48 protein-coding genes and 2 pseudogenes (2 of these 50 running past the window's edge) are annotated in these 57,671 nt (G+C 40.7%); 48 read left to right on the top strand and 2 right to left on the bottom strand.

The window, feature by feature from the left end; translation table 11 throughout:
* From C7E02_RS16300 to C7E02_RS19950, 47 genes and pseudogenes are all read left to right on the top strand, one after another.
* On the top strand, window positions 1-537 hold the 3' portion of the coding sequence (locus C7E02_RS16300) for a PcfB family protein (protein WP_105310174.1). Its footprint begins 582 nt before the window's first position; 537 of the gene's 1,119 nt are visible here — the last part of the coding sequence; the start codon falls outside the window, past its left edge; its stop codon occupies window positions 535-537.
* Between the two features lie 6 nt (window positions 538-543).
* Complete coding sequence (locus C7E02_RS16295; RefSeq protein WP_105310173.1) at window positions 544-2,739, top strand: VirD4-like conjugal transfer protein, CD1115 family; 2,196 nt, start codon at window positions 544-546, stop codon at window positions 2,737-2,739.
* A 253-nt stretch (window positions 2,740-2,992) separates the two neighbouring features.
* The gene (locus C7E02_RS16290; RefSeq protein ID WP_055068871.1) at window positions 2,993-3,409 is read left to right on the top strand and encodes a YjdF family protein; all 417 of its coding nucleotides are present in this window, start codon (window positions 2,993-2,995) and stop codon (window positions 3,407-3,409) included.
* Window positions 3,410-3,666: 257 nt separating this feature from the next.
* Window positions 3,667-4,041 carry an electron transporter RnfA gene (locus C7E02_RS16285; RefSeq protein ID WP_105310172.1) on the top strand — a complete coding sequence of 125 codons (375 nt, stop codon included), beginning with the start codon at window positions 3,667-3,669 and terminating at the stop codon, window positions 4,039-4,041.
* Window positions 4,042-4,093: 52 nt separating this feature from the next.
* Window positions 4,094-4,936 carry a hypothetical protein gene (locus C7E02_RS16280; RefSeq protein WP_105310171.1) on the top strand — a complete coding sequence of 281 codons (843 nt, stop codon included), beginning with the start codon at window positions 4,094-4,096 and terminating at the stop codon, window positions 4,934-4,936.
* Between the two features lie 12 nt (window positions 4,937-4,948).
* A complete protein-coding gene (locus C7E02_RS16275; protein WP_105310170.1) occupies window positions 4,949-5,359 on the top strand; it encodes a DUF4313 domain-containing protein in 411 nt (136 codons plus the stop codon).
* A 12-nt stretch (window positions 5,360-5,371) separates the two neighbouring features.
* Window positions 5,372-5,884 (top strand): PrgI family protein, encoded by a 513-nt coding sequence (locus tag C7E02_RS16270; RefSeq protein WP_105310169.1) that lies wholly within the window; start codon window positions 5,372-5,374, stop codon window positions 5,882-5,884.
* 92 nt (window positions 5,885-5,976) lie between these two features.
* A complete protein-coding gene (locus C7E02_RS16265; protein ID WP_005340534.1) occupies window positions 5,977-8,358 on the top strand; it encodes a VirB4-like conjugal transfer ATPase, CD1110 family in 2,382 nt (793 codons plus the stop codon).
* Window positions 8,359-8,481: 123 nt separating this feature from the next.
* Window positions 8,482-10,419 carry a C40 family peptidase gene (locus tag C7E02_RS16260; protein WP_105310355.1) on the top strand — a complete coding sequence of 646 codons (1,938 nt, stop codon included), beginning with the start codon at window positions 8,482-8,484 and terminating at the stop codon, window positions 10,417-10,419.
* 50 nt (window positions 10,420-10,469) lie between these two features.
* On the top strand, window positions 10,470-11,366 hold the full coding sequence (locus C7E02_RS16255; RefSeq protein WP_105310168.1) for a hypothetical protein: 897 nt from the start codon (window positions 10,470-10,472) through the stop codon (window positions 11,364-11,366).
* Window positions 11,367-11,393: 27 nt separating this feature from the next.
* Window positions 11,394-11,612 (top strand): DpnD/PcfM family protein, encoded by a 219-nt coding sequence (locus C7E02_RS16250; protein ID WP_004611546.1) that lies wholly within the window; start codon window positions 11,394-11,396, stop codon window positions 11,610-11,612.
* Window positions 11,609-11,977 carry a hypothetical protein gene (locus C7E02_RS16245; protein ID WP_055062784.1) on the top strand — a complete coding sequence of 123 codons (369 nt, stop codon included), beginning with the start codon at window positions 11,609-11,611 and terminating at the stop codon, window positions 11,975-11,977. The genes C7E02_RS16250 and C7E02_RS16245 overlap by 4 nt, the downstream gene beginning before the upstream one ends.
* Window positions 11,978-11,991: 14 nt before the next feature.
* Window positions 11,992-19,644, top strand: coding sequence for a helicase-related protein (locus C7E02_RS20340; protein ID WP_105310167.1), 7,653 nt, complete (start codon window positions 11,992-11,994; stop codon window positions 19,642-19,644).
* A 13-nt stretch (window positions 19,645-19,657) separates the two neighbouring features.
* Window positions 19,658-20,275, top strand: a complete 618-nt coding sequence (locus C7E02_RS16235; protein WP_105310166.1) for a class D sortase — start codon at window positions 19,658-19,660, stop codon at window positions 20,273-20,275.
* Window positions 20,268-20,732: a hypothetical protein gene (locus C7E02_RS16230; RefSeq protein WP_105310165.1), complete on the top strand. Its 465-nt coding sequence runs from the start codon at window positions 20,268-20,270 to the stop codon at window positions 20,730-20,732. Before C7E02_RS16235 ends, C7E02_RS16230 begins: the two co-directional genes overlap by 8 nt.
* Before the next feature lie 3 nt (window positions 20,733-20,735).
* The gene (locus C7E02_RS16225) at window positions 20,736-21,425 is read left to right on the top strand and encodes a SpoVG family protein (RefSeq protein ID WP_015516986.1); all 690 of its coding nucleotides are present in this window, start codon (window positions 20,736-20,738) and stop codon (window positions 21,423-21,425) included.
* Between the two features lie 60 nt (window positions 21,426-21,485).
* A pseudogene (locus C7E02_RS20575) lies at window positions 21,486-21,686 on the top strand (DUF6674 family protein); the annotation flags it as partial.
* A gap of 127 nt (window positions 21,687-21,813) precedes the next feature.
* Window positions 21,814-21,984: a recombinase family protein gene (locus tag C7E02_RS16215; RefSeq protein ID WP_105310164.1), complete on the top strand. Its 171-nt coding sequence runs from the start codon at window positions 21,814-21,816 to the stop codon at window positions 21,982-21,984.
* A 283-nt stretch (window positions 21,985-22,267) separates the two neighbouring features.
* Entirely contained in the window at window positions 22,268-24,136 is a 1,869-nt protein-coding gene (locus C7E02_RS16210; protein ID WP_242978953.1) for an ABC transporter ATP-binding protein, read from the top strand.
* On the top strand, window positions 24,129-25,847 hold the full coding sequence (locus C7E02_RS16205; RefSeq protein ID WP_105310162.1) for an ABC transporter ATP-binding protein: 1,719 nt from the start codon (window positions 24,129-24,131) through the stop codon (window positions 25,845-25,847). Before C7E02_RS16210 ends, C7E02_RS16205 begins: the two co-directional genes overlap by 8 nt.
* Window positions 25,848-25,851: 4 nt before the next feature.
* The gene (locus C7E02_RS16200; RefSeq protein ID WP_158683092.1) at window positions 25,852-26,463 is read left to right on the top strand and encodes a VOC family protein; all 612 of its coding nucleotides are present in this window, start codon (window positions 25,852-25,854) and stop codon (window positions 26,461-26,463) included.
* Between the two features lie 37 nt (window positions 26,464-26,500).
* Complete coding sequence (locus C7E02_RS16195; protein ID WP_105310160.1) at window positions 26,501-27,106, top strand: MptD family putative ECF transporter S component; 606 nt, start codon at window positions 26,501-26,503, stop codon at window positions 27,104-27,106.
* Window positions 27,106-27,840 (top strand): energy-coupling factor transporter transmembrane component T, encoded by a 735-nt coding sequence (locus tag C7E02_RS16190; protein ID WP_105310159.1) that lies wholly within the window; start codon window positions 27,106-27,108, stop codon window positions 27,838-27,840. Before C7E02_RS16195 ends, C7E02_RS16190 begins: the two co-directional genes overlap by 1 nt.
* 13 nt (window positions 27,841-27,853) lie before the next feature.
* Window positions 27,854-29,320, top strand: a complete 1,467-nt coding sequence (locus C7E02_RS16185; protein ID WP_105310158.1) for an ABC transporter ATP-binding protein — start codon at window positions 27,854-27,856, stop codon at window positions 29,318-29,320.
* 29 nt (window positions 29,321-29,349) lie between these two features.
* Window positions 29,350-30,090: a thioesterase II family protein gene (locus C7E02_RS16180; protein ID WP_158683090.1), complete on the top strand. Its 741-nt coding sequence runs from the start codon at window positions 29,350-29,352 to the stop codon at window positions 30,088-30,090.
* Between the two features lie 11 nt (window positions 30,091-30,101).
* Window positions 30,102-31,181 carry a hypothetical protein gene (locus C7E02_RS16175; RefSeq protein ID WP_105310156.1) on the top strand — a complete coding sequence of 360 codons (1,080 nt, stop codon included), beginning with the start codon at window positions 30,102-30,104 and terminating at the stop codon, window positions 31,179-31,181.
* Between the two features lie 107 nt (window positions 31,182-31,288).
* Window positions 31,289-31,615, top strand: coding sequence for a hypothetical protein (locus C7E02_RS19970; protein WP_242978951.1), 327 nt, complete (start codon window positions 31,289-31,291; stop codon window positions 31,613-31,615).
* Window positions 31,615-31,818 carry a hypothetical protein gene (locus tag C7E02_RS19965; protein WP_242978950.1) on the top strand — a complete coding sequence of 68 codons (204 nt, stop codon included), beginning with the start codon at window positions 31,615-31,617 and terminating at the stop codon, window positions 31,816-31,818. Before C7E02_RS19970 ends, C7E02_RS19965 begins: the two co-directional genes overlap by 1 nt.
* Before the next feature lie 132 nt (window positions 31,819-31,950).
* Complete coding sequence (locus C7E02_RS19960; protein ID WP_242978949.1) at window positions 31,951-32,409, top strand: transposase; 459 nt, start codon at window positions 31,951-31,953, stop codon at window positions 32,407-32,409.
* A 433-nt stretch (window positions 32,410-32,842) separates the two neighbouring features.
* Window positions 32,843-38,293, top strand: coding sequence for a non-ribosomal peptide synthetase (locus tag C7E02_RS16165; RefSeq protein WP_105310155.1), 5,451 nt, complete (start codon window positions 32,843-32,845; stop codon window positions 38,291-38,293).
* A gap of 8 nt (window positions 38,294-38,301) precedes the next feature.
* Window positions 38,302-39,951 carry an AMP-binding protein gene (locus tag C7E02_RS16160; protein ID WP_105310154.1) on the top strand — a complete coding sequence of 550 codons (1,650 nt, stop codon included), beginning with the start codon at window positions 38,302-38,304 and terminating at the stop codon, window positions 39,949-39,951.
* Window positions 39,917-47,434: a non-ribosomal peptide synthetase gene (locus C7E02_RS16155; RefSeq protein WP_105310153.1), complete on the top strand. Its 7,518-nt coding sequence runs from the start codon at window positions 39,917-39,919 to the stop codon at window positions 47,432-47,434. The genes C7E02_RS16160 and C7E02_RS16155 overlap by 35 nt, the downstream gene beginning before the upstream one ends.
* Window positions 47,434-48,495 carry a Gfo/Idh/MocA family oxidoreductase gene (locus C7E02_RS16150; RefSeq protein WP_105310152.1) on the top strand — a complete coding sequence of 354 codons (1,062 nt, stop codon included), beginning with the start codon at window positions 47,434-47,436 and terminating at the stop codon, window positions 48,493-48,495. Before C7E02_RS16155 ends, C7E02_RS16150 begins: the two co-directional genes overlap by 1 nt.
* Window positions 48,496-48,509: 14 nt before the next feature.
* On the top strand, window positions 48,510-49,436 hold the full coding sequence (locus C7E02_RS16145; RefSeq protein ID WP_105310151.1) for an alpha/beta hydrolase: 927 nt from the start codon (window positions 48,510-48,512) through the stop codon (window positions 49,434-49,436).
* A gap of 4 nt (window positions 49,437-49,440) precedes the next feature.
* On the top strand, window positions 49,441-50,454 hold the full coding sequence (locus C7E02_RS16140) for an ABC transporter substrate-binding protein (protein WP_105310150.1): 1,014 nt from the start codon (window positions 49,441-49,443) through the stop codon (window positions 50,452-50,454).
* Window positions 50,455-50,459: 5 nt separating this feature from the next.
* A complete protein-coding gene (locus C7E02_RS16135; protein WP_105310149.1) occupies window positions 50,460-51,188 on the top strand; it encodes an ABC transporter ATP-binding protein in 729 nt (242 codons plus the stop codon).
* Entirely contained in the window at window positions 51,181-51,939 is a 759-nt protein-coding gene (locus tag C7E02_RS16130; protein ID WP_105310148.1) for an ABC transporter permease, read from the top strand. Before C7E02_RS16135 ends, C7E02_RS16130 begins: the two co-directional genes overlap by 8 nt.
* Window positions 51,940-51,956: 17 nt before the next feature.
* Window positions 51,957-53,021, top strand: coding sequence for a methyltransferase (locus C7E02_RS16125; RefSeq protein ID WP_105310147.1), 1,065 nt, complete (start codon window positions 51,957-51,959; stop codon window positions 53,019-53,021).
* Between the two features lie 31 nt (window positions 53,022-53,052).
* Window positions 53,053-53,748: a 4'-phosphopantetheinyl transferase family protein gene (locus C7E02_RS16120; RefSeq protein WP_105310146.1), complete on the top strand. Its 696-nt coding sequence runs from the start codon at window positions 53,053-53,055 to the stop codon at window positions 53,746-53,748.
* Window positions 53,749-53,764: 16 nt separating this feature from the next.
* On the top strand, window positions 53,765-53,977 hold the full coding sequence (locus C7E02_RS16115; RefSeq protein ID WP_105310145.1) for a hypothetical protein: 213 nt from the start codon (window positions 53,765-53,767) through the stop codon (window positions 53,975-53,977).
* 66 nt (window positions 53,978-54,043) lie between these two features.
* Window positions 54,044-54,265: a hypothetical protein gene (locus C7E02_RS16110; protein ID WP_105310144.1), complete on the top strand. Its 222-nt coding sequence runs from the start codon at window positions 54,044-54,046 to the stop codon at window positions 54,263-54,265.
* A 2-nt stretch (window positions 54,266-54,267) separates the two neighbouring features.
* Window positions 54,268-54,732, top strand: a complete 465-nt coding sequence (locus tag C7E02_RS20755; RefSeq protein ID WP_442873156.1) for an InlB B-repeat-containing protein — start codon at window positions 54,268-54,270, stop codon at window positions 54,730-54,732.
* A 46-nt stretch (window positions 54,733-54,778) separates the two neighbouring features.
* The gene (locus tag C7E02_RS16100) at window positions 54,779-54,973 is read left to right on the top strand and encodes a hypothetical protein (RefSeq protein ID WP_105310142.1); all 195 of its coding nucleotides are present in this window, start codon (window positions 54,779-54,781) and stop codon (window positions 54,971-54,973) included.
* Window positions 54,974-54,990: 17 nt separating this feature from the next.
* Window positions 54,991-55,143 (top strand): hypothetical protein, encoded by a 153-nt coding sequence (locus C7E02_RS19270; RefSeq protein WP_158683086.1) that lies wholly within the window; start codon window positions 54,991-54,993, stop codon window positions 55,141-55,143.
* Window positions 55,144-55,188: 45 nt separating this feature from the next.
* Window positions 55,189-55,575 (top strand): hypothetical protein, encoded by a 387-nt coding sequence (locus tag C7E02_RS16095; RefSeq protein ID WP_105310141.1) that lies wholly within the window; start codon window positions 55,189-55,191, stop codon window positions 55,573-55,575.
* A complete protein-coding gene (locus tag C7E02_RS19955; RefSeq protein WP_242978947.1) occupies window positions 55,568-55,831 on the top strand; it encodes a hypothetical protein in 264 nt (87 codons plus the stop codon). The genes C7E02_RS16095 and C7E02_RS19955 overlap by 8 nt, the downstream gene beginning before the upstream one ends.
* A 185-nt stretch (window positions 55,832-56,016) precedes the next feature.
* Entirely contained in the window at window positions 56,017-56,442 is a 426-nt protein-coding gene (locus tag C7E02_RS19950; RefSeq protein ID WP_242978945.1) for a transposase, read from the top strand.
* A gap of 116 nt (window positions 56,443-56,558) precedes the next feature.
* Here C7E02_RS19950 and C7E02_RS16085 read toward each other — a convergent pair whose 3' ends face one another.
* Window positions 56,559-56,738: a hypothetical protein gene (locus C7E02_RS16085; RefSeq protein WP_105310140.1), complete on the bottom strand. Its 180-nt coding sequence runs from the start codon at window positions 56,736-56,738 to the stop codon at window positions 56,559-56,561.
* Window positions 56,739-56,794: 56 nt separating this feature from the next.
* Window positions 56,795-57,337, bottom strand: a pseudogene (locus C7E02_RS16080) (IS91 family transposase); the annotation flags it as partial.
* A gap of 310 nt (window positions 57,338-57,647) precedes the next feature.
* On the opposite strand from C7E02_RS16080, the gene C7E02_RS16075 reads away from it, so the two are divergent.
* On the top strand, window positions 57,648-57,671 hold the start of the coding sequence (locus tag C7E02_RS16075) for a methionyl-tRNA formyltransferase (RefSeq protein ID WP_044986709.1). 399 nt of this gene lie beyond the right edge of the window; the window shows 24 of its 423 coding nt (coding positions 1-24); its start codon is at window positions 57,648-57,650; the stop codon falls past the right edge of the window.

Here is a 57,671-nt window from a genome sequence, read left to right as displayed (position 1 = left end):
TTCAGCATCAATGGAGAGCAGGCTGAAAGTGTTATCAGACAGCTTGAGACAATCGGTGTGCTTGGCAGCAAGAATGAGGATGGCACCCATACAGTTATGATGGACAAGGATGCATTTATCAATCGTGTCAGAGGTTATCAGGACCTTGCTGAGAGAATGAGGGCGGTTGCGGCATCAAAGAATGCGAACTTATCAGATGTGACTATCAGCAAGAAGCTGATTATCGAAGAGAATGACCATGCTGTTAAGACCAGAGTTCCCGGCACATGGGGAGAAGAGGCAAAATATGTATGGCTCCGTAAGGAAAACATCATGGAGATTCATGGTGGAAAGACAATGCTTACCTTCTTAGATTCCACCAAGGATTATAAGCTTTACGATGAGCAGAATCGTGTGGTGACAACCCAGAAAGGAACCGAACTTTATACTCACTATGATAAGGTGGAGTCATCTGTCAGGGAGCGTTACGAGAAAGTGCAGAAGCAGCAGAAAAAGACAACACAGAAGAAAACTGTTACCACAAAGAAAGCGAGGTAGCAGCCTATGCAGACAACACAGAAAAAGCCTTCACTGATATTCATTCTTGTGGGTGCAGTGTTAGCCGGGTATCTTGGTTATCTGATAAATGGAGCGTGGATAGAGGGAATAGCATTTAATGAGTTTATGGATAGATTCAATGAAGTATGTGCTGTTCCCTTTGCCAACTATTACAATTCCAATACAGTAAAAGCAGTAGCCATTGCATTAGGTATCTATGCGATGGCTATTGTCATGTATTACACCAGTCAGAGAAACTATATGCCCGGCAAAGAATTTGGTACGGCAAGATTTGAAAATCCGAAGCAGGTCAATAAGATACTTGCAGATAAGGATGAAAACTTCAATCGGATACTCAGCCAGAATGTGAAGATGTCGCTGGATTTCAGGAGACTCAAGCTCAATGGAAATATCTTGATCTGTGGTGGTTCCGGAGCAGGAAAAACATTTTATGAAGTAAAGCCGAATCTTATGCAGATGCCACATAACTGTTCCTTTATCTGTACCGATCCAAAGGGTGAGATATTAAGAAGCTGTGGGCAGATGCTAAAGAATAACGGATACAATGTGAAAGTCATAAATCTATTAGAGATGGATAAATCAGACTGTTACAATCCATTTTCCTATATCAGAGAGGAAACAGATGTGGTCAAGCTGATTACAAACCTTATCAGCAATACGACACCAAAGGGAGCGACACCAAGTGATCCGTTCTGGGAAAAAGCGGAAGGATTGTTCTTGCAGGCTATCTTTTATTATGTGTGGCTGGAGGTACAGCCGGCAAAGAGAAACTTCGAGACAGTACTGAAGCTTCTTGGAGAGGCAGAGGTTACAGAGCAGGGAAAGGCATCAAAGCTGGATGTGCGTATGAAGTTTTTAGAGGAAAGTTCTCCGCTTGGAGCCAATCATCCGGCAGTAAAGCAGTACAACAAATGTATGAGAGGTGCAGGAGATACAGTCCGTTCCATCATAATCAGTGCTAACTCAAGACTTGCATTTCTTGAGAATAAGCAGGTATTACGACTACTCTCAAAAGATGAGCTTAATCTGTCCGATATCGGTATTGGAGTAAATGGGGATGGTGAGACAAAGACAGCACTGTTTTGTGTAATCCCGGATAGTGATAAATCCTATAACTTTATTATCGGTATGTTATATACGCAGATATTTCAGGAATTGTACTATCAGGCAGACTTTAACTGCGGAGGCAGACTGCCAATCCATGTGACATTTATGTTAGATGAATTTGCGAATGTCGCATTGCCAGATGACTTCTGTTCGCTGTTATCGACAATGCGAAGCCGTGAGATTTCAAGTATTATCATCATTCAGAACTTTGCCCAGTTAAAGGCACTTTTCAAAGATACCTGGGAGACAATTCCCGGCAACTGTGATACTTTCATCTATCTTGGTGGCAATGAGCAGAGTACGCACAAGTATGTGTCGGAGCTGCTTGGAAAAGGTACGATTGATAAGAAGTCAAGCGGAGAGACAAAGGGCAGACAGGGAAGCTCATCAAGGAATTATGATGTATTAGGAAGAGAACTGTTTACACCCGATGAGGTCAGAAAGCTGGATAACAAAAAGTGCATTATCTTTATCCGTGGATTTGATCCTATCATGGATAATAAGTTCATACCATTCAATCATCCGATGTTTAACCAGACAGCAGATGGCAAGGGAGAGCCTTATGTTCATCAGATAAGGGGAGCAGATAATCTCATCGGTCCACCATTTGAGATTCTTTCAGACAAGGCAGTTAAGTATTATGAAAAACTGAAGGATAAGGGCGAGAATGTGTATATAGACACTCTTACCTATGAGCAGTTTATGATGCTTGGTGATGCGGAATTAAGCAGAAGATTCTCCATGCAGGATGAAGCAGAGCAGAAAGCAAAGATAGACAGAGAACAGGCAAATGAGCTTGAGTATGTTGATGAATCACAGAAGTCTGATGCTGCTGACAGTGCCAATGCATCTAATGGAAGTACTGTTGCTAAGCCTGTAAGGAATCCTGAGAGGGAAAAGCCTAAGTGGGAAGATACTATCACAAACAGAATGCTGCACTGGTCATATACGCCGGAGCAGAAGGAAGAGGTGAAAAAAGCATTGGCTGCAGGAGTTCCGAAAGCAACGATTCTTACTTACTTCTATCCGGAGGTTACTGTGGAGAGGATGAGTTCATATCGGAAGAAGCAGTAAATGTTATCGCATAGGCACAGGGATTATGGTATACTGTGCCTATGTAAAAAAGAATGCTTTTTGCAAATCGGAATTGACCGAATAAGTTAATCGTGCCATATGGCTTGATTATAAATACAAAGATAAAAACGCAATGTACATTGAAAATGTACTAGAGCTGGTAGGTAGCCCAGCCGTCCTATGCAAATAGGGTAAGTAACCTGCCCCTCCGGGTTGTCCATTCTTTGTTCAATTCATTTTAGGAGGGATTCTTATGGACAAAGCAAGTGGAAAACTGACGGTATATTTTGAAGAACCATTTTGGGTAGGTGTATTTGAACGTATTGAAGATGGCAAACTATCTGTGGCGAAGGTAACATTTGGTGCAGAACCAAAAGATTACGAAGTGCAGGAATATATTCAAAAATACTATTTCAGTTTGAAATTCAGTCCGGCTGTTGAAACTGTTGTAAAGGATATAAAAAGAAATCCGAAACGGATGCAGCGAGAAGCGAAAAAGCAGACGATGGAAACAGGCATCGGCACAAAATCACAGCAGGCATTGAAATTACAGCAGGAACAGAACAAACAGGTGCGTAAAGAGAGAAGCCGCAAGAAAAAAGAGGCGGAAGAACAGCGAATGTTTGAGTTGAAACAGCAAAAGAAAAGAGAAAAGCATAAGGGGCATTAAAGTCCCTTGGGCTTTTGCTCAGAGTTCAGTGTGTCTGACTCACAACAATTTTATATCAAACCAATATAAGCACTTTAGCCAATCAGGTTAAGGTGCTTTTTGCGCCTTGAAAGGAGGTGGTTGAAGCACACCATATCGGGGAAAGCCCGATTTAATCATTACAACAGGCATTGCCTGATCATATAGAGTAACTTTTAACAGCCAGTTAGGGATTATCCCTGCTGGCTTATTTTTTTATCGAAAAGGAGATAAACGACATGAGAAAAGAAGCGATTATTACGACAAACAACAATCAGATGGAGGAGAAAGGCATGAAGAACAGATTCATTCACTTTAAAAAGAGATTCGTTCCGGCATTATCCGGAGCACTTATGGGAGTAATGCTTATGAGCACAACCTGTTTTGCGGCAGGAGATACTTCCGCAGTAACACAGCCGCTTGAGAACTTAAAGACACTTATCATTGCAGTCATTGGTGCGGTTGGTGTCATCATTCTTGCAAAGAATGTTATGGAGTTCGCACAAGCCTACCAGCAGCAGGATTCATCTACCATGAACTCTGCACTGAAAGGAATTGTAGCAGGTGTCATGATGGCTGGTATTTCAACAGTACTGACATTCTTAGGCTTCTAAGATGGGGGAAAAAGTTCCCCTTTTAGTAAAAGGAAAGAGGTGAATAACAAGTATGGATATTTTTAAGCTTGGAGACAAGATCCTTGCACTTCTTGAGGCGGTGTTTGGGTTTTGGAACAATCAGATATCCCTGGTCTTTGCAATGCTTGGACAGTCACCGGTCAGTTTCAAGGGCGGAGGTCCCTGGGCAGTTATTGAGGGTATTGAGCCGGTCTTTGTAGCGGTCGGCGCATCCCTCGTTGTGCTGTTCTTTGTTATCGGTTTCTGCTCGGAAAGTATAGATGTTAAAGATGAGATGAGGTTTGAATCAATCCTGCGTATGCTTATCCGACTGGGACTTGCAGAATGGTTTGTTGCAAATAATGTCACGATCATGAAAGCATTTTTTACTTCCATAGGAAATCTGGTGGGACTTATATCTGCCGGGACAACGACGCAGCTTGCCATCGACAGTACACAGGCAGATATCATTAAGGGACTCGGATTTGGTGAAAGTCTGGTAATGCTGATACTTACAGCTTTGCTTGCAATCATCATTATTATCTGTGGATTCTTTATCATTTACACAGTGTATTTCAGGTTCTTAAAGATACTGATTATTGTGCCGCTTGGTGCGATTGCCTGCTCCACGATGGCAGGAAACAGAATGGTCAGTCATACAATGGCTACCTACTGCAAATATTTTCTTTCATGTGTATTTGAGGCAGTAACGATGGCACTTGCGATTGTGATATGTAATGCATTTATCAATGCAGGGCTTCCGGCATTTACAGGAAGTTATGCTGACTGGGCACAGACACTTATATATCTGTGTGAAATGACATTTACGATAGCAATGACTGTTGGAAGCGTGAAGGGTGCACAGACACTTACAAGCAAGGCATTCGGATTATAGAAGGAGGCAGAAATGGATAATGAAATGAAACAGGTTACTTATAATTCAAGTATAACCGGAGAAACGCAGGTGACATTTGATATCCAGCAGTATATGAATAACAGGGCAATGTTTATTGGTCTTATGTGTAACGAGGATGGACATGAGGAGCCTTTTGGGGATGTGACTGTGAATTTGCCGGTTGCAGCACCTAATTACTGCGGATATCTGAATGTGAATGACATGCCGGATATTGAAAAGTTTATTACAGACAATGACATTGGAGAGTTTACAGGATTCACGCAAAGGAGCGGTTTTTGCGAATATCCACTTTATCTGTTCAATGTAGATAAGCTTAGGGAACTGTGTCCGGATGGAATGGATAAGTATGAGGCGAATATTGGAATGACAAGAAAGCCGGAGACAAAGGATTTATCAAGATAGGAGGCAGGGGCAATGGTAATCGAAGTAAACAAGGACATTGACCGCTATCAAGAATCGGTTGCGATGGGACTTACTGCAAGGCAGCTTATATTTTCCATTGCAAGCGTAGTGGTCGGTGGCGGTATTGTCCTTCTTCTTTACAAGTATATCGGTCTTACGGGTTCTGCTTATGTGGCAATTCCCTGTGTGGCACCGATTGCTCTTGGCGGATTCTATTCCTTTAACGGGATGAATTTCTACGAGTATATGGGAAAGAAACTGCATTTTATGTTTGGCAACAGGGCGCTTACCTATGTATCAACAGAGGGAGAGCCTGCAATAAAACAGTTAGAAGCAGAACAGAATGAACAGGTAAAGAAGAAAGGCAGAAAGGCTGAACCGGAGACTGTAACAGCTGATTCGGCTGTAAAGAAGCAGGAGGAGTTTGAAGCAATGAAGAAAAAGACGAGAAACATGCTGCTTGGACTTGTCGCAGTCGTTGTGGCGGCAGCAGCAGGCATTGCAGCATATAAGGCAATGCATTAGAAACGAATAGTATCTGACCGCAAGGTCGGGAACACAGCCCGCAGGGTGAAGTTCCCGGCGGGCTTTCATTATAAGAAAGCGAGGTTAGAGACATGGGTTTATTTACAGACGGATTTAAGTTATTAAAGAAGGCGAGTGAGCCTTTGTATAAGACACCTAAATCCATTCAGGAAACCATAGAGATTATGGCGGTGGCTGAAAACGGCATTTTTGAAGTAAGCAAAAATAAGTATTCCAAATGCTACCGCTTTCAGGACATCAATTACACGACAGCAACCGAGGATGAGCAGATTGGTATTTTCGAGAGATACTGTAAGTTCTTAAATTCGCTGGACTGTAATTATAAGATTACGATCAACAATAAGAACAAAAACATGGATGAACTCCGTGACAAGGTTCTGATTGCTGAGAAAAATGATGGCTTCAATAATTATAGAAGTATCTACAATGACATCATTGAGGAGAAGATTATTGAGGGCAGACAGGGGATTGAGCAGGAGAGATACCTGACGATCACGATAGAGAGAAAGAACTTTGAGGAGGCAAAGGCACAGTTTGCAACCCTTGAGGCAACGATACACAAGGCTTTCATTGAGCTTGGTGCGGAGATTGTACCGCTTAATGGAAATGAGAGACTGAAAGTGCTCTATGACTATTATCATCTTGGAGATGAGGGCAGCTTTGATTTTGATATCAAAAAGGCAAAGAAGGTCGGGGCAGATTTTAGAAATGATCTGTGCAATGGGATGGTGAAATATTTCCCAGACCATTTTGAGGATGAGAGTAAATTCTGCAAGGCACTTTTCATCAAAAAGTATCCGAGCAGTTTATCAGACAGATTCATCAATGAGATTACTTCACTTCCGGTTCATTCCATCACGAGCATTGATGTGGTGCCTGTTCCCAAGGATTTGACCACAAAGGTGCTTCAGAAGAAATACCTTGGCATTGAGTCGGATATCATTAAGCAGCAGAGAGTCCGTAATAAGAATAACGATTTTTCTACGGAAATCTCATATGCCAAGAGAACGGAGAAAAAGGAGATTGAGGAAATCATGGATGATGTCCGTGAGAATGACCAGTGCCTTTTCTTCGTGGGAGTAACTATTATTCTTATGGCAGAAAGCAAGAAGGAGCTTGAGAGTGTATGTGAGACTGTGGAGACTATCGGAAAACGTAACAGCTGCACGATTGATACACACTACTTAAAGCAGAGGGAAGCACTCAACACAGCACTTCCGATTGGAGTAAGACAGGTGGAGACAATGCGTACCCTACTTACCCAGTCACTTGCAGTGCTTATGCCATTCAATGTGCAGGAGCTTAATGACAGCACCGGAAACTATTATGGTATTAACCAGATCAGTAAGAATGTGAATATCGGCAACAGAAAGAAGCTCATTAACGGAAATGGCTTCGTATTCGGAGTGCCGGGTTCCGGTAAATCCTTTTTCTGCAAGATGGAGATGGGCAGCGTATTCTTGTCGGGAGATGATGAAATAATCGTCATAGATCCAATGAACGAATACTTTGATATTGCTGAGACTTATGGCGGAACAGTGGTAAATATGTCCACCTACACGGATAACTATGTGAATCCGCTGGAGATGGATGTATGGAGCCTTGATCCGAATGATTCCAAGGGAATGGTAAGAGAAAAGGGCGAGTTCATGCTTGGTCTTTGTGAGCAGTGCATCGGTGACAGCTTAAATTCAAGACAGAAGTCAATCATTGACCGCTGTGTGAGAAAACTGTATATCGACATTGCAAGGAGCAAAGAGAAGTATATCCCGGTAATGAGTGATTTTTACGATATTCTCATGGCACAGCCGGAGGACGAGGCAAAAGACATTGCATTGTCTTTGGAACTTTTTGTAAATGGTTCGCTTAACATCTTCAACCACCAGACAAATGTGGATGTGGATAACAGATTTACAGTCTATGGCATCAGGGACTTAGGTACAGAGCTTAGTCCTATCACAATGCTTGTAATGATGGAGTCCATTCAGAACAGGATTGTTGAGAATGGCAAGAGAGGCAAGGCAACATGGCTCTATATTGATGAGTTTCACGTCTTACTAAATTCCGAGTATTCTGCAAAATATCTGCAGCAGCTCTGGAAGAAAGTAAGAAAGCAGGGAGGTCTTTGTACAGGTATCACGCAGAATGTAGTAGATCTGTTGCAGAACTATACAGCAACAACAATGCTTGCAAACTCTGAGTTTGTGGCACTTTTAAAGCAGGCAAACACGGACAGTTCCAAGATGGCAGAGGTTATCGGAGTATCAGAGGCACAGCTTAGATTCGTAACCAATACCGCATCGGGAATGGGACTTATCAAGTGTGGCTCTGTGGTGATTCCGTTTGATAATCAGATTAGTAAGGATACAGACCTTTACAGACTGTATAACACCAATATTCATGAGAAGATTGCAGAACAGAAGAAGCGTGAAATGCAGAACAATGTCGAATAATGCTGATAGAGGTCGCAATTTGCGACCTCAAAGCATAGCCATCCTGGAAGCTGGGTGGCTGTTTTGCATTTTGAGTGAAAGAAGGTGAGAACATTGAAGATAAAGAAAGTGGATGACAAACCAATGGTCATTCACACCAAGGAGAAAGCCAAGATTCATGCCCACGAGCCAAAGGGTGCCAAGATTAAAGGCAGCAATATCTATACAGTAGAGAGAGGACCGAAAGTGCATGATGCTAAAGCCAATGAAATGGATAAAAAAGCATCTGCAAAATTGATGCTTCAGAAAAGTACTGATGGAAAGAGTACTTATAGAAAGAGTACCATTCATCAGTCGGAGGCTAAGGATAAAGGTCTTTCTAAGTTTAAGCGTAACATCAGAGAATCAGGAACTTCAATCAAGACCAAGAATACCAATCTTCACATTGCAGGAAGAACTGGAGCACTTGCAGCCGGGGCAGTAACAGAGCAGGTGGAAGGCGGGCATGAGGTATCGCAGGCAGCATATCTTGCATATGAAGCAAGCCGCCCTGTTACCGGAACTGCTTCTAAGGGCGCAGCACTTTTCAGGAAAAAGGCGGCAGCCGAGGCAAAGAAGCGTATCAAGAAGGTAGAGGCAGGAAAGAAGCTGGCAAAAAAGACAGCAAAGAAAGCTGCCAAAGATACAGCCAAGGCGGTAGCTAAAGAGACGGCAAAAGAAACAGCCAAGACTACTGCCAAGGTTGTAACAAAAACTGCAACAAAGGCAGCTGCTACAGCGGCAGGAACAGCGGTTGCACCGGGAGTTGGCACTGCAATCGGCATGGCAGCCGGATATGCTGCAGGTGTGTCCATAGAGGTCAAGGATGAAAAGATGACCAACCGGAGCAGGAAGATAAAATTCTTTCTGGATAAGATGAAAGCACAGGAGAATCAGACAGACAGCGTGGCAAAGCTGGTAAAGGATCTGATTGTGCGAAAAGCGATTACCTGGGTAAAGGCAGCGGCACCGATTGTCGGACTGGTGCTGTTGTTACTTGTTCTTGTAGTTGCCACGATTGTTGTTCCGGTTATTGCGGCGATAGCAATCCTTTACAATTCTCCATTTGCTTTATTTCTGCCACCACTTGAATCAGGAGATACCGTGCAGACAGTAACGAGTGCTTATGTGCAGGAGTTTAACCGGGATGTGAATACGAAAGTGAATGAGCATACCGGATATGACCTTGGAGAGCTTGTATATGTGGATTATGAAGGTATGGAAGAAAACCCAAGCAATTACTATGACATCATGGCAGTCTATATGGTCAAGCATGGTGTCGGAGATACAGCAACAGTCATGAATGATACTTCAAAAGGCTGGCTGCAGGCAGTTGTAAATGATATGTGTTCATACACCACAAGCACCGGAACAAAGGATGTGGAAGAAGCGGATGCAGACGGCAATGTAACTACTGTCACAAAGTCGGTTCTGTATGTGAATGTCACACTAAAATCGTACAGGGATATGATTTCGGTCTATGGATTTAATTCTGATCAGGTGGAAATGCTTGAGCAGATCATGAGTCCGGAGTTTATGGGACAGCTTGGATATGCCGGAAGCGGAAGTGGCGGTGGAGGCGGAAGTCCGGGGGTAAGCTCCATGACTGAGGATGAAATCAATGCCATCCTAAACGAAAATACAGACAGCAGGCAGAAAACAGTCTGCTCCTATGCACTACACAGAGTTGGCTTCCCTTATAGTCAGGATTTAAGAGACAGCGGTAACTATTATGACTGCAGCTCCTTAGCCTATTATTCGTGGAAGGATGCAGGCGTGGATATTAGTTACGGCGGTGCAACCACAGCGGCAGCGGAGGCACAGGGACTGGATGAAGCCGGAAAGACAGTCTCCTTTGATGAGTTACAGCCGGGAGACCTTATCTTCTACAGTTTTACAAGCAACGGAAGATATAAGAACATCAGCCATGTGGCAGTATATGTCGGAAATGGCAAAGTGGTAGAGGCACTTAATGAAAGTCTTGGTGTGGTCTACAGGGATGTGGCAAGCACAGGAAAGATTGTTGTGATAGGAAGACCATAACAGGAAATTTGCAGAGAGAGAATAGTCCCTCTCTGAGACTGGAGGTAAGAATGGATTTAAAAGATATGATACTGGTAACAGAAAACGACAGGGGAACAGAGACAAATATGCTGATGACTCTGGATGATTATAAGAGTTTTATAGCAATTGATGATATGTCAGAGCTTGCAGAAAATTTGTTGCAGCTTGGAAGGACACTTGGTGAAGCAGATAACTTCACAGAGTATTACAGGGCAGCAAATGTAACTGTATCTGCGAGATTCTGTCTGGATGATATTCAGCTGGGACATTTTCTTCAGGGATTTTATAATGATTCCAAAGAATTTCGGTTTGATAAAGAAGTCAGTTCTTATGAATGTGTTGCAAAGCTTAAGGAGATTGGAATGACCGATAAGGGCTGGGTGGATGATTTTAACCTGCATTATGAAATGGAGAACCGTTCATTTGAAAGGGGACAGACATTTCATAACTTTAATGACCATGATTACATGGTGCTTGAAGCATTATCACCAAGAAATCTTGTGGTGATGGATATGAAGTCAGGTTCTCTTACAATCGCCCTTGGTGCGACAGAGTATAAGCGTTATCCCAAGGATGAGAAGCCTACAAAGGACAATACCACAATCGGGGTATCGTGGGAGCATGGCATTTATCTAGGTTCCACACTCTCAACTACGAATTTCAAGGCATACAAGAGGGAGTATGGCACACCGGAAAAGATAGAGGATATCTATGATTACAGGGCAAAGCTAAAGCAGAAGTTCTATTTTTATCAGGATATGTCAAAGGATGATGATGTACCAAAGAAGCTGCAGAATGATTTCCTTCACCAGATGTATGAGGATTTCGGAACGATTGAAGAGGACTGTTTTTACGACAGGCTGGAAGATGGAAAGTACGATGAGGGCTTTAAGGAAAGACAGGTAAAGGAAGAAAAGAGCCGGTGATGAGATTTTTACAGGAGGCGATATCATATGGAACAGGAATTTGATGTTGAGATAAAAGAAGTGCTTTCACGAGTACAGAAAGTAAAGGCAGAGTCGCTTGACGATGCCATCAATAAGGCAATGGATATGTATTATGCAGAGCAGATAGTCCTTGGAGCAGAGGACATGAAGGGAGTTGATTTTGCGCCTATCAGCGAAGGTCAGCTCCCTTCTTCATTAAAAGAAAACGGAGGAAAAGCAAGATGAAAAGTGATTCAACAACAGTAATTAAGAACATGGAGTTTTTAGTAAAGGAACTTCATAAGGAGTGGGACAGATCGGGTGCTTCTAAGGCATCCGTTATTATTTCCCTTGAGGAAGTAGATGGTATCAATGATAAGTTAAAAGAGATTATCTATCAGACACAGAAGTCAGTCGATGAGGATGAGCTGACCTTTAAACAGAGCATTGCAAAGTCCAAGGAGTGCTATGTGCTTCTTCGTGTGGTGCGTAAGATTGCAAAGAAAAAGGATAAATGCGAAAAACAGGCAATCGACAATGAATTTGCAATCGAGCTGGATAAGGATGAGTTAAAGCTCTTTAAGGGATTGTTTGCAGAGATGTTTAAGTAGAGGAGGACAAAGGTATGGGCGTTGATATGAAGGTCAAAGCGATATACGATTCTGAAATTGGTAACATCACCAGATCAGAAAAGAACTGGAAGGATGTGTTAAAGGTCGCAGGTCAGTTATACCGCTATGAATTTGACAATATCGTTATGATAACAGCTCAGAGACCTCCGGAAAAAAGCACACTCATGGCAGATTATGATACCTGGAAAAAGGTGGGAAGATATGTAAAGCGTGGTGCGAAAGGCTGCGCCATCTTCCCGTCAAGGGCACTGAATCCACGCATGAGGTATATATTTGATATCAGTGATACCGGAGGGAAGAATGTTAAGCTGACATGGGACCTTGAGGGAGAAAATCTTAAAGATTATGTGGATTTTCTCGTATCAGAAGGTCAGATTGAGCAGTACGATAACAGCAACAGGGAGTCTCTAAAAAATATATTAAAACAGTTTACAGGAACAGATGTTTGGCTTATAATAAAAGAAGAGTTCGGAGACCGAATGACCGAGCTCATGCAGCTATCAGGTAGTGTGATAAAGGAAGAAAGTAAGAAACGCAATGGCTTACAGCAGGAAATGGACATGGAGCAGCTTGTATATGCAAGTGTCATGTATGCTGTAGGGACGAGATGCGGATTTGACTTATCTGTGCAAGAACAGGATTTCAGTCAGATCGTAAATATCAAAGACGAAGAGATCATTTACCGTCTTGGTTCCATTGTATGCGATGTCTCCTGTAGTGTTCTTAGAGAATTTAGTCGTAACTTAAAGGCAATCGAGAGCGAAAGGAGAATTGGATATGTTAGAAGAAATGACTTACAAGGAAGTGGACGGACTGCTTTATCCGCAGATAGAGATGCCGGACGAGACGGAGGATCTCACGAAGCTGGGCAAATACGGAAGGATGGCGATGAACTATCTCAAAGAGAACGAGCCGGCAAGATACAAGACGCTGATGAGATTCGGGAAGATGTACGAGAAGATGTCAGCGGTAGAGGAGGAAGCGAATCAGCTGTACGACCAGTTAGAGATGCAGTATCTGGCGAAGCACAAGCCACAGGATCCGTCATCGACAATGGAGATGTGGAAGATAAGAGAGCAGGCGAAGATGCAGGCAGAGGAAGTGGTACTGAATCAGATAGTGATGCGATTCCACTAGAATCAGATGATACAGAACTGAATAGGGAACTTGATGAAATCAATTCATTGGGTGTCAGTAAGGAAGCCGAATATACACAGGCTTCCTTTTTTTTCGACCAGAACGGGCAGGCAAGCATTGGCACCATTCATACTGAGGACGAAAACAATAATCAATTTATGCGTCAGTTCGAGCAGGACAGAAAAGTTGCATTAGCAGGTAAATACAATTACCTGAATCCCAAAAAGTCTGCAACAGTACCAGGTGAGTATATCAAACAGGTGCTTATGAGAGGTACAGGTTTTATCGGTGGTAAGGGCAGGGTATGCAAGATTTTTGAAACAGAGATTGATGCAGGAACCAGAGTAAAGCGTATCAAAGCAGAATATGGTCAGGGAGGTGCAGGCTGGCCGGTTGACGGACTGGGACTGCACGGATATGACACATTTCATGGGAACGGACTGCGTTTTCAGTGGCGAGATGAGGATGGAGAGGTTGAAGGATATGTTTCATGGAAAGATATCGAAAAAGAGCTTGGTGTCCTTATTCTTACAGGGGAATACCAGCCTGAGACACCTCGTATTGATGAACTTGCGATGGACGGACTCCGTGAGGATGATGAGGTCATTGATGCCGAATACCGGGAAGTGGAACCGGAAGAGGCAGAATCAGAGATTGATGATTATGCAATACCGGATGAGCCGGAGAGCTATGCTTCTAACAGAGATTATGTTAGTGCAAAAGGCATGACACCACAGGAAACTGCCGATGAAGACCGCATGATAACACAGGCAGAATATGGTGCAGAGATAGAAGCTGAAACATCAGAAAAAGATCCGTCAGAGCTTCAGTATATTACACCGATTGATTATGCCAAGCGTATTGCAGAGCTTGATGAAGACTTGCGTGATGCGGCGGAGATTCTGGTGACAGATTGTAGCTGCTACACTCCATTTAGGGCATTCCTTATGGATGTGGTGCAGTCTGATTTTGCATTTATGCCAAATAAACTTGACCTTATCAGGGATATTGCATTAGGGACAGATAATGCAGAAAGAAAGGCATATTCCAACAATAAGTATGGTCTTGTGGAGTACTCAATCAGAAGCGGATATGTGAAGATCAGCTATAAGAACAGGAATGGTGTGCGTAAAGAAGGTGCTCTCGATTGGCGTGAGTTATATGAAATCTTATCTTATATGGTAAAACAGCCATTTTACTGCGGAGAAGACCAGAAGAAGTATTATCAGGAGACAAAGCAGAAGGCTGACAGGGATAAGATGAATCCGGTCTATAAGAGATTCTTTGATATCGAGGATAGTGTAAAAGCCAATCGTCTTGAAACCAGGGAAAGAGCAATAGCGAATGGCTGGGAAACCAAGATTGATGAGAATGGACATGTGGTTTCAGATGATGCAGTATCAGTATCTGTGGATGATATTCAGGCTGATACAGAATCACAGGAAACTGTAGATTTTACACCAAAGCAGGAACCAGTACAGCAAGTAGAAAGTCTTGAAAATGAGAAGAATGTTGCCGGGCAGACGAAACACAATTTCCACTATAACCTCTGGGAAATGGAAAAAGGCGGTCCCAAGACCAGATACCAGTGGAATATGGATGCGATCCGTACTTTAAAGCAGATTGAATCAGAAAACAGGCTTGCCACACCGGAGGAACAGAAAGTTCTGTCGAAGTTTGTCGGATGGGGCGGATTGTCACATGCATTTGATGAGGAAAACGCAGGCTGGAGCAAAGAATATGCAGAGCTGAAAGAACTTTTATCTGATGAGGAATACAGTGCTGCAAGGGCAACAGTAAACAATGCCTTTTACACTTCACCGGAGATTGCCATGTGCATAAATTCGGCACTTGTCCAGTTTGGTTTCAGAGGTGGAAATGTGTTAGAGCCATCTATGGGTATAGGTAACTTCTTTGGAAGTATGCCGGCACCTATGCAGAGAAGCAAGCTGTATGGGGTGGAGCTTGACAGCATTTCGGGAAGAATTGCAAAGCAGCTTTATCAGAATGCAAATATTAGCATTACAGGATTTGAGAATACCACATATCCGGATAACTTTTTTGATGTGGTTGTCGGAAATGTGCCATTTGGAGATTATAAGGTATTTGATCCAAAGTACAACAAGTATAACTTCCGTATTCATGATTATTTTCTGGCAAAAGCACTTGATCAGGTAAGACCGGGAGGCATGGTTGCAGTAATCACCACAAAGGGAACTCTTGATAAAACCAATCCTACTATCCGAAAGTATCTGGCTGAAAGGGCAGAGCTTGTGGGAGCAGTAAGACTTCCGAATACTGCATTTAAAGACAATGCAGGAACAGAAGTTACAGCAGATATCCTGTTTTTGCAGAAGAGGGAGAGAAAGATTGACATTGAGCCGGACTGGGTACACCTTGGTGTAACTGAGAATGGCATTGCAGTCAACTCTTATTTTGCAGAGCATCCGGAAATGATGCTTGGGGCTATGAAGTATGATACAAGGATTTACGGACAGGACAGCAGATATACAGTCTGTGTGAATGATGATGAGAACTTCAATATGTATGAAGCACTAAACAAAGCTATCGGTAATATCAAAGCACAGATGACAGATTTTGAGAGAGTGGCAGATGAGGCGGAGCAGACGGAGGAAGTTATCCCGGCTGATCCGGATGTGAGAAACTACACTTACACATTTTTTGAAGGAAAGCTCTATTATAGGGAAAATTCCGAGATGGTAAGAAAAGAGGTATCACAGACTGCCGAGGAGAGAATCAGAAGTCTTGACGAAATCAGACAGATAACAAGAGAGCTGATTGATATCCAGATGGATGGCTGCAGCGAGGAGGAGCTTTCTGATAAGCAGAGACTTCTTAATGTAAAATATGATGCCTTCGTAAAGCAGTATGGAGCCATTACTTCAAAAGCAAACAGAATAGCATTCAGGGATGACAGCGATTATCCACTTCTTTGCAGTCTTGAGGAAGTAAATGAAGACGGAGAGGTGAAAAAAGCGGATATGTTTTATAAGCAGACGATTAAGGCAAAGACTGTCATAGACAGGGTTGAGACTGCTGTGGAAGCATTAAATGTATCCGTCAATGAATTTGGATATGTAAATCTTGCATATATGCTTTCTATCTATGAGCCGGATATTACAAATGCAAAGGAAGAGCTTGCAGAAAAGTCCGGACAGACAGCTGATGAGATAACGCTAAGTGATGATGCATTAGCAGAGCTTAGAAGGGCAGTCCTTGTGGAAGAGCTGGACGGACTGGTTTTCCTAAATCCAGACCGCTACAACGAGAACAATCCCGACATCGGCTGGGAGACAGCAGACGAGTATCTTTCGGGAAATGTGAGAGACAAACTTCGTGTAGCAAAGGCTATGGCGGCTGATACAGACAATCCGCAGGCAGAAAGATTTGCAGGAAATGTGGCAGCACTTGAAAAGGTGCAGCCGGAATGGATTGAAGCCTCGGATATTGATGTAAAGATTGGTACGACATGGATTGAGCCGCTTGATTATGAGCAGTTTATTTATGAGCTTCTTAATACCCCAAGACGGGCAAGAGCAGTCAGAAGCCAGTATTACAATACAGGAATTCAGGTACACTTAAATAAGATGAGCATGGAATGGTTCATCGAGAATAAAAGCATGGATAAGCATTCAGTGGCAGCTACTAAGACTTATGGTACAAGCCGCATGGATGCTTATTCTATTTTTGAGGATACGCTGAACCTTAAAACTGTAACAGTCAGGGACAGGATTGATGACGGAGATGGCAAATATCATTACGAAGTAAATAAGAATGAGACAATGCTTGCAAGGGAAAAACAGAACATGATCAAGGAGAAGTTCAAGGAGTGGCTGTTTGCAGAGCCGGAGCGTAGACAGAAATATGTGGAGTATTACAACGAGACATTCAATAACATCCGCCTGCGTGAATATGACGGAAGCCACTTACAGTTTCCGGGAATGAATCCGGCGATTGAGCTAAAGCCTCACCAGAAGAATGCGGTGGCAAGAATCCTTCTTGGAGGAAACACCCTGTTGGCACACTGCGTTGGTGCCGGAAAGTCCTTTGAGATGATGGCTGCCTGCATGGAGCAGAAGAGACTCGGACTTGCCAATAAGACGATCATGGTTGTTCCAAAGCCGCTTATCGGGCAGACTGCATCAGAGTTTTTAAGGCTGTATCCGTCAGCAAATATTTTAGTTGCCACAGAGCGTGATTTTGAAAAGAGCCGCAGAAAGCAGTTTGTATCAAGGATTGCAACAGGTGACTATGACTGTATTATCATGTCCCACTCGCAGTTTGAGAAAATCCCAATCTCCGCAGAGAGAAAGGAAAGAATGCTTAACGAGCAGATAGATGAAATCAGCTATGCGATTGATGAGATGAAGGAGCGTAATGGAGAGCGATGGACTGTAAAACAGATGGAAAGCCAGAAGAAAAAGCTGGAGGAACAGCTGAAATCTCTATCTGATGAGAGCAGAAAGGATGACCTTATTACTTTTGAGGAGCTTGGTGTGGATTCTATCATGGTAGACGAGGCACATAATTTTAAGAACCTTGCGATTTTTTCCAAGATGAATAATGTGTCAGGTATCAGCAGCAGTGGAGCTAAGAAGTCAACGGATATGCAGCTTAAATGCCAGTATTTGTCTGAGATAAATGATGGCAGAGGCATTGTGTTTGCGACAGGTACACCGATATCCAATACCATGTGTGAGATGTATGTCATGCAGCTTTACTTACAGAAAGCGGCACTTGAAGAGATGGGGATTTATCACTTTGATTCATGGGCAGCGAACTTTGGTGAAGTGACAACCGCACTGGAGCTTACTGTAGAGGGAAGCGGTTTCCGTTTTAAAAGCAGATTCAATAAGTTTACGAATCTGCCGGAGCTTATGAATATCTTCCGTGAGGTAGCAGATGTGCAGACCGCAGACATGCTTGACCTTGATGTGCCGGCACTTCGTGGTGGGAAGCCTATCATCGTGGAGTCGGAGCCTGACTGGTATGTAAAGCAGGTCATGGAAGATTTTGTTGTGAGGGCAGAGCGTATCAGAGGAGGTGGAGTAGATCCAAGCGTGGACAACTTCCTAAAGATTACCCATGAGGCAAGATTACTCGGAACAGATGCAAGGCTGATTGATAAGGACGCACCAAGTAATCCTGACGGAAAGCTCAATAAGGTAGCAGAAAATGTGTGGAAAGAATATGAGAAAGGAAATGCTGATGGTCATATAGGCTGCCAGCTTATTTTTTCGGACATCGGCACACCGGGACCGGATAAGGACTTCACCATCTATGATTATCTGAAAGAAACTCTTATCCAATATGGTATTCCGGCAGAGGAGATAGCTTTTATCCATGATGCTAAGACTGACGCACAGAGGGATGCACTTTTTAAGGAGATGAGGACAGGTAGAAAGAAGGTTCTTATTGGTTCAACGGACAAGTGTGGAACAGGTGTAAATGTGCAGACACACCTTGTTGCAATGCATCATGTGGACTGCCCTTGGAAGCCAAGTTCCATTGAACAGAGGGAAGGACGAGGCATCAGACAGGGCAACGAAAATGAAGAGGTTGCAATCTACAGATATGTCACCAAAGGAACCTTTGATGCATACAACTGGTCGCTCATCGAAAATAAGCAGCGATTCATCAGTCAGGTCATGACAAGCAAGGCAGTAAGCCGAAGCTGTGAGGACATCGACGAGGCAACACTTTCCTATGCAGAGATTAAGGCAGTCGCCACAGGCAATCCTCTTATTCGTGAGAAGATGGAGATTGACAATGATGTCCAAAGATTAAAGCTCTTAAAGGCATCCTATGACAACCAGAGATATGGCTTGCAGGATAACTTTATGATTAAGTACCCAAAGCTGATTAAGACAGCAACTGAAAAGCTTGCCAATGTCCGTGAGGATGTAAAGGCAAGGGATAAAGAGCTGATTGATAATCCGGAATTTGCCATTACTATAGGCAAAGCAACTTACACTGAGCGTGTGGATGGCGGAACGATGATGCTTGAAGCAATCAGCAAATGCAAGACCGGAGAGACAACTGCAATCGGTAAATTCCACGGATTTGAGCTGCTTGTGGAAAAGAACTTCCTTGGCATCAATTATATGGTGCTTCGTGGAAAGACCGAGTACAAGGCAGAGCTTTCCACAAGTCCTGTCGGCAGTATGGTGAAGCTGGAAAACCTGTTCAACGGACTCCATGAGAACATTGATTTCCTGGAAAAGAAGATTGAGCAGTACCAGAATAACCTTGAAGCATCAAAGACTGAGTATGACAAGCCATTTGCGTACAGCAAGGAACTGGAAGAAAAGCTGGCAAGGCAGTGTGAACTGAATGCCCAGCTTGACCTTGAGAACGCAAAGGCTGTGGATGCAGACCTGAGCGGACCGGAGGAAGAAAGAGAAGCAGATGACAGAATGGAATCTGCAGCAATTGTAGCAGAGGATAAAGGCGCTTATCCATCCGACAGAGAGGGCAGAACACGATAGGAGAGTGAATAATATGAGCATAAGAAAAGTGGTCGCAGGACTACTGATTACAGCAGGGATTGCCATTATGGCAGTCCCTTTTTTCTGGCGGGCAACCGGAGAAAAACAGACAGAACAGCTCATAAGTGAATTTGAGCAGACATTGGAGGATGATTACGATGAAGAAACAGATGTGGAGGAAGAGCAAACCTCCATTAGTAAAGAGGATGAAGCCATTCTTAAAGAAGGCGGTGTTATCGGTATCATTGAGATACCGGGTTTAGATATCAGGTATCCGGTAATGGAAGGAACCACAAGTAAAGTGCTTAATGCCGGGATTGGTCATATAGAAGAAACAGCAGGAATCGGTGAGAGTGGTAACTGTGTGTTATGCGGTCACAACGGCAGCAGATATGGCACATTTTTTACACCACTAAATCAGATATCCATAGGAGATGAAGTGATGATAACCGACAAAAATGGACTGAAGCACATCTATGAGGTAACAGAGACAGAGGTAGTAAATCCGTATGATAACAGCATCAAGACACAGGGCGATGAAAAAGAACTAACTCTTTTTACCTGTTCCCGGAAAGGAACCATGCGTTTTGTTGTCAAGTGCATTTATAAGGAGGCGGTGATGGATGAATAAGAGATACCGGTTAGGTGAGATAGAAGAGGCAGTAGCAGAAATGGAAGAGCTAATCGACATCGAGGATGATATTGCGGAAATTGATGATGACTTTCAGATAGTCGTAAGCGGCTGGTCTGTGTATGTCGAAAGCCTGAATCTGACGCTTAGACAGGGAATAGCCTGTGTATGGGATGAGGAGGAAGGATTATTTATGCCTGATTTTGATGTAACCATCGTGTATGAGGGGAACATTGAAACGGGCTACTCCAGAAGCGATGCTTCTGTCGTTAATGAGTCAGGTGAAAGTATGCAAGCATCCTTTCCTGCTGACTCATTATATTATGAGCAGGACGGAATGATCGTTACACTTGGCAACTGGTTAAATGGCAGATTGTCTTGTGAACAGATAGAACAGCTTTGGTGTGAGCTTATCATACCAAAGCAAAACAAAGAACAAAAAGAAAGCGAGGAATAGCATATGAAGTATTCAATTAAGGTAAACGAAGTAAGGGCAAAAGAGGGCAGCAATATCAAAGGATTTGCAACAGTAGTATTCGGTGATTCATTTAAGATTACCAATATTGCAATCCTTGAGAATAAAGACAAGGGAGAGCTTTTTGTATCAATGCCTAGATACCGCTCCAATGAGCGTGATGAAAGCAATGGTGTGATCTATAAGGATGTGTGCAATCCTATCACAGCAGAGTTTCGTGAGGAACTCTATACCAATATCCTTGATGCCTATGCAAGAATCAAGGAACCGGAGAAAGAGGAGACACAGAAGCAGGACAGAACACAGGAAATGCCGGAGTTTTCCGTAACTGTGACACCTTATGAGAGGGAAGGCAGTAACATCAAGGGACTTGCCCGTATTTACTTTGAAAACAGTTTCATTGTAAATAATATTAATATCGTGCAGGGCAAAGAGAAAATCTTTGTATCAATGCCTTCTTATAAAACAAAGCAGGTGGACGAGCAGGGCAAGCCAATCTACCAGGATGTCTGCTATCCGGTTACAAAGGATTTCAGGGAAAAACTCTATAATGAGATTATCTCGGAATATGAGAAAGCAAAGGATAAGAGCAATGAAAAAGCCAGGGAGAGTGCTGAGAAACATCATGGCAATCCCGATAAAGAGAAGGACAAAGAGGCAACACCCTTTCGATAATTAGCAATCGGAGAACAGGGGCGGCCAAGGCTGCCCCATTTACAGAATGGAGGAAACAGAATGGATATAGAAGCAGGAAAAACACTTACTAACGAGGAGGTCATAAGAGAACTTCTCGAATTATTAAAGAAAAATGCCATGAAAGAGCAGGCAAACGATGTATTTGAGATATGCAGCTATGTGGATGGACTGGAGAAAAAGATTGATTCCATGACAGAAGAACTTACCAGTATGCAGAACCAGATCAAAGAAATGCAGGAACTTTATTTTGTGTTGTTTATATGCCATTGTTTTATGTTGCAAAAGGTTTGTTTTTCCCTTTGCGACATCGCAAGGGACAGGGCAGACCTTTTGCAACACGGATTTCTATTGAAAGAGAGGTGGCTTTATGGATTTTGGGTATGTAAGAGTTTCTGCTAAAGAGCAGAACCCGGCAAGGCAGGTGAAAATTCTGATGAAGCTAGGGATTGAGGAGAGAAATATCTATGTGGAGAAAAATTCAGGGCATCATTTCAACCGGGAAACATATGATATGCTGGTCAAACACATCATGCCATAAGTCATGTCAGCAGAAAACTTGATGTCCGGTTTGGAAAGGTGTCTAGAAATCTTATTGGAAAAAGTTAAAATTTCTCGTTTCAAAGTATAAGTATTTGATGTAGAATAAGTCATAGGGAATCCTTTCTCTTTTTGTTTAGTGGATTATTGTTGTGGTGACTTTATTTTACATCAAAAAGGAATGAGATTCCTTATATTTTGGACATTTTTTGATAGTTTATAGAGATATATAAAATAACATGCCGTTGTGGATAAAACTGCGGAAACTCAAGCATTAAAAAATATTGACAAACATATTGAAGATATATATAATAAGGTTATCAAAAGGGTTAGTTATCACTAACTTTGGTTCGGGAGGAAAATGTATGCAAAAAAATCACCTGAACCTCCTCTTCAAAGAAATGGGAGCGTTCAAAGTCACTATGGTTCTCAGCATTATTGTCGCAGCAATTAGTTCGTATGTAAGTCTTAAAGCCTTTGAATATATATATAAGGCTTCCGAAGAAGTGATTCTGCACATATCTGATGTTTCACAGATTAATACTGAGCTTATCAAAAACGCAGGAACACACATATTATTTTGTGTTTCGGGAGCTTATGGGTTGTATGGGATTGCACTGTTATTCTCACATATAACGGCATTTAATACGGCGGCAATTCTTAAGCGCAAACTACTGAAACATATCGGTACAGTACATTTAGGTTTTTTTGATGCCCATCCAAGTGGTGAATTAAGAAAGCTTATAGAGAAAAATACCGATGCAACAGAAACACTGATTGCACATCAGATTCCTAACACGGCACAATCAATTGCATTACCGGTGTTTCTGGGAATTTATATGTTCAGATATAACTTTTGGATGTCACTTGCCTGCATTATCCCGGTAATAGTCGGATTCATATTAATGATGTCTATCATGATGAGCGGTGGAAGTGATTTCGTTCACACATATCAAAAAGCATCTGCTGACATGTCTGCTGCGTGTGTTGAATATGTTCGTGGTATTCCCGTAATGAAAACTTTTGGTCAGACGGCTGACTCGTTCAAAAGATACAAGGTCGCTGTAGATGGATTCACAGACTATGTGCTCAAATTTGCAATGTCTATGATGAATGCTGACAGTTCATATAATACAGCTATCAACAGTACATTTATAACATTGATTCCCGTAGGGCTGCTTTTATTCAAAAAGTCTTCGGGCTCAACTGATGTTATTCTTGATTTCATATTCTTTGCATCTATGATACCGGTGGCTGTGACTATCCTTAAAAGGATTATGAGTAATTCGTCAGAAACAATAATCGTTGATGAGGCTATGGAAGCATTGGAGAAGATATTCAATGAAGAATCGCAGGAGTTTAGGGGAGATATGGTGCCTTCTACATATGATATAAGCCTCAAAAATGTTAGCTTCAGATACAGTGAAGACACAAAATGGGTACTTGAGAATGTATCTCTTGAAATTCCGGCAAAAAGTAATGTTGCTTTTGTTGGTATGTCGGGAAGCGGAAAGAGTACCATTGCCAATCTTATCGGCAGGTTCTGGGAAGTTAATGAAGGTTCAATTGAGATTGGAGGATGCAAAGTGAGTGATATACCTAAGAAGGGTCTTGATGAAATCATGAGTGTTGTATTTCAGGAAAGTACTCTGCTTAAGAAGACACTTGCAGAAAATGTAGCGTTATATAAGCCGGATGCGTCTAGAGAAGAAATACTTAACGTTCTTCATTATGCTCAGTGCGATGACATTTTAGAGAGATTGCCGGATGGTATTGACACGGTCTATGGTTCTAAAGGAACTTATTTTTCTGGAGGAGAAATACAGCGTATCGCTATAGCAAGAGCTATCTTAAAGGATGCGCCGATAGTAATTCTTGATGAGGCGACTGCGTTTGCAGATGCAGAAAATGAATATCTTATAAGGAAAGCGTTGGAAAAACTTTTGGCAGACAAGACTGTTATTATGATTGCTCACAGAATGCAGACGGTAAGAAATGCGGATATCATCTGTGTTATGCAGGAGGGTAAAATAATAGAAAAAGGTAATAATGATGAATTAATGACCTTAAACGGAAGTTATAAGAATATGGTAGATGAATATGATAAGGCAATCAAATGGAGAATAGGGCGAAAGGAGGTATCAAATGCTTAAAAAGATATTTCATTTAACTGATAGGGGAGTAAAAGCGTTACATAAAGCATCTCTTTGGATGACGCTTTTTGAACTCGCCTGCTCATGCTCGGTAATACCTATCGCATATGCCTTATATGAAATGATTCAAGTATATACAGGAAAGCTGCATGAAACCACAGGTATATATATATATATTATTGTATCAATCGTAATAGTTATACTTTGTTTTCTTCTTTATAAGAAAATGTATAGTGTTAAATACATATCTGCGTGTAAAGAAAATAATCATCTCAGGATGAGTGTTGCAGATAAGCTTAGACGTATACCGGAGGCTTTCTTGAGTAAAAGAGATTTGAGCGACCTGACATCGACGATCATGGATGATATTGGAACCATAGAAGGGGTTCTGACAAACTCCATAGCAGAGACTGTTGGTGGAATCGCATCAGGTCTTATTATGATCATTGCGCTTTTCTTTGTAAATGCCAAGCTTGCGCTTTGTCTGGCAAGCTGTCTTCCGATTGCGGCTATAGCCATGAGTCTTAGCCATGTAGTATCGGGAAAAACACATGAGAAGAATAGATATCTGAAGCTTGATATTTCGGAGGGCGTTCAGGAATATCTGGAAAATATAAAGAGTCTAAGAGGATCGGATACAATGGCTGTATATCAGAAAAATATGAATTACAGAATTAACAGGATCATACCTAGACTTGTGTTATTTGAATTTCTGTCAGGTATGTGTATATCGGTAGCGTATAATGTTATGCGACTTGGTATAGGTTTTGTAACCATACTTGGAGCCAAGATGCTTATTAGTGGGGAGATCACACCTTTTGTTTTTTTGTTATTTTTGTTGATGTCAGTAAGGGTATATGAGCCGTTATCGCAGGCACTGGAGACGGCGGGCGCACTTATTGCTTCGAGTGTTGCGGCGGGGAGAAATGATGAGATTCTCACTTGTCCTAAGATGACCGGTAAGTCTGAGGCGGATCCTAAGGGATATGATATTGAGTTTAAGGATGTTGATTTTGGTTATGACGAAAAGAAGGTTCTGAACAAGGTGTCATTTACTGCGAAACAGGATGAATATACAGCTTTAGTCGGACCTTCTGGAAGTGGCAAGAGTACGGTGGTCAAACTTGCAGCCAGATTCTGGGATATCAACAGTGGAAAGATCACGGTTGGTAAAGAGGACATTTCTAAGGTTGAGCCAGAAGCTTTGTTTAAGATGTTTTCCATAGTATTTCAGGATGTGACATTATTCCGGGATACCATATATAACAATATTCTCATAGGTAATAAAAATGCTACCAGAGAGATGGTCCTTAAAGCTGCAGAAGATGCACAGTGTATGTCATTTATAGAAAAGCTTCCGGATGGAATTGATACTGTAATAGGTGAAAACGGTCATACCTTATCTGGAGGTGAAAGACAGAGGTTATCCATTGCAAGAGCGTTTTTAAAGGATGCGCCTATTGTTCTGCTAGATGAAAGTACAGCTTCGCTTGATCCGGAGACTGAGACGAGTATTCAGCTGGCACTAGAGAGATTAACTAAGGGAAAGACGGTGCTTATGATAGCCCATAGACTTAGGACTGTTGAAAATTGTGACAGGATTGTTGTATTAGAGGACGGTAAGGTCGTGGGTAATGGTAAGCATGAGGAGCTTATTAAGAAATGTTCATGTTATAAGAAGATGTATAATTATCAGAAAGAGGAGGTGTAGTCTTATGATGATAAGCCATATATTGTATAAAGTAGATGACCTTGAAAAAGGAGTTAAGCTGTTTAAAGATAAAGGTTTCGAGGTTGAGTATGGAAGTGAAAAGAATCCACATAATGCTCTGGTGTACTTTAATGACGGCTCTTATGTTGAAATTCTTAAGAGTATGGGATTTACTAAACCTCTTGCGTCTATTTTGAGGAGGATTGGTTACAGGGAATTCGTGGATGGTATGCTTGACCAGGAGAAAGGTCCTGAGGGGTATATGAGGATTGCTTTTGAAAATGATGACACGGAGTTTGTGAAAGAAAAGAGAGTGCTTCAAAAACTTGGAAAGAAAACCGTGTGTGTTCCCGTAAGTAGAAAAGACTTAAAAGGTGATCTGTTGAAATGCAAATGTTTATTTCCGTACGATGGAAGTTTCCCTTTCATAAAATCCCGATTCGAGAATTTTACGAATAGAAACATAAAACATCCGAATGGAGCGGTAGGTTTTGGCAAGGTTGAATATCATACATCTGCAGAAGTTATTGACTATATAGGTAAACTTGGCGGGTGCAGCAACTTAGATCTGCACGAGGGAGAATCTCGTATAGAAGTAAGTTTTGTATATGAATAATGTTAAAAATAATTAATAAAGAAACGAGGTATATAAAATGAATGATAACACGAGGAATAGTAATAAGCTGACGGGAAAGGATCTTATGAATATAGGTATTTTTACAGCATTGTTTCTGGTTGTGGAAATAATCGTTGCCTGTGTATTAGGAGTATTTCCAATGGGATTTGTTCTGATTTCTATTGTTGAAGCCATAATTCTGGGAATTCCTATGATGCTTTATTTCACGCGTATTAAGAAGTTCGGAATGATTCTGATAACGGTTGTGGTTAATGGAATTATTATGATTGTTACAGGTATGGGTCTTGATGCATTAAGATATGGTATTTTTATCGGACTTATTGCCGAGCTTGTTATGAAGTGGGGCAATTACAACAGCACAATCAAGGCTATAATCGCATATGCAGTATTCAGCCTTATTGCAGTGACTAACTATATTCACTGGCTGTATGCAAGTGAAGAGTGGCTTGCAGGTCAGTCTGCAGCCTATGGACAGGATTTTACCGATGGAATAACTGGTTATTTTTCAATGTCATGGTTCTTTCCTGCTATAGTCATTGCAACATTTGTAGCTGGTATCATAGGGGGCTTCATGGGTAAAAAGGTTCTCAAGAAGCATTTTGTTAAGAGTGGATTATTATAATGGATACAGTTATAAGAAATGAAAAAGCAGGTAAGGCACAGCTTTATCTGGATCCAAGAACCAAACTGTTGTTATGCGTGACGGTTTCTATAGTTATGTTTGCGAAGGATAACACAGGAATATTCAGATACATTATTCCGTTTATGGTTGTTATTCCGCTGCTTTTTGTAGCTATAGCAAAGAGTCCGTGTATGGCTATAGGTTATGGAATTATGTATATAATAGCACTTAAGGTTCCGGTAATGTTGGTGCCTTATCTGCCGAAGGCCGTAAATGTTTTGTTTACGGGAGTTATCGTGGCGATGACCAAGCTTATACCGGGAATGTCTATGTTTATATTTCTTATTTCGACGACGAGTGTAAGTGAATTTATCGCTGCAATGGAGAAGATGAAGGTGCCTAAGATTTTTATTGTGCCGACATCTGTAATGTTTAGATTCTTTCCGACCATTATTGAAGAATACGGGAACATCAAAGATGCTATGAGTCTCAGGGAGGTAGGGAACTTCAGAAATCCGGTACAGATGCTTGAGTATAGGATGGTTCCGTTGCTTATTTCTCTTACTTCCATTGGCAATGAACTGTCTATATCAGCTCTTACGAGGGGGCTTGATGCACCCGGAAAAAGAACCAATATGTGTGCGATAGGATTCTGTATCCAGGATTATATTGCGATATTTATATCAGTAGCGTTGCTAATACTTATGGTGATTGCGCTGATCTGGGGAATATAGAAGAGGTATAAAAGTGATAAAAACCGAAAATGTTTTTTATAAATATGAAAATACAATTGAGGGAGATGCTCTTACTGATATTTCCGTAGAAATCCCCAAGGGACAGGTGGTGCTTCTTTGCGGTGAGTCTGGAAGTGGCAAGACTACTTACACCAGAGTTGTAAATGGACTTTTGTCTAGTTATTATGAGGGGAAACTCAGTGGCGATATAGAAGTGTGTGGAAAAGATGTTATGCATACACCGCTTCATGAACTTGCAAAGGATATAGGTTCGGTATTTCAAAATCCCAAATCTCAGTTCTATACACTTATTACAGATACTGAAATAGTATTCGGATGTGAAAACCTGGGGATAGCTAAGGATGAAGTGCTTAGAAGATTCGACCGGGTTGTTGGAGATTTTAATATTGAAGATCTGCTTGGAAGGAATCTTTTTTCACTTTCAGGCGGAGAAAAACAGAAGATAGCCTGTGCTTGTGTTGCAACCTTAAATCCTAAAATAATAATAATGGATGAACCATCTTCAAATCTTGACATCAAATCCATAGCAGAGCTTGGAAGAATCATCAGAAAATGGAAGCAGAAAGGCTGCACGATAATAGTTGCTGAACATAGACTGAGTTGGTTAAAGGACATCGTTGATCGCGTCATTTACTTTAAGGATGGAAGGATAGCGGAGGATTCGGGCAGTGATCTTTTCTGGAAACATTCTACAGACGAATTACACGAGATGGGGCTTAGAGCACCGGCCGAATTCAAACCGCTATACACTAATGAGCTTAGTAATGAAATAGCCATAGATATCAAGAGATTATCCTTGAAAAAGAAGAAGAAAACAATTCTTGATGTCAAGGATTTAAGAATACTTAAGGGCGCCGTGGTAGCTATACTGGGTAATTGCGGTGCGGGAAAATCTACGTTTGCAAGATGCTTCTGTGGGTTGGAGAAAAAGGCCCTAGAAGAAGTATATATAAATGGCAGGCTGTGCAAACGTAAGGACAGGTTAAAGAAAAGCTATATGGTAATGCAGGATGTAAATCATCAGCTTTTTACCAGCAGCGTTGAAGAAGAAATTTTGCTGGGGGTTAAAAGTGAAGATGAGCACAAAAGAGAAGAAATTCTTAACAGTCTTATTAAACAGATGGACATAGAAGACTATAAAGAGGCGCATCCCATGTCGCTTTCGGGTGGACAGAAACAGAGAGTTGCCATAGCCGGTGCCCTTGCATCGAATAAGGATATTATGTTTTTTGATGAGCCTACAAGCGGACTTGATTATAAGCATATGAAAGAGGTTTCTGAGTGTATTAAGCAATTGTCGACATTGGGAAAAACGCAGTTTGTAATAACCCATGACCCGGAGCTTGTAGCGGGATGTTGTGATTACTTCATTTTCATAGAGGATGGTCTTTTGAAAAAGCACGGGGAATGGAATCAGGAAAATATTGATTTTGTAGCCGGATTCTTTAGTCGGCAGTAATCGTTATTGTAGTGATACGGAGGATAATGTTGGAAGACGTAAAGATTATAAAAAACCTTACTGATTATGAGGAGGGAAAGACTATATTCTTAGCCTTTCCTTATGCCGGCGGAGGTGCTTCTTTTTATTACAGCTGGCAAAAGCTTTTGCAGGATGTCTGCCAGGTATGGGCAGTTCAGCTACCCGGAAGAGAGGAACGAATGGGCGATGGGTACTATACGGATATTAAAGAAGTAGCTGAGCTTGTTGTACAGCAGATTAAAAATGTAAAATGTCCGATTGTTATATATGGGCATAGTATGGGAACGAAAATTGCTTATGAGGTGGAACGCAGATTAGAGGTACTGCATAAAGATGTAAAGCTTATTATAGTTTCCGGATGTGGGATACCTACGGAAGAAGAACCGGAATTTATTGCACATCTACCGGATGATGTGTTTATTGAAAAGGTTGTGGGATATAACGGAATTCCGACAGAACTGGCAGAAGACAAAGAAATAGTCAAATTCTTTTTACCGACCTTGAGGGCGGATTTTGTGTTGAGCGAATCCTATAAATGTGAAGAGCTTAACAGGGGTAATGTTCCCGTCAGGGCGATGGGAGGAACAGAAGATACCGAGGCTGATGAAAATGCAATTAAAAAATGGAAGAAGCTTAATCCGGAGAACTTCGAATACAAAATGTATGAAGGTTCCCATTTCTTTATAAAAGAAAAGCAGCACATGGTGGTAGATCAGATTATAGACTGGATTATAGAGATAGGCGATTAAAGGATAAAATTATGAGTGTTTGTATAGGAATACTTGGAGCGACGGGTAAAGTGGGACATGTGGCGGCGAAGTATCTGGAACCTGATTTTCAGGTGCTTAAAGCGGCAAGAAGTAATATAGGGGGCAATAATTCTTATAGAGTAGATGCAGATAAAGATGAGGAATTGATTGATTTTGCAAAGAAGTGCGATGTTGTTATAAATGCAGTCGGACCTTCTTATGAAAAGTCAGAAAGGATAATGAAGGCAGTTAACAACTGCAATGTGTCATGTATTGATTTGTTTGGAACCAAGCTTATAGAAAGCGGCAGTTCGGATAATGGTGCATCCGGTGATATATTAAATATAATCGGTGCAGGGTGTGAGCCGGGAATTACAGGGGCGATACTTGACAGACTTGCTAAGAATTACGAGGATGGTGACCAACTTCTCCTTATAAAGGGCGGTGAAGAAACAGGTGGTGTGGCAGCCCTTAAAGATATCATACTGAGTTCTCTATCAGGTTATATTATGCCTAATAAGGTGTTGAAAGATGGACGGCTGAAAGAACGGAAAATGTATGGTGAGATTAAAGAAGAAGTAGAAGGGTTCGGAGCTTATGTATATAAGGATATCATAATGGATCAGGAGGGTCTTTCGGTCTGTAATAAATATGGCGTTAAAGACTTTGAACAATATAAGTCATATGCAGATATTGCAAGCAAAAATCTAATCACTGAAGGCTGTGTCAGATATGCAGTCGCAGTGGATTTGGAAAGTCGAAACAGAATCTGTGAGGACATTTATAATCAACAGGTAAACATTATTAGAGGCAGAAAACAGTGGGTATCTATAAATGCCGTTTTAAAAAAAAGAAATTCTTATAATTCAATAATTATTAGAGGAAAGGATAGTTCTTATCTATCCGGGTTAACAGCTGCGATAGCAGCGAAATCCTTATTAAATTCCAATAAGAATAGAGTTAAAGGTATGGTCTGGGCATATGATTTTGTGGACTCGGAGTATTTATTCGAGTGTCTGAAAAAGGCAGGAGTCAGTATAACAGAAAACACAGAAACTACAGATAATCAAGTGGAATATGGTGAGATATAGGACAATATGAAGTGACCTCGCATTTGTAGCAACGTGGATTTACCTGCATACTAAGTTTTGGAAAAAATGGTAACAGGGATTACCGCATACAGAAGGAGACCACTTATATGAAAAGAATACTACGAATAGGAATGGATGTCAATAGCACAAACTATACTTTATGCGCCATTGAGCCAAGATTTGATGGAGACGACATTATTTATGCAAATGTCAAGGTAACGCCGGAAGCGGAAAACATTGTACAGTTTATTGAGAATCTTAAGAAAAAGATAAATGATGACTGCGACATTCTTTGCGGCTATGAGGCGGGCTGCCTGGGATTTTCTTTGTATCATGCATTAGTGAAAAAAGGAATCCGGTGCACCATCCTTGCCCCGACAACCATGCTGACACAACAGGGAAACGGATCAAAACGGATAAGAGGGATGCGCTGATGATTGCGCAGTGTCTTGCCTATGGCGGTTATCATGCGGGGCATATTCCGACAGATAAGGATGACGATGTAAAACTCTATCTGCGTATGAGGGATGACCATAAGCTGGATTTAAAGAAGATAAAACAAAGGATCTGTGCGTTCTGTTTAAGCCAGGGGTTCCATTATGATAAGGGGAGATGGACACAGGCACATTTAAAATAGCTGAAATCACTTGGACTGAGTGAACTGGACAGGGAAACGCTGGATGAATATCTGATTACCTATGAATATCAGACAAACCGGATAGAAGCTTTTGATAAGCGAATAGAGGAACTGGCATCTGAAACAGAGTATGTGGAAAAAGTGAAAAAGCTGGTGTGCTTTCTCGGAGTGAAAACCCATACGGCGTTATCTTGTCTGGTTGAGACCGGGGATTTCCAGAGATTTGCAAAAGCAAATATCTATTCCGCCTATCTGGGACTGGTGCCTGGGGAAGATTCGAGCAGCGACAACATCAACAGACTCTCCATCACAAAAGCCGGGAACAGCCATGTAAGGAAACTGCTGATCGAGGCATCCAAAGGTATCTGCAAGGGAGCGGTAGGGCATAAGTCGAAAGATTTAAAAGCAAGGCAGAGCGGGAATCCGCCGGAGGTAATCGCATATGCAGATAAGGCAAATGAAAGATTGAGAAGGAAGTATTACAAAATGATAAGACATGGCAAGAAAAAGACCGGGGCGGTAACCGCCGTTGCGAGAGAACTTGCGTGCTTTATATGGGGCATGATGACAGACAACACCGGCGTGGCGTGATATCAGGCTGCCATCCGCCCGTCAAGGGTAAATAAACTGCTGCGCAGCCCTTGACAGCCGGCTGTCATCCTGATGGATGGAAATCAAGCTGATTAAGCAGGCACAGCTGCATAATCAGCAGCAACTATTAACGAAACACTGGAGATATCTTGGAGAAGTCTTTTGGGACTTCAAGGTTCAGGTTATCTGCGACACCTCCTTGTTGGCAGTGCAAAAGCATTGATCCACGATTTAGGACAGCAGAACCCACGGCGGACCATTGACCTGTAGGTAACCAATCCACGAATAACGGAGTGGCCAAATGCCGGGAACTGTTAAACAAAAGGCTTCTCCAAGATATCTTCAGGACGCAAATGTGAGTTTTGTCAGAGAAAAAGTTTGTTTTTTAAATTGCCTCTTGACAAAAGTCACTTCATAACGGAGGTTTTAGTAAATGAGACAGAAAATTGAGCGATTACAGGATAGAGGTATTGTTCTTTGGGCAGAAAAAGGAAAACTTAAATTCCGGGCCAAGGAAGGAACCATGACATCTGAAATAATGTCATGGTTGAAGAATAATAAGCAAGATGTGATTGATTATCTTGCGAGTAATTATATGGTTGACCACGATGAGGAAAACAGATACGAGCCTTTTTCGTTAACCGGCATACAGAATGCATATTTGGTCGGGCGTAATTCGGAGTATGAGTTAGGAGGAACAGGATGTCATAGTTACACGGAGTTTAAGTTCGATAATATTGACTGTGCAAGATTGGAAAAGGCGTGGCATGAGCTTATTTTAAAACACGATATGCTAAGAGCTGTATTTTCATTTGAAGGCTATCAGAAGATTTTGGAAAAGCCGGCTATGCCCGGACTTGTTGTCAATGATTTGTCTGCAAATGCTACTGGAATAGATTCTTCTGAATTTAAAGAGATCAGAAAAAGCATGGAAGACAAGAACTATGAAATAGGCAGCTGGCCGATGCATCAGTTTGCGGTTACAAAATTTGCGGATTATGATATTGTACATTTTTCTATAGATATGCTTATAGCTGATTTTGTGAGTGTTAATATTATGATGTCCGATCTGATAAAGCTATATGAAGGGGAACAGTTAAGTGTATCACAAAATAGTCTTACATTTAGAGATGTTGTTCTTGAAGATGTGAAGAATGCGAGTTTGATCAGGAAGACAGGTAAATATTCTATTGATGAGGAATACTGGAAAAATCGTGTGAAGGAAATGCCGGCGGAGCCTGTTCTTCCGGTGAAAAATGAAGTGTCAGAAAAGACAAGCTTTACCAGACGCATCTTTACATTGAGTCCTGATAAATGGGATAGATTGAAGACTGTGGCTAAGAACAATGAGATCACTTCTTCTGTTGTGATCATGACACTTTATATAGAGACAATATCCAGATGGTCATACGGCAGCAGTTTTTGTATTAATCTTACACTTAATGACAGAGACAGAGAATATCTTAGTGAGAACGCTATTGTTGGCGACTTTACTACTATAGATGTGTTCGAGGCTAGAGATACTAACGAAAAATTCATTGACAGAGCTAAGAGAAATCAGCTGCAGTTGGTTAAAGACTTAGAGCACAAGAGCTTTAGTGGGATTGAAGTGTTAAAGGAATTAGGCAGAGACAAGGGAGAAAAGATTGTTATTCCTGTTGTCTATACAAGTACCTTGGGCTCGAAAGAGGATGACATCATTTCTGAAAAGTCGGAGCTTATCTATGGCGTAAGCCGTACACCCCAGGTATGGATTGATTGTCAGGTGGTTGAATCGGCAGGACGTCTGGTAGTCAACTGGGATGTGAGAGATGGTGTATTTGAAAAAGAGATCATTGAAAGTATGTTTGCTGCATTTACCGAAGCGGTTGAATATGTTGCGGATAATGAAAAGAGTTTGAATCAGTCAGAAGTCATAAAGTTTCCAGAAAAATATGTTGCAGAAAGAAAGGCATTAAATGATACAGATAAAGACATAGCCAAGTCTTATATGTATGATGGATTTTTATCTCAGGTTAAAAATGCTCCGGAAAGAAGAGCTCTTGTGGCTTCAGATGTAGAGTACAACTATCGGGATCTGGCAGGTTATGTGCAGGATATAAGAAATAAGCTGAAGGATGCAGGAATTAAGGCTCATGATAAAGTTGCCCTTATAGAAGATAAAAGTGTATATCAGATTGCAGCAGTGCTTGCAATCATTTTAGAAGGTGGAGTATATGTTCCTATAGCAGTAAATCAGCCGGATAGCAGAAAGCTTGCTATCGTACAGGATGCAGAGGTGTTATGTATCGTAGGAAGAGATGACCTTGCAGAAGCCGGAGTGTCGCTTATTGATCTGTCAGATGTTAAAAAGGCAGAGGAATTCGATTTTGAACCGGCAATGATCGAATATACTGATCCTGCCTATATCATTTTCACATCCGGCAGTACGGGAAGACCGAAGGGTGTAGTTATTTCGCATAAGGCAGCGATGAATACAATAAATGATGTTAACGACAGATTCGATATTACAGGTGATGATGTGATTCTCGGAGTTTCAAGCTTAACGTTTGATCTATCTGTATACGACATATTCGGAGGGTTTGCAGTCGGAGCAACACTGGTGTTACCGGATCCCGGCAAAGAAAAGAGTCCGGCTCACTGGAGCGAGCTTTTTCAAAAATATAAGATAAGTGTATGGAATTCGGTTCCGGCTATTCTTTCACTATATATGGATTACAGATCATTAGAGGGACTTGAGAAGAATTCCTCAATGAAATGTATAATGCTTTCAGGAGATTTAATACCAAGAACATTTCCGAAGGAGATAAAAGAGGCATTTACTAATGCCACTGTGTATAGCCTTGGTGGTGCGACAGAAGCGGCTATCTGGTCTATTTATTACCCTATTACAGATTACGACCGGGATAAGAACATACCTTATGGCATGCCGCTTTCAAATCAGTATTTTTACATATTAGATTCTAATGACAGAGTATGCCCGGACGGTGTTACAGGGGAGATCTGTATAGCAGGCGATGGTCTTGCGGATGGTTACTATGGAGATAAGGAGCTTACAGATCAGAAATTCTATGTAAATGATTCGCTTAACAGGCGTATATACAGAACCGGTGATCTTGGATTCTATGGCGAGGGTGGAATCATTGAATTTGTCGGACGTAAGGATTATCAGGTAAAGGTAAATGGACACAGAATAGAGCTTGGGGAGATTGAGAGTGTTCTGCTTGATCATCCTATGGTGGATCGCGCTGTGGCAACTGTGTTTGAGGATGATGATCAAAAGAAGAGCCTTGAAGCATTTGTTGTATTAAAACATGGTGACAACATAGATACAGATTACAGAAATAAAGCTGCCCTGTTGGGTGAAGAGGTTGGAATTGCCGCTGATGCTGCACTTGGAAACAGAACCAAGAAAGCCATTCTTGACTGGAAGAAGTGTTCAGAGAGAAATGCTGTTGTTGATATGTTGTGGGTGTTCAGATCGTCGGGGGTATTGGGAAATGTGGATGAAAAATACACATATGAACAGATACTGGATAAGATTCGTCCTGACAGTGATTATGAGCATATCGTTAAGCGCTGGTTAAATGTGCTGATTACTGAGGATATTCTTGCATACCAGAATGACTGTTATGCTCTTACAAGTAAGGGTGAAGCTATGATCGACAGAGATATGGCATGGACAGAGTTTGCGCAGTTAGAGGAAGATGTGGATTACAGCCATAAGCTGTTCGAGTATCAGAGAAAGTCCTCTGATCTTCTGGTAGAGCAGATAAGAGGAAATGTAAGAGGTCTTGATCTTTTCTTTCCGGGTGGTAGTACTGATGTAGCGAAAGCGGCTTATCAGGATAATGTTGTTAATAATATGCTTAATCAGGCTGTGAAAAAAGCTTTGGTAGGAATCGTTAAGTTGAAGGAAGAAAGACTTGATCGCAGGATTAATATTCTTGAAATCGGAGCGGGTGTAGGCGGTACGTCAGATGTTATTATTCCTGAGTTAAAGGAATTTGATGTATCCTACTGTTTTACAGATGTATCTAATTTCTTTATTACTAAGGCGAAAGAAAGATATAAGGATTATGACTTTGTATCATATGGTCTTTTTGATATAAATAATAGCTTTGAGAACAGAGGTGTTATTGCACAGGCTTATGATATTGTTCTGTGTGCAAATGTACTACACAATGCCAAGAACTGTCCGGAGGTTCTGGAAGAAATCAAGAAGATTATGACGCCAAAGGGTGCACTTATAATTATCGATACCACTGCAGATTCTTATTCGTTGCTTACATCGTTGGAGCTTAAAGGAGGACTTAATAATTTTGAGGATGTAAGAAAAGAAAGAGAGCAGACATTCTTTGTGGAAGAGGATTGGGTAAGAATGTTTGCGGATGCGGATTTTGATACGGTAATAACCTATCCTGCTAAAAATGATGAATTTAGCGATATCGGACAGAAGGTATTTGTAAATATGGTAAATATTTCTGAGGTTGAACTGGATGTTGATGATATCAAGAACCATTTGAAGAAGAAATTGCTTTCGTATATGGTGCCTGGTAAGATCAAGATTTTGAAGGAGCTACCCTTAAGTGCTAACGGAAAAATAGATAGAAAGAAATTAAAACAAATAGAATATGTTACTAAAAAAGGTGATGGTGGTCCGGAAGAAGGAAATATGACTCCTCTTCAGAAGTGCATTGCTGAAATATGGATGGAAGTGCTTAATATTCAGTCTGTAGCTGTAGATGATAATTTCTATTCCGTTGGAGGAGATTCTCTGTTGATAGCCCAGATCGTCTCTAAGCTGCGTGATAAGATTCCGGAATTTGAGAAGATGAGATGGGATGACCTGATGAGAGATATATTAAAAGAGCCGACTATCATAGGTCTCAGCCGGTTAGTAGAAGAAGACGGTGATAAGATATCGGATAAAAAGACAGACGAAGAAAAGGATATATATCATGACAGCCGCTGTATGCACACGTATCAGAAGGGAAATGGAAAACGTGTTACTGCATTTTTCCATGCAGGTACAGGACGTATCAAGGACTATGCAATGATCGCCCCAGAGCTTTGTAATGCGGATAAAGACAGAACAGTTGTAGGTTTTACCTACGGTGATGAAGAATTATATCTTCAGGTTCCGGCAGATAAGCTGATCGATGTGAGAGCGAACGTATATGCCAACCGTCTCGAAGAGCTTCACGCTGACAGCTATCAGTTAGTTGGATATTGCGTTGGCGGTTTTGTGGCGATGGAGACTGCTAAGGCGATGATGGAAAGGGGCTTGGAGGTTGAGCCGGTTCTGGCTATAAGTTCACATTTATGTCTTCACAGTATAGAAAATCAGCTCCTTTTTGAGAGTGCATATGGAGTAATCTTAGGTGCGGATATATTTAAGGCAGGTTACAGAGGTAATCCTGAAATTATAAGATGTGCGCTTGAACATATCTTGCAGGGTGAAGATAGAGATGTGACTAATGCTGAATTGTGCACGCTTGACGGTGATTATGACGAGTTGGGAAAAGCATTTACTGCTCTTACCACTCTCACTCATGAAAAAAGAATGGAAAACATATATAATAGCATAGATAATCCTGATTTTGCTGGAGAACAGAGTACCATGATAATGCTCAATATTTTATATGATGTGTTTGAACACACATATAAGGCAATGATCAAATATAAGCCGGATTTTTTCAGTGGCGATTTGATTGCATTATTACCTGACACTGATTTGATGACAACATATCCTGTTATGAGAGAGGATACAGACTGGGATGAATTTGTGCTAGGTGATTGCAAAAAGTATGTTGTACATGGTGATCATAATACATGTATTGATTCAGATAATTACAAACAGATTATGAAATATTTGATATAGGAGGAGTCATGGATATTATAGAAACTTTAAAAATGTATGAAGATCAAGGGTATCTGGATAAGGAAACAATCCACGGAGCGATAATGGAAAGTGCAAAGAAATATCCGGACAAAGATGCTGTTATTGATTTTGAGGGAACATATACATATAGGCAGTTAGATGATTACTCTAATTATTTGGCAGATTACTTTATTAAAGAAGGATTGAAAAAAGATGACACGGTGTTACTTCAGTTACCTAATATAAGACTATATGTGGCGGTGCTATTAGGTCTTCTTAAAGCGGGCATAAAACCTGTTTTAATGTTGCCAACTCACAGAGAGAAAGAATTGGAATCTGTTGGAAATACCATACATTCTAAGGCTTATATTGGCTGTGTGGAATTTCTGGGAGGTGAGTATGTTTCAATGGCATATAAATTGTTTAAGGAAGGCAGATTAAATGTTGAAAAGATATTCGCTGATACAACATTTACGGGTGATGACGGCTATGAGGCTGAAGTACTTCCCGGATTTGGTGATAAGGTTATTGGAACTGAGTATAATGATTATGTGAATAACTATAGAGACACGGCGCTTTATTTATTATCAGGAGGTACAACTAATCTTCCAAAGCTTATTCCAAGAATTCATGAGGCTTATGTTTATAATGCGAGAGCAACCTGTAAGGTGACCGATATTACCGACAAGTCGGTGTACTTAGCAGTTTTATCGACTTCTCATGATTATCCTTTGACAAGCCCGGGGATACTCGGATGTCTATACAGCGGTGGAACTATCGTCTTATGTCATACTGCAGGATTTGATGAGGCATTTGATATGATCGAGCGTTATAAGGTTACATTTACTTCGATCGTTCCTGCAATAGCTTTAATATGGGCAGAGGTTTTAGACTGGTACGAAGCAGATTTTTCATCTCTTGAGAGAATCTCTCTGGGAGCGGCTAAGCTTGATAGAGAGCTGGCATTAAAGCTGATAGATAAGCTTGATATAAAGCTTCATCAGGCGTATGGACTTGGTGAGGGTATAACATGCTATACATCGATAGATGATCCTTTAGATGTGATACTTGAGACACAAGGGAAACCGGTATCTAAGGGGGATAGCGTGAAGATAGTCGATGCCAACGGCAATGAGCTTTCACCGTATGAGCAGGGAGAGCTACTGGAAAAAGGACCCTATACTTTTATGGGATACTATGGAAATGAAGCTCTCAACGAGAACTTATTTACGGAAGACGGATATTTGCATACAGGTGATAAAGCTTATCTTGATGCCGATGGAAATGTAGTCATCTGTGGAAGGGTAAAAGAACAGATCAATAGAGCCGGAGAGAATGTATCGCCAGTTGAAGTGGAAACTATTCTTAGAAAACATCCGGATATTAAGGATGCTACTGTATTTGGACGCCCCGACGAGCGTCTTGGAGAACGCACCACAGCTATGATAATAAGTGATAATCCGGAACTTACCAATACCGATATAGTTCAGTTTTTTATTAAAGAAGGTATTGCTCAGTATAAGATTCCTGATGAAATTCATTTTACGGAAAAATTCTTATATACAAATGTAGGAAAGGTTGATAAGAAGAACTTAAGAAGGCTTCTGGAGGAAAGCGAGCAGGATGAACAAAGAAGAAATAAAAGAAAAACTGATTAGTCAGATCAAGGATACTAATTATAACGTTACAGCAAAGCAGTTAAATACCATGAATCTGTATGAATTAAATATAGATTCCTTAAGTATAATGAGGATCATCTCTTACTGGATGAAAAATGGTTATAAGGTGAATTTTGCGCAGTTTATGAAAGCTCCCTTTATCAATAGCTGGGCAGAAATAATCATTAATGCTGAAATTAAGGAAAACAAAGCTGTCACCCAAGCTAAGGGAAATGAAAATCTGATAAGTGATAAGGAGCCTTTTGATCTCACAGATGTTCAGTATGCGTACTGGGTAGGAAGGAATGAAAGCCAGTATCTGGGAGGAGTGGGCTGTCACGGTTATATGGAGGTCAGATGCTTTCGGGTTGATGTAGATAGACTGGAAGCGTCATGGGGAGCAGTACAAAATACCCATGCCATGTTAAGGGCCAGATATACTGATGATGGAAAACAATGTATATGTGAGAAACCATATTCTACAAAGGTTTTAGTAGATGACTTAAGAGGATTATCAGAAGCTGAAAAAGAGACATACATTCTGGAGAAAAGAGAAAAACTTTCTCATAGATTATTAAAGATCAGCGAAGGGCAGGTGGCTGCATTACAGCTCACAAGACTTACGGACACAGATTATATTATGCATTTCGATATAGATCTGCTTATCTGTGATGTTTTGAGTTTCAAGATAATCTTAAGGGATCTGGCCGTATATTATAAGAAAGGAACGTTACCGGATTTAAGCTGGTGGAATTTTGCGCAGTATCTTAAAGATCATAAGTTAAATACAGCAAAACTAAGAGAAGAAGATGAGGCGTTCTGGCTGAGCAAAATAGATAGCATGCCAAATGGTCCCAAGTTAATGCTCAGACCCGGCGTAGAAAAAATTAAATATCCAAGATTTAAGAGGCGCAGTGTTCATTATAGTGCCGCTGATTGGGAAAGCATCAAAAATGAAGCTGCCAGAAACAGACTCACGGTGGCAATGATACTTCTTACGGCATATGCGAGAACAATCGCTAACTGGAGTGAAAATAAGAAATTCTTATTAAATCTGCCACTGTTTAGTCGTGATGATTTTGAAGGCATAGATCAGGTTGTAGCTGATTTTACGAATATTGTATTGGTAGAAATGGACTTCACAGTGAAGAGAACATTTATTGAAGATGCATTGTTTATTCAGAAGAGATTTTTGGAAAATGCTGCACATACATGTGCTTCAGGCGTATGGGTAACACGCCAGTTACAAAAAAGAAGGGGGAATGATGCCAGGATACCTGTAGTGTTCTCATGCAATCTGGGTGAACCTCTTGTATCAGAGGAATTTGTTGAGGAATTTGGTCCGCTTGATTATATGATCTCACAGACTCCTCAGGTGTGGATTGATTTTCAAGCGTTTGATGAAGATGGAGGTCTTACTTTACTCTGGGATGGAATAGAGGAGATATTTAGAGATGGAATGCTTAATGAGATGTTTGACTTCTTTAAGAAAGAACTGGATATTGTAATCTCCGGAATAGAAGCTGTAGATAAACGGGTTTTATCAGTTTTGGAAGAGAAACAGGTCAAAAATCTGGAAGAAAGCAAAGCATTCAAAGCGGCAGAAGAGACATTACATGAAAAGATTCTTAAACAGGCAGAGATATCCCCTGACAAGATTGCTGTCAAGAATGTAGATACAGGCAAGGAAGTAACTTATAGCGAATTAAGGAAAAGGGCTTTATCCATTGTAACAGGGCTTAAGGCATGCAGAGAAGAAGGAGATCTTATTGCACTTTTTCTGCCAAGAAGCGAGAGTGAGGTAATAGCAGCACTTGGCGTATTAAGCAGTGGCAGAGGATATATACCTATCCATGTGGATCAGGCAGAGAAACGCCTTTATGACATGTTAAGTTCTGATAGAATATTAGCAGTTATAACCGATGTCAAACATATGTCACTAGCTACAAAATATAATAAGCAGGTCTTTTGCTATGAAGAGCTTCTTAAGAATGAGCCATCTGAGAAAGTGATAGATGTTGCATATGATGCTACAGCATACGTCATATATACATCCGGAACGACGGGAAAACCAAAGGGTGTTGAAATAGCACATAATGCAGCGGTTAATACCATTAATGAGGTAAACAGGATATGCAATGTGTCCGATAAAGACAGCATTTTAAATGTCTCGTCTTATGATTTTGATTTATCAGTGTATGACTTCTGGGGATTATTACGGGAAGGCGGCAGACTGTTGGTTCTCAGTCAAAAGTCCTGGAGAGATGCAGAGAGATGGCTAGAAGTGATCAAGGATGAGAAGGTGACATTGTGGAATTCTGTTCCAATGCTTTTCAAGATGCTCCTGGTGGAGGCTGAAGAAAAGAATGAGAAACTGGAAGATATGAGGGTGTCTATGCTTTCCGGTGACTGGATAGACATGGATATTCCTAAGCGATTTGCTGCCATTTCCTGTGATTCTTATATTATGGCTATGGGTGGGGCTACAGAAGCCTCTATCTGGTCCAACTATAAGATCGTTAAAGGGGATGTTGACAAAGACTGGATCTCAATTCCTTATGGAAAGGCACTTCCGCAACAGATATATAGAGTGGTAGATGAGGCAGGTAATGATTGTCCGTGCTATGTTCCGGGAGAATTATGGATTGGCGGTGCAGGTGTTGCCCAAGGATATCTGGGAGACGAAGAACTTACAGATAAAAAGTTCATATCTGATGAATATGGTAAATGGTACAGAACCGGTGATATGGGGTGCTTCTGGAATGATGGAACAATCGAATTCCTGGGAAGACAGGACAGGCAAGTAAAATTTAGAGGACATAGGATTGAACTGGGTGAGATTGAAAATGCTATAGATAAGGTGGAAGTGATTGATAAGAGCTATGTTGATATCATCAACCTTAAAGACACCAAAGCTCTTGTGGCTTATGTTGCTTTAAATGACAAGAAAGCACCGGATATTATTCACGAAATAGCAGGTATAGTAAGAAAGGATGTTTCCGAAAAGGATTATATAGACATACTGAACAGGGATAACGATGATGCTGTAAAAGATGACCAGAGAATGTATTATCAGTATGTTGCACAGAAATTAAAGGAAATACGCAAGAGGATAGATATAGATAAAGTATCAGAGGAGTATCTGCCCTTATTGCACTCATGGGATGAGATTAAGTGTGAAAATGCTGATGATATAAAGGTACCTGAGAAGATTGAGAAATTCGTGTCTGTATTTACTAACAATATAAATGACATTTTGGAAGGTAATATAAGTGTCGGTGATCTGGTTCTTTTAGACGACTTTGTGGAAGTGGAGGAAGTGTTGACTTATGATAAGCAGAGTCAGATACTCTCTGATCTTCTACTTAGAAGCCTGAGCAATTTCACTGCTTTAGATGATAATAATGTTGAAATCCTTATTATAGATTCCGGCTCAAAGGAATTTATTAATGCAGTTAAGGCTACATTTAATAATGTCAATTGTACAGTTATGGTTTCTTCGGATTATTACGTTAACAGGTTAAAGGATAAGTTAAATGATTCTGTAAATGTTATAAGGATGGGTTTGGACACTGTTCATTATGAGCTTATGAAGAGATATGACATCATTATCTGTAATCAGTCGCTTCATAGATTCGCAAATGTTAATGTTGCGTTACAGAATCTTGAGTGTATGCTTAAGGAAGGCGGATATCTCTACTTTGCCGAAAGCTCAAGAATGACAGCGTTAGCTAATATAACAACAGTATTTCTTAGAAAAGAATATACCGACTTAAGAAAAGATTCTCTCAGCATGCTTATAGATCACAAAAGCTGGAAAGAAATATTAAACACCACAAGTTTAAGTATAGTGGAGGAAATAGGTGATGATATTACATATGGCGGATTCAGTTATTTCGGATTGATCAATAACGGTAATAGCAGTGTCACTGTTAAGAATTCCTCTTTTATCAGTGAGCATATAAGAAATATGGTTCCTGAATATATGATCCCTAAGCACTATATATTTCTAAGCAGAGTCCCGATGTCTGCCAACGGTAAGATTGACAGAAAAGCTTTACTTGCTATGCGGAACGATGCGGACAATGAGGAAGCAGATGATGAGGTTAAATATACTAAGACAGAGGAAAGGCTGAGTGAAATATGGAGAGGAATCCTGAAAGTTAAACCTCGTCCAGATGATAACTATTTTATGTTAGGCGGAGATTCACTGCTTGCAACCGTACTTAAAAATGAGATTAAGAAAGAGTTGGAAAATGAAATATCACTTGAAACCATTTTCTTAAAGCCTGTATTAAAGGAGATGGCGAAAGAATTGGATATGAGTGCGTCTGTTATTAAAGATACAGAAAAGCTACCTGTTCTTATAAAAGATGATACACCTTATGAACCATTCGAACTTACTGATATGCAGCAGTCTTATCTGATTGGACGAAGCGGGGCATTTAAGCTTGGAGATTACAGCAGCCACTGTTACTTTGAAATGGATTGTGACATACTTGATCGTGACAGGCTTGAAAACAGCTGGAATGAAGTTATCAAAATTCATGATATGATGCGTGCAGTGGTATGTGATGATAACCTGCATCAGAGAGTGCTCGAGGAAGTCCCTCATTATGAGATTAAGAAAATTGATTTGACAGAGTTAAGTGGCGATGCTTTAGAAGAGTCATTACTGAAGATAAGACATGAGCTCGAACATCAGACCTTTGATTTATACAAGTGGCCTGCATACGATATCCGATATGCAGAGTTTGGCTCAAGATCACGTATTTTTATAAGCTTTGATAACTTATTCTTTGACGGATGGAGCATGTTCTATATATTCCGACAGTGGAAAGCGCTTTATGAAGATCCTGATGTACGGATTGATAAAGCAGATATAACATTTAAAGAATATGTATTAAGTCTTAATGAGAATCGTAAAGGCGAAAGCTATGAAAAGGATCTGGAGTACTGGAAAAATAAACTGGATAATATAAGCGGGGCTCCGGAGCTTCCCGTGAATAAAGAATCTAGCGTTGGCACCTTCAAGAGATTTTCAACTCATTTAAAACCAGAGAAATGGGAGGCTTTGAAGAACAAAATAAGAAATTATAGTCTTACGGAACCTGTATTTTTAATGAGTTTGTATGCAGAAGTTATAGCCAGATATAGCAGGGATAAGAAATTCAGTATCAATCTTACCAGATTTAACAGAATTCCATTTTCTGAAAAGGTCGATCAGGTAGTTGGTGACTTTACAACACTTACAATACTGAGCCTTGATCTTACGACCGGACAAAGCTTTGAGGAAAGAGCAAAAGAAATTCAGAAGGTGCTGTGGTCCGATATATCACATTCATCGGTAAGTGGAGTTCACGTGGAACGCATGCTTAATAAAAACAAGCAGTCGGATGTGGTGATGCCGGTTGTATTTACAAGTGGAATTGGACTTACAGAAGACAGAACAACAGGTGAAAATTCATATCTTGGAAAGTTAGGCTATGGTCTTTCACAGACGCCGCAGGTATGGCTTGACATGCAGGTCTATAATGATGCGACCGGACTATACGTTTCTCTTGATGCAGTCGAGGAACTCTTCCCGCAGAATATGGTTGCAGATATGTTTAGCGAGTATGAGAGGCTTCTAAATGTACTTTCCAAGGATGAAACTTTATGGAATAAGGAAACTGGAAGTATTGTCGAGAGCAGTGATCGTTCCATGATAGAGGCAATTAATGCTACCCAGTGCAGATTAGATAAAAGAACTCTGGTTGATGGAATTAAAGATATAGCCGTACAAAGTCCTGAGAAAGTAGCAGTTGTTCATAAGGGAACAACCTATTCATATCAATATGTGTATGATAAGGCAAAGATTATTGCGCAGAACCTTGTGAAGGAGGGAGTAGGGGCGAATACTCCTGTGGCCATACTTATGCATAAGTCACCGGAGCAGATTATTGCAGCTCTTGGAATAATGATGGCGAAGGGTGCATATCTGCCTCTTAACGCATATCATCCTGTATCAAGAAATAAGAGAATACTTGAACTTGCAAATGTAAAACTTATCATGACAGGAGCTGGATCTGAAAGTGATGAATATGCTTCGGACTTCGACATAATAAATATAAATCAGCTTGATACAGTTGATGTTGAACTTCCGATGATAAGTGAAGATACTTTGGCATATATCATTTATACTTCAGGTACTACGGGAGAGCCTAAGGGTGTAGCCATTACACATGGTGGGGCTATGAACACTATTATAGACATTAATAATAGGATTAAAGCTGAAGAAAATGATGCAACTATTGCCTTATCACAGATGAATTTTGATCTTAGTGTATATGATATATTTGGGATGCTTGAAGTTGGAGGATGTATTGTAATACCCGAGGCAGATAGAGCAATAGAGCCTTCTTACATAGCTAAACTTTGTAAGGATGAAAAGGTTACTATATGGAATTCTGTTCCGGCTTATATTCAGATGGTATTAGAGTATGGTAATAGTAATGATGTTATAATACCCGATATAAGACATATCCTTCTTAGCGGAGACTGGATTCCGGTAGATATTAAGGAACAGGCAAAGAACGTTATGACTTCGGCGGTGGTTCATGGACTGGGTGGAGCGACAGAGGCTTCGATATGGTCTAACTGGCATACAGTAACAGATGAAGACAGTAAGAGGACAAGTATTCCCTATGGTGTTCCGCTTGCAAATCAGACTATGTATATTCTCAATAAGAGTATGGAACCTGTACCCTATAATGTTCCCGGTGATCTGTACATTGGAGGAAAGGGTCTTGCATTGGGATACTGGAATAATGAGGAACTTACTAAAAAGAGCTTTATAGATAATGCATATCAAGGAATGAGAATATATAAAACAGGTGATCTTGCAATGTATTCGCCGGAAGGCTTTATTGTATTTTTAGGTCGTGAGGATGGACAGGTTAAGATTGGCGGATACAGAATAGAGATAGGAGAGATTGAGTCGGCAATAAGAAGAGTGACAAGATCGGATAATGCCGTAGTTGTTAATAATAATCAGCTTCATGCATTCATATGTACATGTGAGGATCTGTCACAGCTTAAAGCGGGTTTAAGAGAGATACTTCCGGAGTATATGATACCTGAATATATGCATAGCATCAGCGGTATTCCTTTAAGTCCTAATGGAAAGGTTGATAGAAAGACATTAACGGGATTATGCGATAAGAAGGAAGAAAACCGGGCGCAGGTGTCACCTTCTTCTGACTATGAGATTAAGATAGCAGATATTTGGAAAAATTGTTTACAGATTGATGAAATCTATGTAGATGATAATTTCTTCCAGTTAGGAGGCGATTCTTTAAAAGCCGTCATGATCATTAATGAGATAAAGAAAGAATTCTATGTAGAACTCAGTATAACAAGCATTTTTGAATGTCCAACCATAGGGGGACTTTCGGAAATACTTGAGGATCAGATCGGTGGTATGCAGGAAGGAGAAATCTAGTGAGTAAAATTAGAACTGTGGTATGTGGTACATCCTTTGGAAGATTCTACATAGAGGGAATAAAAAGTCTTAATGACCAATACGAGCTTGTGGGGATTCTGTCTACAGGAAGCAGGCAGTCTAAGCGTATAGCAGAAAAAGAAAATATTAAACTTTATACGGATGTAAATGAGATTAACAGGGAAGAGGTCGATCTTGCATGTGTAGTTATCCGTTCTAATATAGTCGGTGGCAAAGGCTCAGAGATAGCAGAAGCATTTTTGGAAAAGGGAATACATGTTGTTCAGGAGCAACCGATACATTTTGAGGACATGAAAAAATGTTACATGCTTTCTAAAAAGAATAACTGCAAGTATTTTGTGGAAATGTTTTATTCAAATGTTTCTACACCGGCAAAATTCATTTCCATTGCAAAAAAGCTGTGTGAAAAAACAAAACCTATATATTTAGATGTCTCATGCAGCTTACAGGTATTACTTCCGACCATAGATATTGTCGGGAGGATACTTGGCGGTTTTAGTCCATGGGAAATGAAGGAAGATAGTCTTAAGGATATAGGGATGTTCAGTCAGATAAGCGGCTTTGTAAAAGGAGTTCCATGTGAGATTAAGGTGCAAAATGAATTAAATGCAGATGATCCTGACAATTACGTGCATTTGTTACAGCGAATGACACTATATACCGAGTCGGGAAGCTTGTCTATGACAGAGGCACATGGAGAGATTATATGGAATCCGTGCTATCTTGTGCCAAGAGATGCAGAGGGGGTTCTGGATCCGTATCAGGATGAAACCGTTCTTAAAACCGTACTAAATGATTCGTATGGTTATCAGAATAGAATTAATATACAGAATCTGTTTGAAAAAGAGTGGTCGGAAGCTATTAGTACATATCTTACAGATATATATGAAAATGTTTCAGAAAATACGGAAAACAAGGCTATACAACAGCATAATCTTATGTGTGCCAAGTATTGGAATGAAGTTGGAAGGCTGATTGGAAAAAGCAGACCTGCGAAGGAAAGTAAAATCATCCAATTGTCATTAGATGATCTGGTATAGTTTGAGGTAATGGTATGAAGACCAGTTTTTTATGTGTAGGAATTATAGCCGGTATTATTGTATTTTTGATGCTTTTATGCTGGCTGATGGGATTTGGAATCCTATATGTTGTTTTCAGATTAAAGATTAAAAAGAAAAAAGAGCAAAATGATTACAGCTTTGTTGATGATAATGACCTTGTGCTTGTAAAGTCAAGTTTTGATTCGGATGGCAGAAAACTAAAGACTTATCTGTTTACCAAGACAGAAAGAGAAAAGTCGAAGCTGGTGATTTTGGCAAAAGGAAGCGGACTTTTTTGTCCGGACTATAAGGAGCTTATTGTTAAGCTGGTCCTCAATGGTTATGATGTGTTCTCTTTTGATGTAACAGATAAGATAGATGAGGAGGATGTATGTGATATTCCGAAGGGATACCAACAGTGGATAATAGATCTGGAAAACGCCTTAGGGTATCTAAAGGCTGAAAGAATACTTACAGCATATGATGATATTTCCTGGATCGGGCACAGTGCGGGGGGATATGGAGCAGCATATATGCTCAAGAATAAGGAGTTTCGTCCGTCAAGATTAGTTGCTGCTGCAACGCTTAATTCACCTACGGGATATGCACAGATGTATTATAGCAAATTGCCATGTTTTATTACGAAACCAATGATATATGGAGCAAGGGCATATTCGCATATACATTATAAGGAATATAAGTCTGCAACGGCATTAGAGGGAGTTAACAGCTGTGATATTCCCATTAAGATATATCAGGGGAATAAGGATAAGGTTCTTCCATTTCCGTGTAGCCTTGCGGCATATAAAGACCAGATAAAAGGTTCCGGGGTTGTTACAAAAATAGTAGAAAACGGAACCCATAATCTACTTGCAAATAAAGAAGTGATAGATGATGTTGTTGAATACTTAAAAGAAAATATAGAATTATTAGGAGAATAACGAGATGAAAAAAGATATTAAAAAAATAATGCTTACATTAATGATGTTATGTATGGGAGTTGTATCTGTAGGATGTTCTGGTGGAACTGATGTAAAGTCGGATCAGGCTGCAAATACAAATAAAAGTTCAGCCAACCAAGTTGATTCATTAAAGATTGGAGTTTTAAGAACTATAGACAGTCTGCCGATCTATATGGCTGATGAAAAGAACTATTTTACAGAAAATGGAGTGAAGGTCGAACTTGTGGAATTCGGAAGTGCATCAGATCAGTCTAAGGCGATTGAAAGTGGCGCTATTGATGGCATGATGACTGATATGGTGGTTCAACATTTATTACAAAAGGGCGGCACAGATATGAGGACAGTAACAACATCTCTTGGCGCAACCAAAGCTGATGGAAAGTTTCTGGTAGTTGCGTCGGAGGATTCCGGTGTGGAGGATATCGGGGATGTTAAAGGCAAAACGGTTGCGATTTCTGAGAATACTATGATGGAATACCTGGTGGATTCTTATATGAGTGAGTTGAATATTGACATAAATGATATTGAGAAGGTCAATATTCCAAGCCTGTCATTACGTCTTGAAACTTTGCTCGCTAATAAAGTTGATATGGCTATCCTGCCGGACCCAATGGGTGATCTATCCCTTACCAAGGGGTGTAAGAGTATCATAAATGATACAGAGTTAGACAATAACTATTCTTCTACCGTAATTGCTTTTAGAAAAGAAGTAATCGATTCAAAGCCTGATGCCGTAGCATCGTTTGTCAAAGGATTCAATCAGGCAATCGATAGGATTAATGAAAAGAATCCGGATGATATGGACTTCATCTATTCAGTATCTAATGTTCCGGAAGAACTACAGGCAAGTTGGGTTGTGCCAACATTTACGAAGAATGTAGTACCTTCGGAGGATGATACCTCAAGTATTGGTAGATGGCTAGTAGGAAAAGGACTGATTGAAGAAGAGTACAGTTACGATCAAATTGTTGATTCGAGTTTTATTAAGGAGAATTAATAGCCATGTTAAAGGTTTCTAAGGTGGGAATGAATTATAAAGGTGATACTTCCGGATATTACGCGATTAGAAATATCAGTTTTGAACTTGAAGACGGTGAAAATCTTGCTATAGTTGGCGGTTCCGGATGTGGAAAGACAACTCTGTTAAATATAATAGGGGGTCTTTTGGAGCCGACTGAGGGTGAAGTTACATTTAATGGACGGAAGGCCTGTGATTCTGAAGATATATCAATTATTCTTCAGGATTACGGATTACTCCTTTGGAAAAGCGTGAAAGAAAATATTCGTCTGCCGCTTAGATTAAGTCATCAGAAAGATAAATTTTATTTGTCGGATCAGGTGATTGAAAAACTGGAATTAAAACATGTTGCATCTAAGTATCCGGGTCAATTGTCAGGAGGTCAGAAACAGCGTACTGCAATAGGCAGAGCGATACTGTCATCTCCTAAAATGATTCTGATGGATGAACCGTTTTCAGCACTTGATCCAATGCTTCGCAAGAAGTTAAACCGGGAATTAAAGGCTTATTTTAAAGAGAAGAAAATAACGGTAATCATCGTTACCCATAGTCTTGAAGAAGCTCTTAACTGGGGCGAAAGAATACTTGTATTTAATGAACAACGTCAAAACAGGATAGTAGAGAATGTTTCCAAAGCTTCAGATAAAGCAGAACGCACGAAATTAAAACAACTGGTCAGCGGTTATATGATGGGAGGATGTTTTGATGTATAAGACAATATCTGGCAAGTTGATTTCTTTGTTGATCATTTTTGTACTATGGCATATATCAAGTCTTTTGTTTAATAAGGATTTTTTTCCTAACACAATTGATACCTTTAAAGCGCTTATCGTATTACTTAACGAGGGTGAGATATATAAGCATATATTAAGCAGTGCTTATAGGATCATTTCAGGAACGTTATTGGGGACATTAGCGGCACTGCCGTTAGGTCTTATATTAGGCTGGAGTAGGAAAGCCGATGCTTATCTTGGAAACATTTTTAATATGTTGTATCCAATACCTAAGGTTGTATTTTTACCCATCATTATTGTAGTTATGGGTATTGGTGATTCACCAAAGATATTTCTTATAAGCCTAGTAGTATTCTTTCAGCTTACGCTGACTATCCGTGATGCTGTAAGGCACATACCTAATTCTATCATTCAGTCTATGAAGGCACTTAGACCGAGCTTTTTTCAAAATCTTATACATATGATATTACCAGCATGTATTCTGGAGCTTTTAACAGCACTTAGAGGAACTATAGGTGTATCAACAGCTTTGTTATTTATTACAGAGAATTTTGCCTCTTTTACAGGGCTTGGGTATTTTATAACTAAAAGTATGGACAGTAGGAATTTCTGTGATATGTATGCCGGGATATTGATGTTGGCACTGCTCGGAGTGGGGATATACTTTGTGCTTATGCTCTTGGAATGGAAGTTATGTCCCTGGAAACACTCTGAGTCAATTTCGAAATAACTATGAGGAGATAGTAAATGGAGAATAATAATAATAACAACTGCAGTATTAATAAAGTGCAGATGGTGGTCAATGGTTTTATGAGCACTGCAATCATCTATACTGCATGTGAGTTGGATTTATTTGATATAATAAAGAAAAACAATAGATTATCAGTTTATGAGATAGCAGAAAAGATTAATGTAAATGAGCAGTATCTGATCAGGGTTTTTAGGCTTCTTGATCAGTATAATCTAGTCAATCTCACAGAATATGTTGAAATCACGAAAGAGGGTGAACTTCTTACGGATGACCATCCGGAATCTCTTAAGGATTATGCATTGTTTTGCGGGAGAGAAAGTGTGAAGGGATGGATGGAATTATATCCGGCTATAAAGCAAAATAAGAGCCCATATGAGTTGTTGGAAGATAAGGAGATGTTTGAGACATTGGATAAGAGTGCTGATAAGTTCTCGACATTTAACAAAATGATGAGTTCTGTCAGTAAACAGTTGGAGCTTACAGGTGTTTTTGAAAAGGTCTTTAGCAAAAATGACTGCCTTGAAATTGTAGATGTAGGTGGTGGAACCGGAACTATAATCCAAAAGGCATTAGAATACTATATTAATTCAAAGGGCACGATAATTGATCTTGCCCAGGCCAGAAAAGATGCCGAGGAGCGTCTTGTGCAGTGTGGATTAAGCAAAAGATGCAGCTTTCAGGAAGGGGATTTCTTCAAACCTATCGAAAAGAGAGGCGACTTATATATTCTTTCCAGAGTGCTACATGATTGGGATGAAGAAAAAGCCAAACTGATTTTAAATGATGTAGTAAGTGCCATGAGTTCTGATAGTCGGCTTGTAGTTATAGATGAGGTTATAAGTCAGCGTTCAGATTCTAATGCGTTGAAGGGATATATCTGCGATATTCAGATGTGGGTATTCTGCAATGGAAGGGAACGTACATATCAAGAATTTGTGGATCTGTTTGATAAGGCAGGTCTGGAAATAGAGTCTGTAGTAGATATAGATAATGGAACGAGTGGATTAGTATGCCGAAAAAAGGATGCTGCAGGTGATAGTTTTGTCATGGGTGAAATATAGTAGAGCCATAATACAGAGGGAGTTATAGAAATTGATTTTCCAATATGCGTGTCCGATAAATGATATAACAGTGGATAAATGTTATAAGATGTTTGATCAGCTTCCTGTCGATAGAAAGAACAAGGTTGGACGATACAGAAAAGAACAGGATCGGAAGCGGTGTATTGTTGGAGTTGTTTTACTTAGATATTGTCTGATGAAAGACTTTGATATTGATGAACATATCGAATTGAGTTATGGAGAATATGGGAAACCGTCATTAGCCGGGCATCCGAAAATTCATTTCAGTATAAGTCATTCCGGTGAATGGGTGATAGTTTCTGTAGGAAATACTGTTCATGGCATTGATGTTGAACATTCACATGATCAGACAAGTGATATGTTTGATTGCATTTTTACTGAGCACGAAAGAAACATAGCTGTTAAGTTGGAAGATAAGGCTGCGGATGATTATTTTGTGAGATTATGGACTGTCAAGGAAGCTTATGCAAAGCTTCTGGGGCTAGGGCTTAATAAAAATTTTACAGAAATAGATGTGGCAGATAAGGAAGATAAGATTGTTATATACGACAGATCTGTTTTAGTGGAAGACTGCATTGTATCTCAGCAAAAAATCGAAGAAGATTATTGGTATACAATATGTGCTGAAGATTCTAAGGATAATATCGGAGAACTTGAAACAGTGTCATTTGAAGATATATATGAGTATTATATAGCATTACAGTAAGGTATGGGTGCTGTTTATGGAACGGAGAAAGATAAGTCCGGATTTTTTTATGGCTATTAATATTTCTGTGAGTGTGAGGAAGAATACGCTTAATCTTAATGTGGGCTTTGATGAATATTTTGAGGAGTGGGAAATTATCATAAGATACACAGGTTCATTGAACAACATACGTGAAGAACTTAATATAACCGTATGGGAGAGCAATATAGCGAAAATATGCCTGCCGTAGCGGAAAGAAAACAATAACGGTGACAGCGAGGCACTAAGCTTTATCATTCCGGCAAGGATTGCACAGATGCCATCGCCTGGGGCAGAGGATGAAAGTGGAACGGGTGCTGGAAAGCTGACCGGGCTGGAAGCAGGTACGGCTTATCAGATCTCCACAGATAACGGAGCCGCATGGACGGATGTGACCTCTGATGAAAACGGCGAAATCGCAAATCTTGCACCGGTAAGCTATATTGTGAGGATAGGCATCACAGATACTGATTTTGCAAGCAGCCGAGCGCCTAGGTAACGATAGCTGCATGTCCGGTCACTTATACCGCTACCCTGCATGGAAACGGCGGGAGCGGCACAGACCTTACTGATTATGTTGAAAAAACAGGAGCAACCCTGCCGACAGACTGGACGAAAACGGGCTACATCTTCGGCGGCTGGTATGAAAATGAAAACTGTACCGGAACGGCGGTGACAGAGATTTCAGCCACGGACACAGGCAATAAAAATTATTATGCGAAGTGGGAATTTGTCAGCTACACGATTACCTATGACTTAGGCGAAGGTACGGAGGACGGCAATCCGAATACATATACCGTGGAGAGCGGCAACATCACTCAGAGCAATCCGTCGAAAACGGGCTGCACCTTTACCGGTTGGAGCGGTACGGGTCTGACGGGCGATACGAACATGAGTGTTACCATAGCGGCAGGAAGCACGGGCAACCGCACTTATGCGGCACATTGGAGGGTGACTGACAGTTAGGACAGCGGCACGGATAATTCTGGTGATGATACGGATAACTCCGATAATGCGGAGGACAGCAGTACGGATAAGTCCAGTAATACGGACAGCACCGACAGCAATACGGATGACTCCAACAATACAGATAGCTCCGATGATACAGCTGATGCTGATAACACAGATAATTCCAATACCGGAAAACAGCCGGGAACGCCGACTGTTCCTGACAATCAGACAGATGCCGGTAAAAGGCTTGTACTAACGGGCGAGCCGGTCAAAATGGGAAATCTTGGTGATGATTCCAAAACCACAACGCTGCTGACGCTGGGCAACGGCGCAGTCATTGTCACGGTAAACTGTGAGGACGATTATTATACCGCCGGAGTAAAAGACACCGTTGCGGTGGCGAATATCGTGCTGACGCCGGAGTAGTTACAGCTTGTCAATAACGGTGAGACTATAGAAATACGGATTGACGTGACGGACATTTCGGAGAGTATCGGTGCGCAGGATAGGGAGGTCATCGAACAGGGACTTGCCGAGTGGCGCAAAGAGTTACCGGAGCTTATGCTTGGCATGTATGTTGATATTTCCATGTTTATCCGCATCGGTGGGGGCGATTGGGACGCCATTACCTCCACCGATGAGCCGATTGAGATTGTTATCGGCATTCCAGAGAAACTTCTAGCGGACGGCAGGGAGTTTTACAATATCCGTTCCCATGAGGGCGCATACATCCTGATAAATGCACAGACAGTGATGCGGACACCATTACCGTCAGCACGGACAGCTTTTCTGCTTATGCGATTGCCTACCGTCAGAAGGACAGTGCGGCGGAAAGCCTGTTTTCTGTATTGTGGATGATACCATAGCTTCAAAGACAAAGCCTTCGTCACAGGCTCTGCATCCAATTGAAGATGCGTATTTCCACCAGTCCCATTTAAAGGGAAAACAGGATTATGGTCATCAGGCGGTTGCTGTTATGCTTTCGTGCAATGGCATTATCCTGAACTATGCTTTTGTCCTGTACAATAAATCCATTTCCAAGATTGATATTGTGCAGAACATTGCAAAGGAACTGCCAGAACCTTCGGTTATGTCATATTTCCTTTGTGACTGATGGTATGTTTCTGAAAAAATAATCAACACATTTGTACAGAAGGGGTTCCATACCATTGGAGCGTTAAAAACAAACCGCCTGCTGTACCCATCAGGAATGAAAAAGAAGCTCAGCGAACTTGCTGCTGAATTATCGGTAACAGAGAAGGGATTTGACCTTGTGACCGTCAAAACCGAAGATATTATGTGTACCGGTATGAAGGAAACCTGAATGGTATCGAAAATGCGGTTGTTCTTTTAAGTTATCCTGAAAAGGCATTTGGAAATCCCAAAGCACTGCGGGCTTTTATCAGCACAAACGTGGCGTTATCAACACTGGAGATCCTTACCTGCTATGTGTGCAGATGGCCGATAGAGGTCTTTTTCAGACAATGTAAGACCCGGCTGGCACTGGATACCTATCAGATACGTTCCTCAAAGGGGAGCCAAAGATACTGGCTGCTGATGTCAATGGCACATTATATCTGTGTTATAGGCACTGGACGATATCAGTCTTTCCAGGAAGGACATCAACTGATTCGCAGTATCATTCAGCAGGAAAAGTATCAATATCTGTTTCAATGTGCAAAATCCAGTATTGATTTTGAAGCGTTTATGAAATTAGCAGGATAGTTTTGTGCATTTTTTCAAATTTGCTCATTTATAGTTTATAGGAAAGTCTAACTTTGGGAATGCTAGATATGAAAAGTGCCCACAAGTTAGCGGGCACGACAAATAAACGATAGGTTTTAGAAGATATAGAAGCCTTCAGTACCAGGGAAGTTTTCATCGAACTCATCGTCTTCATTTAAGAAGTAATCCATATCAAGCAAATCATCCTCACTCATGTGACGGATGTCATCAGCAGTCATGCCTTCAGGTGGATTCTGTATGTACTTGTTTCTGATTTCATCTGAACCTTGCGACATAGTATTTCCTCCGTTTTTTTTACATTTTATCACAGAGGAAGAGGTGATGTATATATTTATGCTGATGAGGGAGATGGGAGTCTACCCATAGCCTTTTCGTACATTTTGTTCAGAGAAATATGCTGATGTTTATGATAAAGCTCAAGGAAAAGCATTGTTTCGCCACAGTTAGGGCATTTAAGCGGGGCATAGCCAAAGGAAGATAATGTACAATCGCGCCAACGATTAAAAGAAAGAATAGTTTTACGTTTTTCCTTTGCAATGGCGAGATTGATTTTCTTATCATTCTCGCAAGATCTGGCATAAAGCCCATAGTAGCGGATTTGCTTGAAATGTTTTTCTGGTATGTGCTGAATAAGCCTTGCAATAAAATCCATTACAGGAATTGTTTCAACAACACGTTGGTCATCTTCATGTCGATTGTAATGAAAAGTTACATTTTCACCATCGTACGCATCAATACGAGAAGTGACGATAACGGGACGACCAAGGTATCGCCCAATGTACTTAGCAACAATTGTTGGATTACATTTGTTTGGGTTTGCATATACGTAGAAACCATCCTTGTGTTCTTTATAACATTTGGCTTTAACTTTTTTGGATTAAAAAAACTGAAGACTGTTTATGGATGAAATAGGACATTTCTTCCTAAAAACAGTATGTTTATGGTATACTAGCTAGTACACCGAATAATAAATAACTGACACCTTGACTTGCCTGATTTTTCATCTGCTGCGTTGTCGTCAATCGACGTAGCCACCGCTACGCTTCATTCCTCCGCCTTGCATATGAAACAATCATTCGGCGTCAATGTATCAGAAACTTATTTTTCGGTGTACTAGTAGTAATGCAGTTTCAACCGACATTACATATTATTATGAGAAATTAATGCAAAGGAGTTATAATCAAATGGATAACAATGAAGTAGTAACA

The organism is Dorea sp. Marseille-P4042 (assembly GCF_900290215.1).
GTDB lineage: Bacteria > Bacillota > Clostridia > Lachnospirales > Lachnospiraceae > Dorea > Dorea formicigenerans.
This window is presented reverse-complemented; position numbering and strand designations above follow the sequence as displayed.

Excerpts from the sequence above, each read along its gene's own strand:
- C7E02_RS16205 (WP_105310162.1), top strand. The coding sequence starts at position 24,129 with ATGCTTAAAAAGATATTTCATTTAACTGATAGGGGAGTAAAAGCGTTA.
- C7E02_RS16265 (WP_005340534.1), top strand. The coding sequence starts at position 5,977 with ATGGGTTTATTTACAGACGGATTTAAGTTATTAAAGAAGGCGAGTGAG.
- C7E02_RS16270 (WP_105310169.1), top strand. The coding sequence starts at position 5,372 with ATGGTAATCGAAGTAAACAAGGACATTGACCGCTATCAAGAATCGGTT.
- C7E02_RS16110 (WP_105310144.1), top strand. The coding sequence starts at position 54,044 with ATGCCATCGCCTGGGGCAGAGGATGAAAGTGGAACGGGTGCTGGAAAG.
- C7E02_RS16085 (WP_105310140.1), bottom strand. The coding sequence starts at position 56,738 with ATGTCGCAAGGTTCAGATGAAATCAGAAACAAGTACATACAGAATCCA.
- C7E02_RS16160 (WP_105310154.1), top strand. The coding sequence starts at position 38,302 with ATGGATATTATAGAAACTTTAAAAATGTATGAAGATCAAGGGTATCTG.
- C7E02_RS16250 (WP_004611546.1), top strand. The coding sequence starts at position 11,394 with ATGGAACAGGAATTTGATGTTGAGATAAAAGAAGTGCTTTCACGAGTA.
- C7E02_RS16255 (WP_105310168.1), top strand. The coding sequence starts at position 10,470 with ATGGATTTAAAAGATATGATACTGGTAACAGAAAACGACAGGGGAACA.
- C7E02_RS16130 (WP_105310148.1), top strand. The coding sequence starts at position 51,181 with ATGTATAAGACAATATCTGGCAAGTTGATTTCTTTGTTGATCATTTTT.
- C7E02_RS16115 (WP_105310145.1), top strand. The coding sequence starts at position 53,765 with ATGGAACGGAGAAAGATAAGTCCGGATTTTTTTATGGCTATTAATATT.
- C7E02_RS20340 (WP_105310167.1), top strand. The coding sequence starts at position 11,992 with ATGGGCGTTGATATGAAGGTCAAAGCGATATACGATTCTGAAATTGGT.
- C7E02_RS16165 (WP_105310155.1), top strand. The coding sequence starts at position 32,843 with ATGAGACAGAAAATTGAGCGATTACAGGATAGAGGTATTGTTCTTTGG.
- C7E02_RS16155 (WP_105310153.1), top strand. The coding sequence starts at position 39,917 with ATGAACAAAGAAGAAATAAAAGAAAAACTGATTAGTCAGATCAAGGAT.
- C7E02_RS16280 (WP_105310171.1), top strand. The coding sequence starts at position 4,094 with ATGGATATTTTTAAGCTTGGAGACAAGATCCTTGCACTTCTTGAGGCG.
- C7E02_RS16145 (WP_105310151.1), top strand. The coding sequence starts at position 48,510 with ATGAAGACCAGTTTTTTATGTGTAGGAATTATAGCCGGTATTATTGTA.
- C7E02_RS16275 (WP_105310170.1), top strand. The coding sequence starts at position 4,949 with ATGGATAATGAAATGAAACAGGTTACTTATAATTCAAGTATAACCGGA.
- C7E02_RS16135 (WP_105310149.1), top strand. The coding sequence starts at position 50,460 with ATGTTAAAGGTTTCTAAGGTGGGAATGAATTATAAAGGTGATACTTCC.
- C7E02_RS16200 (WP_158683092.1), top strand. The coding sequence starts at position 25,852 with ATGATGATAAGCCATATATTGTATAAAGTAGATGACCTTGAAAAAGGA.
- C7E02_RS16195 (WP_105310160.1), top strand. The coding sequence starts at position 26,501 with ATGAATGATAACACGAGGAATAGTAATAAGCTGACGGGAAAGGATCTT.
- C7E02_RS19270 (WP_158683086.1), top strand. The coding sequence starts at position 54,991 with ATGGGAAATCTTGGTGATGATTCCAAAACCACAACGCTGCTGACGCTG.
- C7E02_RS19970 (WP_242978951.1), top strand. The coding sequence starts at position 31,289 with ATGAAAAGAATACTACGAATAGGAATGGATGTCAATAGCACAAACTAT.
- C7E02_RS16245 (WP_055062784.1), top strand. The coding sequence starts at position 11,609 with ATGAAAAGTGATTCAACAACAGTAATTAAGAACATGGAGTTTTTAGTA.
- C7E02_RS19965 (WP_242978950.1), top strand. The coding sequence starts at position 31,615 with ATGATTGCGCAGTGTCTTGCCTATGGCGGTTATCATGCGGGGCATATT.
- C7E02_RS16125 (WP_105310147.1), top strand. The coding sequence starts at position 51,957 with ATGGAGAATAATAATAATAACAACTGCAGTATTAATAAAGTGCAGATG.
- C7E02_RS16230 (WP_105310165.1), top strand. The coding sequence starts at position 20,268 with ATGAATAAGAGATACCGGTTAGGTGAGATAGAAGAGGCAGTAGCAGAA.
- C7E02_RS16285 (WP_105310172.1), top strand. The coding sequence starts at position 3,667 with ATGAGAAAAGAAGCGATTATTACGACAAACAACAATCAGATGGAGGAG.
- C7E02_RS16260 (WP_105310355.1), top strand. The coding sequence starts at position 8,482 with ATGGTCATTCACACCAAGGAGAAAGCCAAGATTCATGCCCACGAGCCA.
- C7E02_RS16175 (WP_105310156.1), top strand. The coding sequence starts at position 30,102 with ATGAGTGTTTGTATAGGAATACTTGGAGCGACGGGTAAAGTGGGACAT.
- C7E02_RS16295 (WP_105310173.1), top strand. The coding sequence starts at position 544 with ATGCAGACAACACAGAAAAAGCCTTCACTGATATTCATTCTTGTGGGT.
- C7E02_RS16225 (WP_015516986.1), top strand. The coding sequence starts at position 20,736 with ATGAAGTATTCAATTAAGGTAAACGAAGTAAGGGCAAAAGAGGGCAGC.
- C7E02_RS16235 (WP_105310166.1), top strand. The coding sequence starts at position 19,658 with ATGAGCATAAGAAAAGTGGTCGCAGGACTACTGATTACAGCAGGGATT.
- C7E02_RS16215 (WP_105310164.1), top strand. The coding sequence starts at position 21,814 with ATGGATTTTGGGTATGTAAGAGTTTCTGCTAAAGAGCAGAACCCGGCA.
- C7E02_RS16100 (WP_105310142.1), top strand. The coding sequence starts at position 54,779 with ATGCGGAGGACAGCAGTACGGATAAGTCCAGTAATACGGACAGCACCG.
- C7E02_RS16190 (WP_105310159.1), top strand. The coding sequence starts at position 27,106 with ATGGATACAGTTATAAGAAATGAAAAAGCAGGTAAGGCACAGCTTTAT.
- C7E02_RS16140 (WP_105310150.1), top strand. The coding sequence starts at position 49,441 with ATGAAAAAAGATATTAAAAAAATAATGCTTACATTAATGATGTTATGT.
- C7E02_RS16290 (WP_055068871.1), top strand. The coding sequence starts at position 2,993 with ATGGACAAAGCAAGTGGAAAACTGACGGTATATTTTGAAGAACCATTT.